Raw genomic sequence first — 56922 nt, forward strand, 5'->3', positions numbered from 1 at the left:
TGCGTTGGATTCGAACCAACGGCCCCCTCATTAAAAGTGAGATGCTCTACCGACTGAGCTAGCAAGACATATGCTTAAAAAAGAATTGAGATTATACAAAAAACATTATTACATGTCAAGAAAAGGATGTTTAAAATTTGTTTTTAGCTAACATGGTTACATGGTTAGGTTGGTTTGGCATCAATAAGTTTTCAAAATAAAATATATTATAAAGCCCACTTGCAAGATATGCAGACACCAAATGGATGAATATTGGATTTATTTAATAAAATTTATTTAAATTTAAGTATCTTGTCTTTTAGCCTCATGTGAGCAGCTATTGCTATACGATAGATGATGCGTGATTCGTGGTAAAAATTGTGAATAATATGGATCAACGATATTGATTGTATATATATGGCTAAATAAATTATTTTGAACTGATAAATTGATGCTATAGAGTTATTTAAAGACAGCATATATTTGAGATATCCACCTGAATAAATTCTAATTGTCTCGTGTAAGTTAAACCAAAATTATAGATAGTACTTGAAAAATATTTTAAACTACAGTCAATAAATAAAAATCTATAAGAACATGAATCTAAGATATTTAAGATTAGGATTAAACCCCGTTAATAGGGGCTTAATAGTTTAATAATTATAGTCCATCAAAAGGATTTGAAACTACATCTTTGCGATCTACTATGTAAGGTATAATAGCTGCATGACGAGCTCTTTTGATCGCTTTTTCTACCATCTCTTGGTGTCTTTTTGATGTGCCAGTTAAACGTCTTGGCATTATTTTAAATCTCTCTGATAAACAATACTTTAAAAGAGAAGTATCTTTATAATCTATAAAATCAATTTTTGCTTCTGTAAATTTGCAATATTTACGTGAATATTTTCTTTTTTCTGCCATTTTCTATCCTTTAAATTAAAACGGTATTTCGTTGTCGCCATCAAAATTATCGGCGTCAATGTTTATATCAGGGATTTTTTCCTCATAGTACTCTTCTTGTACTTTTTTATTTTGTGGTTGCATTTGCTGTCTTTGTGGTGCTGAATTTTGATATCCACCATTGCCATAGCTATTAGTTGAACCATTATTTCGTTGTTGCGAGTATGAACTATTTTGATTAAATCCACCTTGACTTTGTCCATTAGCTCCGCTATTTCCGCCAAGCATCTCCATATTTTCAACTACGATTGAATGCTTTGAACGGTTTTGTCCGTTATTGTCGGTCCATTGATCAAATTTTAATCTTCCTTCAACCAGAAGCTTGGAGCCTTTGCTTAAATATTGATTTGCTATCTCAGCTGATTTGCCAAAGAACGATATGTCAATAAAGCATGTCTCTTCACGTTTTTCGCCGTTAGTATTAAATTTTCTAGTAACAGCAATACCGGAATTTCCTATAGCAGATCCACTAGTAGTGTATCTTAGCTCGATATCTCTTGTTAAATTCCCAACCAGTACTACTTTATTGAACATTTTTTATCCTTGATTATTCTTCTGTAAAAGTTTGCTCGTCTACTTTTTCAACTCTTGGCTCACGCGGTGCTCTTGGCTCACGAGGCTCTTTTTTTATGGTTTGTTTGATACCTTTGCAAAGTCTTTCCCAGGCTGCGATTTCGCGTTTGTTTTCATATTTAACGCTTAAAAATCTTATGATATCTTCAGTGATCCTTACATTTCTCGTAAGCTCTGCAAGAAGTGCTGGTGGGGCTTTGTAATAGATAACAAAGTATGTTCCACGCTCGTATTTTTTGATGGTATAAGCTAGTTTTCTAGTACCCATCTCAACGACAGTAGCGATCTCGCCACCATTTTTTGTTATAACTTCTTTTACGAAGTCAACCTTAGCTTTAACTTCCTCTTCCGTTAATGTCGGCTTAAGAATAAATAAAAGCTCGTAATGTTTCATTTCTTCTCCTTATGGATATTTAGCTCACTTTGTGAGCAAGGATTTTGCTTTAAGCAAGGGTGGATTTTAGCTTAAAGTTACTTAATATTTGCTGTTGATATGAGATGTTGTAAATTTAAAATAGTTGATAATACAAAAATTTCTTTATCCATTTTTGTATTTGTTTTTAGCTCCAACTCGGCTAAATTTAGCGTTTTAAATATCTCTAAATAGGCGTTTAAATTTAGTTTTAAACTATTTGCTTTTAATAAATTTGCGACATTTACAGGCGGTTGATAACCAATTGCTTCATCTAAATTTAATCGGCCATTTATCTTTATATAAGAGTAAATTTTAAATAGTCTAAAAAATGCTTTGTAAAGCGAATTTAGAAGTAAAATTTCATTAAAATTTGGATCTTCTAGGTAGGTAAAAAAGTCGTTTTTTATATCTTTTAGAGCCATAAATTTGTTAAAAAAATCATCAAAATTTATCCCGCCAAGTCCAAAAACCAGCCTTTTTACATCATCTTGTTCGATGTGTGTGTTTAGGCTCTTTAGCTTTGTTAGCTCGCTTGCTGCAAGGTATAAATTTTCATTATGCGTAAAGTAAAGCTCATAAAGTGCGTTTTTGGTTATGTTTAGTCCTATTTTGGCTGAGTTTTTGGCTAGTAAATTTATCGCTTCATCTGGAGTTGATGGCTTAAAAAATCTCGCAAAATTTGTCCCAAAAGTCTTTTGTGTATCAAAAACTAGTTTCATATCGGATTCATAAAGTTCAAATAAAAAGTAATTATCTTGGCTTTTTGAGCAAAGTGAGATGAGCTCTTTTAGCTCTTTTGCTGGGATCTTTTTGTCGCTTTTTATATAAAGGATATTTTTGCCGCCAAAAAGCGACTGCTCGCTTAGGTGAGAGCTTGCTTGCGCGTAGTTGTACTCGTCAAAATAAAGGCTTAATAAATTTGCGTCTTCACTTGAATAAAAGCTTAAAATTTCCTTGCCAAAAAGCTCGATCTGAAACTCGTCCGCTCCAAAAAGCAAGAAGTAGTTGCTTAAATTTGCATTTGCTAAATTTAGCTCCAAATCTTTTCTATACATCGATCTTTCTTACCACTTTTGCAAAAATTTTAGCACTCGCGATGTCGGCCTCTGTGATCTTTACGACAAGCTTTTGAAGTAAATTTGCGCTGTATCCAGTTATAAAAATTCTAGCTCCAACAAAATGATCATCAAGCTTAGCGACCAAGACATTTTGGTTTTCGCTCACGTAGCAGCGCACCTCTTTGCCGATGTTTGCTGCTGCCCAGCGTGCAAATTTCCTATCCATAAAATCGTAGGCTACCTTGTCGGCTTCTCTTTCAAGTTCGCTTAAATTTGCGCAGGTACTTTGGATGTTTAAAAGCAAGAAGTTGTAAAGCTTTTCATCTTTTGAAATTTTAGCCTTTAAAAGCCTATGTAAAATAAGGTCAGAGTAGCGTCTAATAGGGCTTGTAAAGTGCGTGTATCTATCAAATCCAAGCCCAAAGTGGCCTAAATTTTCACTTGAGTACTCAGCTTTTTTTTGAGACTTGATGATGAGTTTATCTATTTCCTCGCGGTTGCCCAGTTCATCGGCTTTTATTTGGATCTTTCTTATCAAATTTGCAAGGTCACTCTCGTAGGTAAAGTCAAGCCCCAAAAGTTGCAAATCTTCAAGTAATGTATCTATCTTTTTAAAATCAGGCGAAGCGTGGTTTCTAAAAACGCCCTTTGAGATGAGCTTTGCGGCAGCTTTATTTGCTAAAAGCATGCAGTCCTCGACTAGTCTATGTGAGTCGGAGTCGCTTTCAAACCTAGTTTGTAAAATTTGACCCTCTTCATCAAGGCTCATTCTAAGCTCTTTTGTCCTAAAGTCAAATGCGTGCAAAAGCCTTTTTTTGCGAAGCTTTGTGGTGAGTTTAAAAAGTGGCTTGATCCATGAAATTTCACACTCTCTTTTGCCTTCTAAAATTTCATCGATCTCGTCGTAGTTAAAGCGCCTTTTTGAAAGGATGATCGCTTCAAAAAGCTCCTCTTTTTTTACCTCATTATTCGCATCAAGTGAAATTTTAAAACAAAATGCAAGGCGAGGCACGTTTGGTTTTAGCGAGCAGATATTTTCACTAAGCGCGCGTGGCAACATCGGTACTGAGATATGCGGAAAGTAGATAGAAAAGCCTCTTTTTTTGGCCTCGCTGTCAATAGCGCTATATGCGGTCACATACTCGCTTACATCAGCGATTGCAACGTAAATTTCGCGCTTTTTTTCATCAAAATATATGGCATCGTCAAAGTCTTTGGCGTCGACTGGATCGATCGTACAAAACTCTAAATTTCTTAGATCAACTCTGTTTGGATACATACTAGCATCGACTTCATCGCCAAAAGCCTTTGCCTCAAGCTCGCAAGCCTCGCTAAATTTATCGTTTTTATTATAAATAGCAAGCGAAATTTTCTCATCACTTAGCGGATCGTCTAAATTTCCTAAAACCTCAACTATCTCGTTGTTTAGGTTGTTTATCTTTAGTAGCGTCCCAAGAGGAAGCATCTTTAGGCTTTTTTGCGTCGCTTTTAAGGTAGTGCTTAGTCCAGTTTTTAAATTTACACCTAAAATAGCTGCCCCAAAGCGTTTTGTGTAGACCACGCTTGTCTCATTTGCAAGCTTTAGACTCATCACTATTTTAGCACTCTGGCGTTTTTTCTTAAGTGGCAAAAGCTTTGCTAACACGATGTCGCCAAGGTGTGAGTTGTTTAAATTTTTATTTTCAACGATGATGTCTTGCTTGAAGCGTTTATCAAATGGCATGATAAAGCCAGTTGCGTTTTGGCTGATGTCTAGCTTGCCGCAGACGTAGCCATTGTTTAGGTAAAATTTATCTTTATGGGAGCTTACGGCACCAAGATTTAAGAGATTTCGTAAAATCTCTTTATCTTCGTTTGAAACTTCTTTTTCCTTGATGCCAACTAGTAGTGATGTTAGAAATTCTTTCACAAATTATCTTTGACTTTAGCGACAGCCATTAAAAACGTATCATGTCCAAAGCCGTATTCGTCAAGAAGGGGTAGAGTATTTTGTATGCTTATATCATCAAGTTGATTAAAGATATTTACAGCCGTTTTTATCACTTTTAGGGCTTTTGCGTAATCTTTTATATGATCTGGTGCCTCTTCTGGATTATTTGAATAGAGTATTGAGCTACTAAGCTCTGTCTCAAGGTTCCATTGTTCAAAGATTTTAGCTGTAACTTCTTCATTTGACATATCTAAAATTTCTGTTTCAAATAGGGCAAGATCGATTGGACTAGATATATTTTTAAGTTTTTCTCTAAATTCGACGTCTTGCTTATTTTCGGCTAATTCGTGAGCAAGAACTATCTTGCCAATCTCAAGCATAAATGAAGCTGGAGATAGAATTTCTAGACTTTTAGGATTAACTTTAGAATGCCAATTGTACATCAGTGCATTTTGTATTATCGAGATATTTAAAAAATCTTGTGTAGTAATGCCATAAGGCTCTAAATTTATAGAAAAGCTCTTTTTAATCGTACTTGAAAGCGCAAAACCACGAATAGTAGCCATACCAAAAAGAGAAATAGCTCTTGCTATGGTTGTGATCTCTTGGGAAAACCCATAAAGTGGAGAGTTTGCTGAACGCAAGATATTTGCCGTTAGCATCGGATCCTTTTCGACCACTTTTGTAAGATCACTTATTGAGCTGTTTTCGTCCGCATGTAAGCGTTGAATTTGTATAACTGTGTCATCTAATGGTGGAAGTGCTTTGATTTTTTTAAAAACTGATTCATTCATTGAGTTATCTCTTTTTTTGAAATTTCAGCGTATTTTATCAAAATAAATTATCATAAAACTTAAAAAGAGTTTCTATATATTTCAGCCGAATTTTTGCTGGCTAAAGTTATAATTTTGCCAAATTTTAATAATAGGAGTAACAATGGCTATAAATGTTTATTATGATAAAGACTGCGATTTAAGCCTTATTCAAAGTAAAAAAGTAGCAATCATCGGCTTTGGCTCACAAGGTCATGCACATGCTGAAAATTTAAGAGATAACGGTGTAAGCGTTGTAATTGGCCTTTCAAAAGGTGGCAAAAGCTGGGCAAAAGCTGAAGCAAAAGGCTTTGAGGTAAAAACCGTAAGCGAAGCTACAAAGGGTGCTGATGTGATTATGATTTTAACTCCAGATGAGCTTCAAGCTGAAATTTATAAAAATGAGATCGAGCCAAATTTAAAAGATCACGCTGCTATCGCGTTTGGGCATGGATTTAATGTTCATTTTGGCCAGATAAAAGCTCCAGCAAATATAGATGTCATCATGATCGCTCCAAAAGCCCCAGGTCACACAGTTAGAAGCGAATTTTTAAGAGGTGGCGGCATACCTGATCTTATCGCTGTTGAGCAAAATGCAAGTGGAAAGGCTAAAGAGATCGCTCTAAGCTATGCTTGCGGTATAGGCGGCGGTAGAACTGGCATCATCGAGACAACATTTAAAGATGAAACTGAAACAGATTTATTTGGCGAGCAAGCTGTGCTTTGCGGTGGTCTTTGCGCACTTGTAAATGCTGGATTTGATACGCTTGTAGAGGCTGGATATGAGCCTGAGATGGCGTATTTTGAGTGCTTACACGAACTAAAACTAATCGTTGATCTAATGTATCAAGGCGGCATGGCTGATATGCGCTACTCTATCTCAAACACAGCTGAATATGGCGACTACGTAAGTGGGGTAAGAGTAGTTGGCGAAGAGAGCAGAAAAGCTATGAAAGAAGTTTTAAGAGAAATTCAAAATGGTAAATTTGCAAAAGACTTCATCCTAGAGAGAAAAGCAGGATATGTTAGAATGAACGCTGAGCGCGGTATAGCTGAGAGAAGCTTGCTAAATAAAACTGGCAAAAAACTTCGCGCAATGATGCCTTGGATAACTAACGGCAAACTTATAGATCAAAGCAAAAACTAAGCCTTGAGCGAAAAAAAGACCACAAAGAAGCGTCCTGCAAAAAAGAGTGCGGGTCGCTCTCATAATAAAATTTTCCTTGGTATCGGCATCATTGCTGCTATTTTGATAGTGGCACTTATCGCAGCTTTAAGTATCAAAAATAAAGACGTGGAGCAGATAAGCAAAGCAGATGAGACAAAAACCGAGAAGCAAATTTCAAAAAAGGCTGAGACAAAGGTCGCCAGCAAAGATAAAAAACAAGAGTATGAGAAGAGAAAATACCCTCTAAAATTTGATGAAGATGAAAATTTAAGTAAAATTTTTACCGATCCTAAACATAAAAGCGAGCTTGCTCTAAAGCCAAAAACTGAGCCAAAAGAGCAAAAAAAGATAGCTGAAGTAAAGAGTGAAGCCAAAAAAGAAGAGATAAAAAAAGAGCAAAACGATACTAAAAATTTACTCGCAAGTTATAAAAATACAGAACCTAGCGTAATAGAAAATGAACAAAAGATAGAGCCATTTTATAACTCAAAAATAGAACAAAAAACCGAGCTAAAATCTCAAAATTTTGAAGTAAAAGTCGATCAAAATAAAAGTACTGAAATAGAAAAAAAAGAGAAAATTAAAAGCGAGGATACAAAAGTCGAGCCAGCTAAAAAAGCTGAAAATTTAACTACCAAAAAGATAGAAAAAACAAAATACGAAGAAAAAAATATAAAAAAAGATAGCTTTGAAGCGGTACCTTTTACGCTAAACGCCAGTATAAAAGGGCGCGCAAAGCTCGTTATCATAATAGACGATGTGGCGACATTTGAACATGCAAGCATGATAAAATCGCTTGGCTTAAAAATTACGCCGTCTATTTTTCCAGCGACAAAGACTCATCCAGATACGCCAAATATCGCAAGAACATTTGAGTTTTATATGATACATCTTCCGATGCAAGCAAAACACTTTGATAGCCCAGAGATAGGAACTCTCACGATCAACGAGAGTTTTGAGAGCATGCATGAAAAGATAAAAAAGATACGCAAAGATTTCCCACGTGCAAAATACACAAACAACCACACAGGATCGCGCTTTACAAGCGATTTTAATGCTATGGATAAGGCTTATAGGGCGCTGATAGAGCAGGGCTTTGTCTTTGTTGATAGCAAAACTATCGCCCAAACCGCAGTAGCAAGAGCTGCAAAAAAACATAATCAGCCATACATTTCAAGAGATATATTTTTAGACGACGATCCATCGGCTAGTGCTGTTAGACGTGAGCTTGTGGCTGCTGTAAATTTGGCTAAAAAAAGAGGCTATGCGATCGCCATCGGGCATCCAAAGAAAAATACGATCACAGTGATAAAAGAGAGCAAAAATAATCTTTTAAAAGATGTTGATGTGGTTTATCTAAAAGATATTTTATGAGACTCGACTTTATCCCAGAGCCGTTAAAAAGACTAAAAAATCCACCAAAACAGCTAAATTTTATCGGAGATACTTCACTTTTATCCTTACCAAAGATCGCAGTTGTTGGCTCAAGAAAGGCAAGTGTTTATACAAAAGAGTGCGTCATAGCACTTTGCGCAGCGCTAAAAAGTGCAAACATATGCGTGGTAAGTGGTGGAGCTATCGGCGTTGATATCGCAGCTCATAAAGCTGCTATGCCACGAACGATTGGCATTTTTGCGAGCGGACTTGACACCATCTATCCAAGCCAAAATAAAGTGGCGATAAATGAAATTTACACCAAAGCCTTGGCACTTAGTGAGTATGATGAAGGTGAGCCGCCACTTGCTTATAGATTTTTGGAGCGAAACCGCATAGTTGTGGGGCTTTGTGAAGCTCTAGTCGTCGCGCAAGCTGATCTTAAAAGTGGCTCTATGCAAAGTGCGAGGCTTGCAAATGAGCTTAAAATTCCAGTTTATGTACTGCCACAGCGCATGGGTGAAAGCGATGGGACAAATTTTTTGCTTGCAAATAAAAAAGCCGAGCTTATCGATGACTATCATAAATTTGCTTCACTTTTTGGCAAGATTAAAGAGCAAGAAAAAACTAGTGATGAGATCTTAAAATTTTGTAAAAATGGCGTAAGTCTTGATGAAGTTTTAGTAAAATTTGGCGATATCATCTATGAGTACGAGCTTGAAGGGTTGGTTGAAATTTCAAATCTAAGAGTAAAGAGCTTGCTATGAGAGAGAAATTTATGGCTATTGATGTTGGGCTAAAGCGAATAGGGCTTGCCTTTGGTTTTGGCGAGATCGTGACTCCGCTTGAGCCAGTGCTTAGAAAAAATAGAAATCAAGCCGCAAGAGATGTGAGTCAAAAGGTAAATGAATATACCCCAGATACGCTAGTAGTGGGTGTGCCAATCGGTGGTAGTAGCGAAGATGAGATGAGAAGACGCATCGAGCATTTTGTCTCACTTCTTGATGTAAAGGCAAATATTGTCTATCAAGATGAAGCCTTTAGTAGCAGCGAAGCTAGTGAAATTTACACCAATACAAGACGAGATGGTAGGCTAGATAGCATTTCGGCCACTATTATTTTAAAAAGATATCTTGGGATAAATTAAAAAGTAAAAATCGGTCTATTTCTCAAGCGAATTTTTAAAAGCTAGTTGAAAACTATCCGTGCTAAAAGGTTGCTTTAATACTGTGACATGATTTGGCAGATCGTTAGCTGACTCATCACTTTTACAAATCGCTACAATACGAAAATTTTTAATATTTTTAAACTCAAGTATATCTTCTAGCATCGCTTCATTTTTTAAAATTTTACTATCGATAAAAATAACAAATGGGGTAAAAATAGAATCTTTTATATGTCTCATTAGATTGCTAAGGTCGTTTTTGCCGATAACCTTTAGACCTAAAAAATTTATCTGAGCACTAATGGTGTCAAATAAAGCATCGTCATCGCAAGCAACTAAGATATTTGTATTTGTTTGATTTTTGATATTTATTTGTCTTTGGATGGCTCTATCGCCTGTTAGTGCCGCACTAAAAGATATTAAAAATTCTCCATCATTATGAGAGATCATAGATTCATTTGCTTTTTTTAGATAGTCATTTATCTTGCTGAGATAGTAGTGGCTTGGCCTCATTACGCTATGGCTAGATTTTATCTTAATATCAAAATGTACAGATTTGGGACTATAATTTTTAAGTTGAAAGAGAATGTAAATGTCTGCATATTCGGTAGAATAAAGGAAAAATTTGCAAATATTTTCAAGTGTTTTTATGAGATTTGTGGCATCAAATTTTAAAAACCTTGGATAACTTGGATCGTAGCTAAAAATGATGGAATTTTTAGTGTCTTGCGCATCTTGGTATATGGCGCTAAGAAAAATTTCCATTCTGCTTATGATATCGATAGGTTTATCTTTCATATTATCAACATCCCGTCGCCGTATGAGTAAAATCTATACTTTTCATCAACTGCCGTTTTATAAATTCTCATCGTCTCTTCAAGCCCTATGAAGCTAGTAACTAGCATTATTAGAGTTGATTTTGGTAGATGAAAATTTGTAAGAAGGTAGTTTTGTCTAATTGGTTTATTATTTAGGTTTAAAAATAACTTACAAAAGCCATTTGCTTGCTTGCTTCTTGCAAATTCTTCAACACATCTAGTAACCGTCGTGCCAACGCCAAGGATTGGTTTATTAGAATTTATAATCTCTTGAGCTTGCTCGCTTAGCTCGTAAAATTCTGAGTGCATTTTATGGTCATTTATATTTTGGCACTCCACGCCTTTAAATGTCCCAGCGCCAACGTGGAGCGTAATGTAGGCTACTTCATGCTTTGCTTTTATCTGCTCTAACATTTGCTCACTTATGTGAAGGCTAGCTGTCGGAGCTGCCACTGCACCACTATTTTTAGCAAATATGCTTTGATACCAGCTCTCGTCATCCTTTGTATCGGCTCTTTTAATGTATGGCGGAAGCGGGACGTGACCAATCTTTTCAAGCTCACTAAAAAGGTGAACATTATCAAGCAAAACGCCATTTTGCGTAAAATTTACCACCCTTGTGCCATCGTCATTTAGCTCAAGCACATTTACTTTTAGGTTATCAGGAAAATTTAAAATGCTACCAGCGCTTACTTTACCTCTTATATAGACGCTAAATTTATTCTCGCCTATGGGCTGGTTTAGCATCACTTCGCAAGCCCCGCCGCTTTCTTTTTGTCCTAAAATGCGAGCTTTGATAACTTTTGTGTTATTAAAAATGACCGCTGCGTCCTCTGGGATAAGGCTGGAGAGATCTTTAAATTTGTAGTGTTTTATCTCTTTTGTATTTTTAAAATAGACAAGCAATCTTGCCTCTTCTTTTGGCAAAACTGGCTCTTTTGCGATGAGCTCTTCTGGCAAAAAATAATCATAACTTGAGACGTCGTTTATATTACTCATCGCTTGCTACGTCGCTGTCTTGTTCTTCTTTTTCGTCTTCATCGTCGCTCTTGTTAGCTCTTTTGGCGACGATTATTGAAATTCCATAAAGTCCGATTAGTGGCAGTGCCATTAAGACTTGACTTATCACATCAGGTGGTGTAACGATGGCTGCAAAGATAAAGATGATAACAACAGCGTATCTGAAGTAATCTTTTAGCATCTTGTCATCGACAAGCCCGATCTTTGCTAAGAAAAATGTAATGACTGGTAGCTCAAATGAAATTCCAAAGCCAATTAGTAGTTTTGCAAAAAAGCCAACATACTCGCCAATGCTTGGTAGTGCCGTAAAGAGCTGGCCACCAAAATTTACCAAAAATGCAAAGCCAAGTGGAATCACCACGTAGTAACAAAACGCCGCCCCGCACGCAAACATAAATGAAGCTGAGATGACAAATGGGATCACATATTTTTTTTCATTGTCATAAAGCCCAGGAGCGACAAATAGCCAAAACTGCCAAAAAATGATAGGTAGCGCGATCACGACACCAGCAAAAAATGCAACTTTCATCGCTGTAAAAAATGGCTCTTGAATTTGAGTAAATATGATATTTGAGCCAGCTGGCAAGACCTGTTTTAGTGGTTCGCTCATCCATGCAAGCAGTGGGTTCCAAAACGTAAAGCAGATGCCAAAGCAGACAAAAACGCTTACTATGCTTATAAAAAGTCTCTTTCTAAGTTCGATTAAATGGGGTCTTAGCTCTTCAAACATTACGCCTCTTTTTTATCGTTTAAGATCGCATCTTTAACTAAATTTGTTGGATTTTGTATATTTTCTACCGTTTTCTTCGTGTCGCTTACGACGTTTTGTATGCTTTCAGTGACGTCGCTTGCGCTTTTCTTGATCTCGTCAAGCTCTTCAAAAGTAAGCTTTTTGCGCACACTTTGCGTGCTTTTAGTTATGCTTTCTTTATATTTTTGAGCATCTTCTTTTAGCTCAGCTATCTTCATTTCTTGATCAAATGTTGATTTTGCGTCGTTTATGCCTTTTTTAAACATTTTTAGAAATTTTGCAATCTGAACCATCGCGCTTGGCAGCTTGTCAGGACCTAAAACTAACACTGCAATAATGGCGATAACTAAGATTTCAGAAAAACTCATTCCAAACATTTTTGCCTCTATTAAATTTTATTTAAGCTTTGTATTTTATCTTGACTTTGCTCAAAATTTTATAAATTTAGCCCTCGATAAAGAGTGCGATCTCGTCACTTAGTAAGAAATTTGGATTGTAAAATTTACCATTTTTAAAGAGCAGTTTTTCATTTTCTACAAGTATATTTGCTCTTTTTATCTGAGCCTCACTTAAGCGTCCAGCCTCCACGCCAACTATGCTTCTAAGCCCTAAAAATATATGCTCTCTTACTAGCTCACTCTCGTTTAAAATTTCTTTTTCTCTGTAAGTTGGCTGTGAAATGTAGGCATCTATGCTATTTTTGGCGTAGTATCTCGTGCCATCCACGAAGCCCACGCTATAAGCCCCTACACCAAGGTAGTTTTTGCCCTGCCAGTAGCCAAGATTATGTTTGCAAATTTGCCCGTAATTTGAAATTTCATACTGCCCAAAGCCAGCAAGCCCAATTTGCTCTATCATAAATTTAGCCAAAGTGTCACTATCCTTTTTATAGCTTTTTTTGCCAGCAAATGGGGTGTTTTCTTCAAGAGTGAGCGAGTAGGCGCTTAGATGCGTGATAGCAAGGCTTTTTAGATTTTCAGTTTCAGCCAAAAGGCGTTTTTTAGTATCAAATTTGGTGTCGTAGATGAGGTCTAAATTTATATTGCTAAAGCCAGCTGTCTGGGCATTTTCAACTGCTTTAAAAATTTGCTCCCTGCTGTGAATGCGCCCAAGAAATTTAAGCTTATCTTCAAAAAAGCTTTGCGCGCCAAAGCTTATGCGGTTTGCGCCTAAATTTTTAACATGCTTTAGCCAAGCAAGGCTTGCTGAGTTTGGATTTGCTTCAAGTGTAATCTCGGTTGTTGGTGTGCAAAGAGGCGCTAAAATGCTAAAAATTTCATCATAAAGCTTAGCATTTACCGCACTTGGTGTGCCACCACCAAAAAAGATAGTAGAAATTTCTTTTACATTTTGGTTTTTTAGCTGAAAATTTAGATCAAGAACTAGCGCTTGAAAATAAGTGCTAACCTTGTTAAATTCGTCATCGCTTGAGCCAAAAGCACAATAAGGACATTTGCTTTCGCAAAATGGCACGTGGATATAAACTTGCAAATTTCTCTCTTTAAAATTTTGGCGATTATAAGAAATTTGGCATTTATAGCAGTTTAAAAGTAGCTTTTTGTCTTTAAGAGTTTGCTTGGCAAAAAGCCAAAATTTATCTTAAAAATTTTTGCAAAATGTGCAGTATTTGCGTAGCCTACGATATTTGCGGCTTCTTTTATGCTAATATCGTTTTGCTCCAAAAGAGTAAAAGCTAGCTTTAGACGCTCTTTTGCTAAGAGTTGGTAGATCGTATCTTTGAAAAATAGCTTAAAATTTTTCTTTAGCCAAAAGTCATTTGTGCCACAAAGATGGGCTAGCTCCTTGATGCTTGGAGGATTTTGCATACGACTTAGCAAGATCATTTTAGCCTTTAAAAGAGTTTTTTCTTCATCGCTGCTAAGTGAAATTTCGCGCTCTTTTCGTATTTTACTTTTATAAATAAGCTCTAAAATTTTTGACTCGGTAAAGATTTCCCTCATCGCGCCTTCATATAAATTTGTCGTCTCAAGCTCATTTAAAACGCAAATTTGAGCTAAATCTTTTTTGTATTTTAATAGCTCAAATTTATCATCAAATCTAAGTCCAGCAAATATCTCAAGCTTATTTGCATAGCTTTCGTCAAAAAGTAGTGTTTTTGTCTTATAAAATTTATTTTGATACTCAAAGACACCTTTAAAATCATCATTAACAAGCCCAATGCAAAATTCATCTTTGTTTAAAATATACTCTTTTCTATCAAGCTTAAAGCAAAGATCGTTTTTATCCTCATTAAACATTAAAAATAGGTATTTTTTAGACTTGTGACGATCTCTTTTTATCTTGCCATTACATAAAATTTCACTTTTTAGATAGCTGATGCCACTGCTTTGCTTGAAAAACTCCACGCTTACTTGTTTTTCCTTTTGAGATATTTTGCTCGTTCCATATTTTTTGTCCAAATTTATCATTTTATCCCTCAAGCGTTAAATTTAATCCCTTTAGCGTTACGTGTGATATTGATAACGATTATTTAATTTTAGTAAAATGTGCATTAAATTTTTATAAGGAGTTTTTGTGAAAAGTGCATTAAAAATTTCTATTTGTGCGGCAATTTTTATAAATTTACCGCTTTTTGCAAATGAAGATAAGGTTCTACCAGAAGTTAAAGTGGTGAGTGCGACAGGATTTGAGCAAAATATCAAAGACGCACCAGCAACGCTTAGTGTTATAACTAAAGAGGCATTAGAAAAGAAAAATCACAAAGATATCGAGAGCATGACCAAAGATATCCCAAGTCTTTTTGGAGCAACTCTTGGGGCAGCAAATAGACGAGGAATTTCTATTCGAGGTCTTTCTCAAAGACATACAAAAATTTTAGTAAATGGCATGCCAGTACCCGGTGATAACGCCTATAAAGGGCTTAGAAGCGTTGGAGGCTCATATAGTTTCATTCCGCCAGCAAGTGCGATAAGCCGTATTGAAGTGATACGTGGACCTATGAGCTCGCTTTATGGAAGTGACGCACTAGGCGGAGTTATAAATATTATTATAGATGAGTTTAGTAATGAATTTGGTGCAAATCTTGGCTCAAGTTATAAATTTGCTAGAAATAAAAATATAAGTGGCGAGCTTTACAATAGCCTTTATTTGCACTCTGGACTAATTGACGATGTTTTAAGTGTTTCTGTTTATGGTAAAAATTTAAATAAATCAGAAGATAAAATTTCTTATGCAAATAGAGAGCAAAAGGATAGAAATTTTGGTGCAAAGCTATTTTTTAAGCCAAATGAAAATAATGATCTTACACTTGAGCTTGCAAGAAGCGATCTGAAATTTAAAAGAACTAAAGGCAAAACTTTAGCCTCTGGCACAAATAATAGCTCAGTAGATCTTGAGCGAATAAAGGGCGATGTGATAAATTTAAGCCATGAAGCAAGGCTTGATAATATCTTGCTTCAAAGCTATTTATCTTACGGCAAGATAAAAGAGATAGCACAACAAAATTTGACGTTAAAGACTCTAAATTTTGATACAAAAGGCTCATATTTTACCGATAATAATGCCTTTACATTAGGACTAAATGCTAAAAAAGAAAAACTTGACGAAAAGGCTACCACAGCAGATGCGGCAAATGTAAAAAGATATGATGTTTCACTTTACGGCGAGGATGACTATCACCTTACAAAAGATTTTATCTTAAGTACTGGTATTCGTTATAACTACGATGAGAACTATGGCTCGCACGTTTCACCAAGAATTTATGGTATCTATAACTTAAGCGACTTTTTTGCTCTAAAAGGCGGAGTTAGCACAGGTTATGCGACACCTGATATCAAGCAGCGAACACAAGATCTTGCGTTGCCATTTGCTGGGGGACTTGGAGCACAGCTTTGTAGAAGTAGCCTTAAGCCAGAGACAAGCGTAAGCTATGAATTTGGTGGCGTTTATAATAATAATGAAGGTTTTGAAACGTCTTTAACTGGCTTTTACACAAGCTTTAAGGACATGTTGGGTACACAGAGTATCTGCACTCCAAGACCTGGCAATCCTTGCAAGCACAAAGGTAAAATTTACCGCCGCGGAATTTGGGAAAGTGTAAATATCGGCAAAGCTGAAATTTACGGAGTTGAGTTAACAAATGAGTGGCAGGTGACAAATGCTCTTAGGCTAAATCAAAGCTACGTCTATACAAAATCAAAACAAAAAGATGGATCAGAAGTTGGCAAAAGCTTAAACAACTATCCGCTTCATACATTTAAATTTGGAGCGAACTACGAGCTAAATAGATGGCTAAATTTCTGGTCACAGATAAATTATTATGGTAGAACCAAAGAATCTCTTAGCTATGATGATGACATGAGAGCTTATGTGATCGCAGATCTTGGCATAAACTACAATGTAACCAAAAATTTCAGCCTAAACTTAAGCGTTTATAATCTCTTTAACGAGTTTTTTACGACAAGATCAGGCAGATACGATATTTTGATAGTCGATGGACAAAAGATCGAGCTTGGCTTTAATTTGAAGTTTTAAAATGTTTAAAATTTGGCGGAAATTTCATTTAATTTTAGCTCTTATCTTTGCTTTGCCACTTTTGATAATCTCAATTAGTGGAGCAATTATTTCGTATCATGATGAGATAATTGAGGCTTTTAGCAAAGATAAGATAGACATAGCAACTAATAAAAGTGCTTTAAAAATAGATGAAATTTTAAAGGTCTTTAATAAGATCAGGCCAAATTTTAACCTTAGTTATATAAAGATAAAAGGCGAGGCAAATAGGGCTTATGTGTTAAGCGGCACAAGCGAGAATGGCGAGTTTAAGTCATTCTTTGTAGATCCTTATACGGGCGAGATAGTCTCTGAAAATAGCGTGGAAAAATTTATAGGACTAGCTTTAAATTTACATAAAAATCTAGGACTAGCTCTATTTAAAAATGAAAATTTATCTAAATTTGCAAGTGAGCTAGTGGCGATTTCAACGCTTGCACTACTTGTGATTTTAATAACTGGAGCGTTTATACATTTTTGGAGATTTAGAAGCAAATTTATTAACGCCTTTAAGCTAAATCTAAAGGCAAAGAAGTTTGCATTTTTATATTCGTTGCACGGATTTTTAGGGCTTTATTTGGGGGCCATTTTGCTTATTATCTGTATTAGCGGTCTATACTTTTCTTATGAGAGCTTTGCTAAGGTTATAAATCAAATTTGTGGCGAAGAGAAGGTATTTAAAAAGCCAAATTTTACTAGCAAAAATGGTTTTAGCCTAAATGATGAGCAAAAGGTAGAAAATCTTCAAAAAGCTTATGAAATTTTTACTTTAAAATTTGGAAATGAGTTTGATGCTTTAAATTTTATTCTCAATAAAGATGGCGTAAAATTTATGATCTTTTACTTGCCAAAAGGCGCTAGTGAGAGTGATGGCGTTAGGTTTGTAGTCGATACGGCAAGTGGAGAAATTTTAAAAAACACCATGCCAAAATCTTTTGAAATTTATAAATTTATGCTTGATCTGCACGCTGGATATACATTTGGGGAGGCTGGAAAATTTATCTTTTTTATGGCTTCTTGTGGAGTTGGCGTGCTACTTTTTAGCGGCTGCGAGATTTACTACAAACGTCGTAAAAAGTAGTTTTATTTATCTATCTCTTAACTCTTTTTAGTTATTATCCCAAATAAAATTTTTGGAAAAATCATGCAAAAAAAATACAGACCAAATGTGGCAGCTGTTATTTTGTCTAGCTTGTATCCATTTAAATGTGAAATTTTAGTCGCAAAAAGGGTGGATATGGACGATATTTGGCAGTTTCCTCAAGGTGGAATAGATGAAGGTGAGAGTCCAAAGCAGGCCTTAAAAAGGGAGCTTAAAGAAGAGATCGGAACTGATAAAATCGATATCTTAGATGAGTATCCGCAGTGGCTAAGCTACGACTTTCCAGCAAACGCGGCAAAGAAATTTTATCCATTTGATGGACAGACGCAAAAATATTTTTTGGTTAGACTTAAAAATGGAGCCAGCATAAATTTAAAGACAGAGCATCCAGAGTTTAGCGAGTATAAATTTGTAGATTTTGGTAGAAGCTTAGAGGGAATAAATCACTTTAAAAAGCCTATTTATGAAAAGGTTTTGAGTTATTTTAAAGAGAAAGGATATTTTTGATGTTGATCGTTCAAAAATTTGGCGGAACTAGCGTAGGAACACTTGAACGCATCGAAGCTGTGGCAAATAGAGTCATTGAGACAAAAAATAGCGGTGCAGACGTAGTTGTGGTAGTTTCTGCGATGAGCGGAGTTACAAATCAATTGGTTGAATATAGTGAGTATTTTTCAAAACATCCAGATGGCGTCGCCACTGATATGCTTTTAAGCTCTGGAGAGCAAGTAACGACCGCACTTTTAACGATCGCACTTAATGCAAAAGGCTATGCGTGTGTGGGTATGACAGGTGCGATGGCAGGCATAATTACTGATGATATTCATACAAAAGCAAGGATCGAAAGGATAGAGACTGCTAGGCTAAAAGCCGAGCTAAAAGCTGGCAAAATCGTAGTTGTAGCTGGCTTTCAAGGTATAGATGAAAAAGGTAATATCACAACCCTTGGTAGAGGCGGTAGTGACCTTAGTGCAGTTGCATTAGCAGGTGCGCTTGATGCTGATCTATGCGAAATTTTTACCGATGTTGATGGCGTTTATACGACTGATCCAAGGATAGAAAAAAAGGCAAAAAAACTTGAGAAAATAAGCTATGATGAGATGCTTGAGCTCGCTTCTGCTGGCGCAAAGGTACTACAAAATCGCTCAGTCGAGCTAGCAAAAAAACTAAATGTAAAACTCATTACAAGAAGTAGTTTTAATCACAACGAAGGTACATTAATAGCAAAGGAAGATGACAATATGGAAGCAGTTTTAGTAAGCGGAATAGCACTAGATAAAAATCAAGCAAGAGTAACACTAAGGGGCGTAGTTGATAAGCCTGGCATTGCAGCAGAAATTTTTACAGCTTTAGCTCATGAAAATATAAACGTAGATATGATAATCCAAAACGTAGGACATGACGGAACTACAAATTTAGGCTTTACAGTGCCACAAAATGAGCTTGAGCTAGCAAAAGAGACTATGCAAAAGCTCTCAGCTGCAAAACATATAGAATTTGATGACGCTATCGTGAAAGTTTCAGTGATTGGAGTTGGCATGAAGAGCCATAGCGGTGTAGCATGTTTAGCATTTGAAACGCTTGCAAAAGAGGGTATAAATATCCAAATGATCTCAACAAGCGAGATAAAAATTTCAATGATTGTTGATCAAAAATATGGCGAGCTAGCGGTTCGCGTACTTCACGATGCTTATAAGCTAGATAAATAATGCAAGATTTTATTCAGTGGACGTTAAAGGCTATTAGGGACGAAGGCCCTTTGATGAGCTGGATGGAGGAAAGGCGTGTTGAATGGACGCCTTTGCTCGCATCTAGGCTTAAATTTTTACTTGAAGGAAGGGCTTTTATAACTATAAGTGATGAAGAGCGAAGATGGTTTGAAATTTATCTTTTAAAAAAGATGAACCATTCAAAAAGTATCAGACCGTTTTTGCCATTTTTTAGCCTAAGATCGCTTTATCCATCACTTGATGAGATAGAGACAAATGAGCAAAAGCAGCTTCTAAAAGATATGCTAAGTCTTGCTTTCCCAAACGGGTACTTGTTTTTTTATATCGGAAAGAGCCTTGATAGATATGCGAATTTAGCCAAAAGTGATGAGGATAGTTATATGTGGCTATTTGACGAGCAGGCGCAAAACAGCTTTACTCTTAGCTCGAGCGATGAAAATTTAGATATTAAACTAATAAGTCTTTGCAAAATTTTTGATAAAAGTATCGATGCGGCGCTCTTTGCAAAGGTGATACTCTAAATGCTTAATAAAATCGTCGTTACAAGCGATTTTGAAAATTTAAAAGCCAAACTTGAAGATGAGTTTGGTATAAATAATTTAAGATTTTATATAAGTGATGATTTTTTGCTAGAAAATGCAAAGGAGGTCATCGCAGAAGCATACATTGCTGAAAAAGATGAAAAAATTTTAGTAATATATGCTAATTCTTTTAGGACAGAGGCTCAAAATGCACTTTTAAAGATCATCGAAGAGCCTCCAAGAAATATCAAATTTATAATAGCAACGCAGAGTAAAAATTTACTTCTACCAACGATTAGATCAAGAATGCTCATAGAAAATAATCTCACCAAAAAGCCAAAAATAACTCTTGATCTAAACTTAAAATCGCTTAGCCTAAAAGAGCTAACAAGCTTTATCGATCAAAAGATCGCAGACGAGCAAGCTCAGAAATTTGGCAAAAACGAGCTAAAAGAGCTTGTTGGCGTTATCGTGACAAAGGCGGTCGACAGCGGGTATAAATTTAGCGGCGATGAGATGGATTATTTTTTCTCGCTTATTAGGCTTGCTGATCTAAATGCCAAGTCTCACGCCGTGCTAACGCCACTACTGCTTACTATATTTCAAAAAGGACGACGTTGAAATTTTATAAGATAAATAACAAAAGTGACTTTGATGAAATTTGCAAAGCCATTTCGCCAAGTCCTGCTGGTGCGAAGCTCATGCGTGAAAAGAGCGAGATAAATTTTATATTTATAGATGAGATAAAAACCCCAGCGGCAAATATCCTAAAGCAAGATGCACTTAGCGTTGGAGCCGAGCTTGTGACGCATAAAGATACGATTTTGGGCAAACAGAGCCTAAACAAAGCCTTACTAATGGCGACAAATGCACAGCTTAGACAGCTAGCTAAAAAAGAGAAGTTGCAAGACTTTGGACTTAAAAATTTAGCAGCCTTTTTAGAGACAAAATTTATAAAGCCCGTAAAGCCTCTTATAATGGGCGTTGCAAATATAAACACAGATAGCTTTAACGAACAAAGCCGCATAAATACGCAAAATGGCATCTCAAAAATAGAAGCCATGATCGAAGCAGGTGCAGACTATATCGACCTTGGCGGCGTTAGCTCAAGGCCAGGGAGCGAGTATTGCGGACGTGAGGAGGAGTTTAGGCGCATAAAAGATATCATTGAAGAAATTTATAGGCTAAATTTACACGAAAAGGCGAAATTTAGCCTTGATAGCTTTGATGAGTATTGTTTAGAATTTGCGCTAAATCACGGCTTTAAGATGATAAATGACATCACGGCAAACGCCTCACTTGCCACGCTTGCGGCGCGATATGACGCTGAGTTTTGCATGATGCATATGCAAGGCGATCCAGCCACCATGCAGGTTGCGCCAAAATATAATGACTTAATCGGCGAGATAGCAGACTTTTTTGAGCAAAAGATAGCCCTAGCAAAGGAGCTTGGCGCCAAAAAGCTAGTGCTTGATGTGGGTATTGGCTTTGGCAAGACGGCTGAACAAAATTTATTGCTTATTAAGCATTTGGAGCATTTTTTGAAATTTGATTGCCCACTACTGGTAGGTGCAAGCCGCAAATCAGTCATAAATCACTACCACCCAAGCGAGGTCAAAGACCGCTTACCAGGCTCGCTTTATCTGCATCTAAAGGCCTTCGAAAACGGCGCACAGATCATTAGAACACACGATGTGGCAGAGCACAAGCAGCTTTTTGATATGCATGAGGCGATGAAGCAAGCCACGCTTTGGTAGGGCGTTTGGCTAAAAAGGCTGAGTACTTTGGTGATAAAGAGGCTTTGGAGAAAATTTATCTGCCAAAGATCCAGCGCAGATGAAGGCGCTTGGCAGGCAGGTGCATGGCTTTGACGCTAAGGTCTGGGATGAGATCAAATTTGGCGTCGTGCTAAATGCTACCTACCTAAAATTTAGCCAAAATGCACCTTTTCGAGACTTTTTGCTCCAAACTGGGAGTAAAATTTTAGTCGAGGCAAGTCCTGTTGATAAAATTTGGGGCATAGGTTTGGCCACAAGCGATGAAAATGCGCAAAATCCTACGAAGTGGCGAGGGCAAAATTTACTTGGCTTTGCGCTGATGAGGGCTAGAGACGAGATAGTAAAGGTCTATAAAAATGTCCATTTACTTGACGCTAAAGAGCTAAATTTAGATCATTTATAAAGTATGTTTAAGATAAAATGCGGTGTAAATTTGGAGCAAAAATGACAAAACAAGAGTATGAAAAAGCGGTAGAGACGCTAAATGCGTGGGCAAAGGCCTACTACGACGAGGATGAGCCACTTGCAAGTGACGAGGAGTATGACGCGCTATATCACGCTGTGCTTGATTATGAGCAGACAAATCCAAGCGAAATTTCTATCTTTTCACCTACAAAACGCGTGGGCGGCACCGTAAAAGAGGGCTTTAGCAAGGCTAATCACATCAAACGCATGTGGAGTATGGAAGATATTTTTGATCTAGCCGAGCTTGATGCGTGGCTAAAGCGTGGTGATAAAGAGAACTTAACCTTTGTTGCTGAGCCAAAATTTGACGGAGCGAGCTTAAATTTGCTTTATGAAAACGGCGTTTTGGTTAGGGCGATTACTAGGGGTGATGGCATTACAGGCGAAGACGTGACGCAAAATGCAAAGACGATAAATTCTGTTTTAAAGAGCATTGATTACAAAGGGCTAATTGAAATCAGGGGCGAGGTCGTCATAAGAAAAGATGACTTTGAGCTACTAAACGCAGAGCGTGCAAAAGAGGGCGAGGCGCCACTTTCAAACCCTAGAAATGCAGCTGCTGGAAGCCTAAGACAGCTTGATAGTGCGGTGACTGCTAAAAGAAAGCTACTTTTTATACCTTGGGGCGTGGGCGAGCATACTCTTGGGCTAAAAGATCACAGCGAGGTGATGAAATTTGTGCGTGATCTTGGCTTTGAAAGAGATGATTTTTTTAAAATTTTAACAAAAGATGAGCTTGAGGCTGCATACAACGAGCTTTTAGCAAATCGTGACTCAAAAAGCGTAATGATGGATGGCATGGTGATACGCGTAAACGACCTTACACGCTGCGAAGAGCTGGGCTATACGGTCAAATTTCCAAAATTTATGGTGGCGTTTAAATTTCCAGCCATTGAAAAGGTGACTAGACTAAAAGATGTCGCACTTCAAGTTGGCAGAAGCGGTGTAGTAACGCCTGTTGGCGTACTTGATGAGGTAAACATAGACGGCGCCAACGTAAAATCAGCCACGCTTCATAACTTTGATGAAATAGAGCGCCTTGGCGTTATGAAAAACGACTATATCGGCATCATCCGCTCAGGAGACGTCATTCCAAAGATAACAAAAGTTTATAAAGATAGGCGAGATGGCAGCGAGCAGGCGATAGAGAGGCCTAAATTTTGCCCAGTTTGCGGCTCGCACTTGCTTGATGAGGGAGCGTTTTTGAAGTGCCAAAATTTAAGCTGTAGGGCAAGAGTGGTTGGCTCAATAATTCACTACGCATCGAAAAAATGCCTAAATATAGACGGCCTTGGTGATGCGATCGTAAATTTGCTATTTGACAAGGGGTTAATTGCCTGCATAAAAGACATTTACGGCCTTAAATTTGATGATCTCATGGTGCTTGAGGGCTTTAAAGAGAAAAAGGTAAATAACCTTTTAAATGCTATTGAAGCTAGCAAAGGTGCAGAGCTATCGCGCTTTATCACGGGGCTTGGCTGCGAGCACATCGGCGAAGTAGCGGCTAAAAAGCTAGCAAGTAGCTTTGGGCTGGGCTGGCTTGACGCTAGCTTTGAAGAGCTAACCTCGCTTGAGGGCTTTGGCGTGGAGATGGCAAATAGTCTAATTGATTTTGCCGAGGTAAATAGAGCAGAAATTTTAGCTCTTAGCCAGATCGTGCAGCCAAGCGTGGCGCAGGTGCAAAGCGTCTCAAACGCGCTAAGTGGCAAAACGGTCGTGATAACTGGCACGCTAAGTCGCCCAAGAGATGAGATAAAGGCCGAGCTTGAGAGTTTTGGCGCAAAGGTTTCAAACTCAGTTTCTAAAAAAACGGACTTTGTCTTAGCTGGCGAGGAGGCTGGCAGTAAGCTTGATAAAGCAAATGAGCTAGGCGTGCGAGTGATCGATGAGAGCGAATATGAGAGGCTAAAACTTGAGGTTTGATAACTACGTCGCAAGCGTTTTAAACATAAGCAGAAACAAGGCGAGTGAGCTCATTAAATCTGGCAAGGTGCTAACAAATGGCGAAATTTGCACTAAGGTTTCAAGCGAGGTTAGCGAAGCTAAAATTTCGCTGCTTGATGAAATTTATGTTGGGCGAGGGGCACTTAAGCTAAAGAGCTTTTTGGAATCGATGAAATTTGATCTAGCTGGCAAAAACGCGCTTGATATCGGCAGCTCGACTGGTGGCTTTATGCAAATTTTGCTTGAGCGTGGCGTAAAAAGCGTGACTGGTGTGGATGTGGGCAATGATCAGTTAGACGCTAGCTTAAGAAGCGATGAGCGAGTAAAAATTTATGAAAAGACCGATATAAGAGAGTTTGCCAAGCAAGGACAAGATAAATTTGATCTAATAACCTGCGATGTTAGCTTTATCTCTTTGGCTGAAATTTTGCCTGCCATTTGTGAGCTAGCAAGTGAAAATTCGCTCATTATCACGCTTTTTAAGCCACAATTTGAAGTGGGTGTTGGCGTAAAACGAAATAAAAAAGGCGTCGTCACTGATATGAAAGCTATAAATTTAGCGATGAAGAGATTTGAAGTGATGGCTAATGGCTTAGGATTTAAAATGATAGCTTGCAAAGAGTGCGAAGTAAAAGGGAAAGAGGGAAATGCCGAATTTTTCTACGCTTTTAACAAAAGATAACATCACTGCCGTTGCGATCGGGCACTTTGACGGCGTGCATAGAGGGCATAAACAGCTTTTAAAGCAGCTTGGCGAGTTTGGCGGACTTGTCGTGATCGATAAAAATAAAGCCAACATCACGCCAAAGCTAAAGCGAGCGGAGTACTCAAACTATCCTTGCTTTTTGTATGATTTTGACACTATTAAAGGGCTTAGCGGCGAGGAATTTATCGCACTTTTAAAACATGATTTTAAAAATTTAAAAAAGATTGTTGTTGGATTTGATTTTAGATTTGGTAGAAATAGAGCGTGGGACAAGCACGATCTGAAAAGAATTTTTGATGGCGAGGTAGTGGTCGTTGATGAGGTTTGTTATGACGGCATGGGCGTGCATAGCTCGGCCATTAGGGAGCTGATACGCCAAGGAAATATCCATGAGGCAAACAGGCTAATAGGCAGGGAGTACTCAATCGAGGGCAACGTGATAAAAGGGCAGGGCATCGGTGCAAAGGAGCTAGTTGCAACGCTAAATTTGGATGTAAAAAACTATCTGTTGCCTAAAGACGGCGTGTATGCCACAAGAACTAGGATAGGCTCATATACCTACGGCTCGGTCACATTTATAGGCAATAGGCTTAGTACAGATGGAAATTTTAGCGTCGAGACACACATATTAGACGAGGTCACGCCAAAAGTAGCGAAGCATGTCGCGGTTTGTTTTATAAAACGCTTGCGAGATAATAAAAAATTTAACACACTTGAAGAGCTAAAAGAACAGATTAAATGCGATATAAACGGAGCTAGAGCTTGTGTTGGAGTGTGCGATCTTTTTGGCAACGAGACAATGAGATATTTTGATGGATACGGAGCTGGCATATGAGAGATGAAATTTTTAAAGAGCCTATAAGCAAGCAGTTTGAGTTTGACGACTTTGTGGCGAGCGTTTTTGATGATATGATCTCACGCTCGGTGCCATTTTACGACGTGAGCTCAAATCTAAACGCAAAGCTGCTAGCTAAAATTTTGCCAAAAGATGCAAGTGTATGCGACCTTGGCTGCTCGACGGCAAATAGCTTGCTTTTACTAAATAACCTTAGAAACGACCTCGTGCTAAGTGGCGTGGATAACTCTGAGGCGATGCTAGCAAACGCTAAAAACAAGGCAAAGGCATATGGTGCTAGTATAAATTTCATCCTAGCTGACATCACAGAGTGTGAGCTAACAGGCTTTGATGCAGTATTGGCAAACTACACCTTGCAGTTTATCAGACCGCCAAAAAGGGCTGACCTAGTGCAAAAAATTTATAACGGACTAAATGAAAATGGAGTCTTTTTATTTAGTGAAAAGATCATCTTTGAAGATAAAAAACTTACTAAAAGTGTTATAGAAATTTACGAGGACTATAAGCAAGCGCAAGGCTACTCACGCTATGAGATCGCCCAAAAAAGAGAGGCGCTTGAAAATGTGCTGGTGCCATATACCGAAGAAGAAAATAGAAATTTAACCCTAAATGCTGGCTTTAAGCGAGTCGAGAGCACATTTAAATGGGGAAATTTTATGAGTTTTTTGGCGTTTAAATAAATTTAAAAATATCTGCTTTTGTATTTAAATATAAAATTTAACCACAAATAGTGAAGTTAAAATTTAGATTTTTTGGCTTCGCAATGTCAAAATTTTTGGATTATGAAATTTGGTAGTAAAGAAATTTAGCGGGAGTTACCCGCTAAATTTACTCATTTATCGCTGCGTTTCCGTGGTGGTGGAAGTCATCGTAGATGATTTTTGAAGTTTGGAATTTTATGCGTTTTAGCTCGCGAACTCGTAAAAATTCTTCTTCATCGATCTTTTTGATCTGAATAGCTGCTTTAAATGTCGGAGTCTTACTGATGTAGTCCCAGCCACTGCTTGTTAACTCATTGCAAGAGCTCTCCCAGTAGTGGAAAGTCATCTGAATGATGCCATCAGGCACGATGTCTGTTACTTCAGCTTTTACGACGATATAGCCGTATCTACTCCATGCTTTGATGAAGTCGCCTTGTTTTAAGCCATATCTTGCTGCAAGTGCTGGATTCATTTCGGCGATAGGTCCGATGCTATCTCCACCCTCTTCGATCGCTCGTGAGCGTCTTGTCATAGTGCCAACGGTGTATTGATAGACTTTTCTAGTGGTTAGAAGCTGTATCGGATACTCATCGTCAGTCTTTTCATCGACTGAGCCAGCCATGATAGGATACTCAGGCGACATGTTCATTTTCTTGGCAAACTCAAGTTTTGCGCTCTCGATCTTATCGGCCTTATCCACAAAGAGGCATGGCACAAAACGACCCTTGCCATCAGGTGTGAAAAATTTCTTATCAAGATACAAGCTCTGACCGCCCATATCATCTTCGTTTGGACATGGCCAGTGAAGTCCGTGATACTTTTTGATACGGTAATAACTCATGCCACCATATCGTCTTGGGTCGCATTTTCTAACTTCTTCCCAAATTTCTTCTGGTGAGTTGAAGTTAAAGCCCTCAGTTGCTCCTAAACGGCGTGCGATCTCGCAAACGATCCACCAGTCTTGTCTAGCATCTCCTGGAGGTGTGATGACTGCTTCGTTGTGCTGTACGCGGCGCTCTGCGTTTGTATAAAGTCCTTCTTTCTCGCTACTTGCAACACCTGGAAGTATGACGTCAGCTTTTAGTGAAGTCTCGGTTAAAAATAGATCTTGTACGACGTAGAAATCAACATTAGCGATACCTTTTAAAAAGTGGTTGGTATTTGGCTCAGAGATGACTGGATTTTCGCCGATAGTCCAAAAGAAATGAACTTTGCCATCAAGTATCGCATCAGGTACTTCGGTTTTGTGAACGCCTATTTTTGAGCTCAAAAATCCAGGTTCTAGGTGCCACATTTTTTCAAACCAAGCTCTTTGCTCTGGATCAGTGACTGAGCCAAGATTTGGGAAGATATTTGGCAAAACACCCATATCGCAGCAGCCTTGAACATTCTCTTGGCCTCTTAGTGGTAAGTCGCCTGTGCCAAGCTCGCAGATGTTGCCGGTGATCAAGAATAAATTTGATACATCGCAAACTCCGCCAACGCCGTGGTTAAAGTGAGTTACACCCATACCGTGAGTGATAACAGCTGGCTTTGTGGTAGCGTACATCCTAGCAGCTGCTCTGATATCCTCTGGATTTAGCCTTGTGTATTTAGCCACGACCTCTGGAGCATAGTCTTTTACAGCTTCTTTGACATACTCAATGCCTATTGTGTGATCTCTTACAAATTCTTCATTTACAAGGCCTTCTTCGATGATGGTGTAAAGAAGTGCGTTGATAACTGGGATATTGTGCTCTGGCTCTAGTTGTAAGTGAATGTCAGCCCTGCTTGCAAACTCAGTCTTAATAGGGTCGATGACGATCAGTTTCGCACCACGGTTTAGTGCTCTTTGGATGTGCATAGCTGCGATTGGGTGACCATTTTCTGGGTTTGAGCCTATCATTAATATACAATTACTATAAGTGCCAATCTCTGTAAAGCTATTTGTGGCAGCTCCGTTTCCGATTGTTTTAGCAAGTCCTGCTACTGTCGGAGCGTGTCAAATTCTAGCGCAGTGGTCAACGTTATTTGTACCAATTACTGCACGCATTAATTTTTGAGCAACGTAGTTGTCCTCAAGTGTACAACGTGCTGAGAAATTTCCAGCTAATGCGTCTGGGCCATATTTTGCTTTGGTTTCTTTCATTTTTTCTACGACAAGATCAAGTGCCTCGTCCCAGCTGGCTTCTTCAAAATCACCATCCTTTGAAAATACGCCATTTTTCTTTCTGATAAGTGGTTTTGTGAGTCTATCTGGACTTGCAACGTAATCCCAGCCATAAAAGCCTTTTAAACATAAATTCCCTTGATTGACTGGATTGTCTTCAACGCCAGTGGCGGCACGAACGACATTATTTTCCACATGCAAGGTTACTTGACAGCCTGTCCCGCAATAAGGACAGATGACTTTGCCTTCTTTCATCATTTTCTCCTTTACTATACAGTAATGCATATTTTTATATGGATAATATTACTAGCCGGATTCTTAATCTTTAATAAAAATTCTTTATCTATAAAAATAAATTTTTAATTTAAGTTAAAATTAATTTAATTCTACTAAAGCCAATTATTTAGGGATTTTAAAATTTATTTAAAATTAATAAATTTATTATAAAAGAAATAAAGATATAGAGATTTAGCTTTTTATATAAAATGAAGAAATTAATTCTAATTTTACTTTATTTAAAAAGGTTATTCATATTGTGAGTAGATAAATTAATACTAAAGATGGAAAATTTTAAAATAGACTGTAAATTTTTGAATAAAAATATGAATAAAGGAAATTTAATAAGGAGAGCAGATCGCTCTCCGATAGATTATTTATCTCTTAAGCCAAGCTCAGAGATTAGTTTTGAATATGTAGTGTAGTCTTTATTTTTAAGATACTTTAAAAGTCTTTTTCTTTGACCAACTAGTTTTAAAAGACCTAAACGTGATGAAAAGTCTTTTTTGAAAATTTTAAGGTGTTCTGTAAGTTCAGTTATTCTAGCTGTTAAAAGAGCTATTTGAACTTCTGGAGAGCCTGTATCTCCCTCTTTTCTAGCGAATTTCGCAACTATTTGAGCTTTTTTAGCCGAATCCAAAGCCATAATGACCTCCTGATTGGTGAATTTTGGAAGAGCGATTATAGCATTTAAAACATAAAGTTAGATAAAACTACGCTTTTTAAAAATTAATGAAAAATGCAGTAAAAATTTAATAAAATTAGGGCTATTTAAAGACTTAAGGAAGATAAATGCTTTTTACAAAGGCAAGCGAATACGCTCTACTTTCACTTATTTTAATATCTCAAAAATCATCTCCAGTTGATGTTGATACGATCTCAAATGAACTTAAAATTTCAAAAAGCTTTTTAGCCAAAATTTTACAAAATCTTGCAAAAGATGGAATTTTAAAGTCGTTTAAAGGGGCAAATGGCGGTTTCGCGCTAAATAACAAACCTGAAAATTTAAGCATAAAAAAGATAATAGAGTGCGCTGAAAAACGTGAACTTAACGTCTTTGAGTGCTCATCTTCTGCGGATGGCTGCCCGTCAAATAAAGCCTCAAGCTGTCAAATTTGGTCGATGTTTAGCGGCCTTCAAAGCAAGATCGACGAGATGCTTGATGCGATCAAGCTAAGTGACATCGTTAAGAAGTAGACTTGGCAAAGCAAAAAAATAATATCTTAACTCTTGTTGCGCCGTTTCTTGCGCCAATTGTTAAGTTTAAAAGTCTTAGCATCGTTGGTATCATTGTTGCCATCCTTGCTATCATCATCGTACCGCTTCCAAGCGCGGTGCTTGACTTTTTCCTAGCACTTTCTATTTCGATTTCTGTGCTTATAATCTTAATTTCGATTTATGTGCCAAAACCAACCGATCTTAGTACGTTTCCGACACTGATCCTTATCGTTACGCTTTTTCGCCTCTCGCTAAATATCGCAACCACGCGTATGATCTTAAGCGAAGGTCACAACGGCCCAGAAGCGGTCAGCGAGATCATATCAAGCTTTGGAAATTTCGTAGTTGGCGGCAACTTCGTTATCGGCACCATCGTCTTTTGTATCTTGGTTCTCATAAATTTCATGGTCGTAACAAAGGGCTCAACACGTGTGAGCGAGGTGCAAGCACGTTTTACACTTGATGCGATGCCAGGTAAGCAAATGGCGATAGATGCGGACTTAAACGCAGGTTTGATTGATGAAAAAACAGCGCGCGAAAGACGCCAAGCCATCATCGGTGAGGCAAATTTCTATGGCGCGATGGATGGTTCGTCTAAATTTATAAAAGGTGATGCCGTCGCTGGCATCATCATCACTATCATTAATATCATCGGTGGCTTTGCTATCGGCTCGTTTCAGCACGGCCTTGATATGGCGACATCGGCTCAGTATTATACGATTCTAACCATCGGCGATGGACTTGTGAGCCAGATCCCAGGGCTTATCACATCAACAGCGACTGCTATCATCATCACAAGGGCTAGCAAGGACGATGAGGACTTTGCAGAAGGCACGTTAAATCAGCTATTAGGGGATTATAAAACCTTACTGATAGTGGGCTTCATACTATTTATGTTTGCCCTTGTTCCAGGGCTTCCGACTCTTTCTCTTGGCTTTATAGCAGTGCTATTTTTGGGACTTGGCTACATCATCAAGCAGACAAAAGATGGCGGGCTAAATTTAAGCCTTGCATCAAAAGACAAAACAGCTTCTAAAAAAGCTGGAGCCGCTACGCAAGGTGGAGCAGGGGCAGCTGTTAGTGGTGCCACTACTAAGGTGCCAAAGAAGAGCGACGAAGAGATCGCAAGAGAAGAAGAGACAAAGATAAACGATATCTTAAAGCTTGAAATTTTAGAACTCGACCTAGGATATGGTCTGCTAAAGCTAGCTGATGTGGATCTCATTGAGAGGATTCGTGCTATGAGGCGAAATATCGCTTCAAGTCTTGGCTTTTTGATGCCAAAGATAAGGATCCGCGACAACCTTCAACTACCGCCAAACGAGTACCGCTTTAAGCTAAAAGGTATCGTGATCGGTCAGGGTGAAATTTATGCTGATAAATTTCTAGCGATGGATAGTGGACTAGTTAGCGAAGATATCGAGGGGATTCCGACAAAAGAGCCAGCTTTTGGACTAGATGCGCTCTGGATCGATGCTAGCGTCAAAGAGGATGCCATACTTAGTGGCTACACGATAGTTGATCCTGCAAGCGTCATCTCAACGCATATGAGTGAGCTTATCAAGCAAAACGCAGCCGAGCTTCTAACTCGCCAAGAGACGCAAAATTTATTAGACAAGCTAAAGATCGACTACCCAGTTGTAGTCGAGGATACGCTAAGGATCGCACCTATAAATTTGATCCAAAAGGTTTTAAAAGCGCTGCTTAAAGACAATATCCCGATCAAAGATTTGCTTAGCATACTTGAATCAATTAGCGACATCGCCGAGGTTAGCAAAAACCTAGACATGATCATCGAGCACGTACGTGCAGCACTCTCACGTGTCATCACTTCGCTTTATGTCGATGAGAAAGGTCAGCTAAATTTTTACATTTTAGATAGTGCCGCACAGCAAAAGCTTATGGACGCGGTGCAGTATAAAGACGGTGCGTATCATCTTATGATAAATGTGGCTCAAACTTCATCGATCGTTCAGGCTCTAAGGCATGAAAAAGAGAAACGTCCGATGAGTCAGCATGGCGAAATGGTGCTTTGTGTGGAGCCAAGTCTAAGAAAATTTATAGCAAATATCTGCGCAAATTTTGCCATCGACATCGTGGTGCTAAGCTTTGCTGAGATCTCGGCAAATACGCCATTTGAAACGGTTGGCGTCATAGAAATAGAAAATTTATAAAGGAAAACGATGAAAATTTATCACCTCTCACACACCGATCTTGACGGATACGGCGCACAATACATAACAAATTTTTACTTCAAAGATGTGAAATTTTTAAACTCAAACTACGGCAGAGAGATAGATGATAAATTTGCTCAAATTTTAACTGAGATAGATGCCTCAAATGACGATAAAAACATCATTTTGATCACTGATCTAAATTTAACTCTAGCTCAGTGTGAGAGCTTTGAGGAGATGATAGAGGGTAAAAATATAAAGCTATTTTTACTAGATCATCACCAAAGCGGTGCCGAGTGCGCGAGTAGCTACCCTTGGTATTTTTTGGATAGTTCAAGGTGCGCTACAAAGATCACTTACGACTTTTTTGCGGGCATTTTTGGTCAAAACAAAGAGCTTGAAATTTTTAGTGACGTCGTAAATGCCGTGGATATCTGGCTAAAAGATGATAAAAATTTCGAAATGGGCAAAGTTTGCTTGGGACTTGTTGCAAATGCTAAAGAGATAAATAAAGTGATGTTTGAAGCTGAAAATAACCTCTATATGGATCATCTCTTAAAAGAAGCAAGCAAATTTTTTAACGAGAAAAACGACTATATCGGCCTTGATATGCAGGTGCATGCTATTAAGAAGTCATTTTTCAAAGAGGATAAAGACGATACGCTAAGTAATCTAATCTCAAACTACGTCGTAAAAAAACTTAGTGAAAATAAAGAGAAATTTAGCATCACTTATAAAGATCATAAAGGAATTTTAACCTACAATATCGGCAATGTTTCGGTCATCGGCAACGACTTTTTAGTGGCAAATCCTGAATTTGACTTCTTTATCGACGTGACAAATAAAAAAACGCTAAGCTTTCGCGCAAATGGCAAGCTAGACGTTAGCGCCATGGCAAAGCATCTAGTTGGTGGCGGCGGACACGTGAACGCAAGTGGCGGATTATTTGCAAATTTTAAAGATGGCTTTAGCTACGAGCCGATCAAGGCACAGATAGTTGATCTAATAACTAAAAAAACACAGGAGGAAATATGAAAGAAGAAGAGGTAAGCGTAGAAGAACTTAGCTATGAGCTTAGTATGGTGCTTGAGGCGATGTTCTACTATGCTGGAGTAAAAAAAGATAAACTTGAAGAGGCGGCAAATCTTTATGTTGAGTGCATCGATGATGCGTTAGAAAATTCTGACGCTAGCGGTAGCGACGAGGTCATAGAGATAGTTGAATATATGAAAAAACATCATTCAAAATTATTTAAATAAGGAAAGAAAATGAAGAAAATTTTAGTTTTAGTGGCAGCGGTTTTTGCGTTAAATACTATGGCAAATGAAAATTTAGACAAAGCAAACGAGCTTTATGCAAAGAAAAATTTTAATGAAGCTTATCTTTATTTTAATAAGGCTTGTGGAGAGGGCGAGAAAAAAGCTTGCACGATGAATGCGATCATGCTATTTAACGGCGACGGCGTAGCAAAAGATAGAGTTCAGGCTGAGAAAATTTTTACAAAAATGTGCGACGAAAATGAGGGCATGGCTTGCGAAAAACTAGGTGAAATGATCGCTTATGGCCTTGTAAAAGATAAAGATGCAAACGAAGCAAAGAACGAAGAAAAAGCAAAGGCTTTATTTAAAAAAGCTTGTGATAACGGCTACCAACCAGCTTGCGACTTTGTGACAAAATAAATTTAAGAGGCTTAAAATGGGCTACAAGCATAAAGATTTGATAGGAACTAGAGAGCTTAGCAAAGAAGAAATTTTATATTTTTTAGAGGCGGCGAAAGAGTTTAAGGAGCTAAATTTAAGCCAAGTGAAAAAAAATGACTATCTTCGCGGAAAGACCACGATCAACGCATTTTATGAAAACTCGACAAGAACTAGAACATCCTTTGAGATCGCAGCAAAGAGACTTGGGGCTGATACGATAAATTTCAGCTCGTCAAGCTCTAGTGTGACAAAGGGCGAGAGCCTAAATGACACGATGAATAACATGGCTGCTATGAGAACTGATATCATCGTGCTTCGTCACCCAAGCTCTGGAGCGGCGAAATTTGCAGCTGATAGGACAGAGGCTAGCGTCGTAAATGCAGGGGACGGCACAAATGAGCACCCAAGCCAAGCTCTGCTTGATCTTTTCACACTAAGAGAGCATGGCAAAATTTTAGATAAAAATTTAAACGTGGCGATCATTGGCGACATCGCTAGAAGCCGCGTGGCAAGGTCAGACATCTGGGCAATGAAGAAATTTGGCATAAATTTAAAGCTCTTTGCACCAAGGATGATGATGCCAAAAGATGCTGAGGTCTTTGAGTCTAAAATTTGCAAAAATATGGAAGAAGCCTGCGAGGGCAGTGATGTCATCATTATGCTTCGCATCCAGCTAGAGCGTGGCGGTGCGGACGTGGCATTTCCAAGCTCGAGAGAGTACTCAAAATTCTTTGGACTAAATAAAAATAGGATAAAGCTAGCCAAACCTGATGCGATCGTACTGCATCCAGGACCAATAAATAGGGGCGTGGAGTTAAATTCAGACGTGGCTGATGGCACGCACTCAGTCATACTAAATCAAGTTGAAAACGGCGTTGCGATAAGAATGGCGATACTAAATACGCTTGCAAAAAATAGGGGCTAACGATGAAAATAGCAATAATTAACGGCACTATCGTAAATAGCGACGAGAAATTTAAGGCAAATATCCTAATAGAAAACGGCAAAATAGCCAAAATCGGAAGTGAGAAATTTGAGGCAGAGAAGGTTATCGATGCCACAGATAAGCTAGTCATGCCAGGACTTATCGACATGCATGTGCATTTTCGCGATCCTGGTCAAGAGTATAAAGATGACATCATCTCAGGCTCGCAGGCAGCGGTGGCTGGAGGAGTGACAACCTGCCTTTGCATGGCTAACACAAACCCAGTAAATGACAATGCCTCGATCACAAGAGCGATGATAGAAAAAGCTAAAAACTGCGGGCTAATCGATCTTTTGCCAATAGCAGCCATCAGCAAAGGGCTTGGTGGCAACGAGATCGTCGAAATGGGCGATCTTATAGAGGCTGGAGCAGTTGCATTTAGCGATGATGGCCTACCAGTGACTAGCTCAAGCGTAATGAGAGCAGCACTTGAGTATTCAAGTATGTTTGGTAGCTTTTGTATAAGCCACTCAGAGGATTGCTCGCTTTGCAGACAGGGCGTCATGCACGAGGGCAAGGTCTCAGCCATACTTGGACTTCGCGGAATGGCAAGAGAGAAAGAGGAGATCGCAGTGAGTCGTGATATGCTACTTGCAAAGCTTACTAAAGCACACATCCATATCGCTCACGTAAGCTCGGAGTACTCGCTAAAGATCATCGAAATGGGCAAAAAAGAGGGCATAAACATCACGTGTGAGGCTACACCACACCACTTTAGCTTTAGCGACGATGAAATTTTGAAAAATGCTTACGATACAAATTTCAAAATGTCACCGCCACTTCGCGAGATAAGCGACGTAAAAGCGGTAAGAGAGGCGCTAAAAAGCGGTCTTATAGACGTTATCGCCACCGATCACGCCCCGCACCACACAGACGAAAAGATAGTAGAATTTGATAAGGCGCCATTTGGCATCATCGGACTTCAAACCCTTGTGCCACTCACTCTTAAACTCGTAAATGAGGGCGTTATAAGCTTAGAGCGCATGGTGGAGCTAACATCTACAAATGCAGCTAAGATGCTAAATTTAAAAGATAAAGGCAGGCTTGCTGAGGGCATGCTAGCTGACATCGCGGTGATAGATCCTGAGATCGAGTATGTTTATGATGAGAAGATAAACCGCTCAAAATCTATAAATTCTCCACTCTTTGGTAAAAAACTAAAAGGCGCAGCGACTACCACGATAAAAAGTGGCAAGATCGTTTATGAGTTTGGGAAATAGTCTAAAGTTGCTCGCACTTGCGGGCAAATTTGCTTTAGATGCTTTGAGATATAAAATTTGCTAGAAATTTCTAGCAAATTTTACTTTTTATGAGTTATATTTTTTAACGATACCGCGAACTACTTTTTCTATAAAAAGCGCAGATTCAACTTCGCAGCATTCTCTTGTTGAGTGAGGTGAGTGGATGTTTGGTCCTATTGAGCAAGCACTAAGACCCGCTTTTTTCTCTAAAAGTACGCCACACTCTAAACCAGCGTGAACGGCTGTTATCCTTGCATTTGGCTTATAAATTTTTAGCTCTTCTAGGATGTCGTTTGCAAATTTATCATTTATAGGCTTCCAAGCCGGGTTTCTATCTTTTGTAATGACGCTAAAGCCAAGTGCTTTTGCAAGCTCAGAAATTTCAAATTCCATTCTATTTAGTCCGTCTTTACTCATTGATCTAGCAAAAAACTCCACTTCAAGTATGCCATCATCTTTGATCTTTACAAGCGAGAGATTGACGCTATCTTGTGGTATGCCCAGCTCGCAGTTATAGGCTCTTACGCCTTGTGAAAATGAGTTAATAAGAGCTAAAATTTTCTCGCCATTTTCTAAAATTTCATCTCCAGTGCCAAGCTTTTTCACGCTTAAATTCTCACACTCGCTCTTTAGCTCTTTATCGCTTAGAACCAGTGCGGTTGCGCCACTTGGGATAGAGTTGCTTCGCTCGCCACCTTCAAATTTGACAAGCTTACAGCCATTTTTAGTCACAAACGCCGCTAAAATCTTGATCGCATTTGGGATATTTTTATGTATCTCATTACCAGAGTGTCCGCCAGGAAGCCCACTTACTTTTACTTCATAAAGCGTGCTCTCTTTTGTTTTTTTGCTATTAAGCGAGATAGTGGCAAATAAATTTACACCGCCAGCGCAGCCGATAGTGACGCGGTCGTCCTCTTCGCTATCTAAATTTAAAAGCTTATCGGCTTTTAGATCGCCACTAAAGCCAGTAGCTCCGATCATGCCAACTTCTTCGTTGTTTGTAAAGAGGCACTCAATGTCGTCAAATTCGCTTATCATCTGCATCATGATAGCCACGCCGATGCCGTTATCGGCACCTAAAGATGATTTTTTAGCCCTCATGTAGCCATCATCACCGTAAACTATTTCGATCTTTGGAGCATCGCCCATGCAGACCATATCATAGTGGCTTTGCAAGCAAATTTTTGGCTTGCCTTTAAACGCATGAATGTTGCCAAAGCTATCGACCGCGACCTCACAGCCCTTATCTTTTGCATAGCTAGCTAGAAAATCACGCATCTTATCAGTCTCATAACTGCAGTGTGGTATCGCAGCAAGTGTCTCAAATTTCTTTAAAATTTCACTCTTTGACATATCTGCCTCCGTAAATTTATTTTATCTCGCCCTTATAGCCAGTCGCATCGACCGCCTTTAAAAGCTCCTTTTCATCGACTTTGTCATCTGCTATAACGACGGCTTTTCGCTCTTTTAGCGATACATCTGCCTTTTTTACGCCCTCAACGCTAAGTGCAGCCTTTCGCACTATCGCTGTGCAAAGCGGACAGTGCATGCTAGGCACTGAAATTTCTATCTTTTTATCAGCGTAGCAACTAAGTGTAAGAAGGGCTAAAACTAAAATTTTACGCATAAATTTCTCCTAAAAGCTCCGGATATGTAAGGAGTAAAAGTAGTATCACTCCAAAAAGTATATATATAAGTATCCATTTTTTCTTTTTATAGCTTAGGTTGCAACTTTTTGGCTTGTAAAATAAAGCCACACCTGAGATCACAAAGCAAATGACCGCCACGACGCTTAAAGGGACGCGGTACTCGTATAAATTTTGTGTCCAAGATAGAAAAGAAAAAGATGTGCCAAAAAGCAAGAAAAGAAGTGCCGGTAAGCAGCACAAGGTAGCGCCTATAGCACTACCTATGGATGTTAGTATCAGCCAAAAGGCTCTCATTTTAGCTCTGTTGAGACGTAGTCGTAGCTAAATTCTTTTGGCGAATAGTAGTTTTGTGTGTTGCCATCAACCTCAGCGTATGGATAGCCAAAGTTGTTTAGCGGAGTTTGCTCTGGAGTTGGCTTTAAGATAAAGTCGCGTCCGTAGTTAAAGCCTATCCAGCACATCTCCCAGTTGCCAAAGCAATAATCCCTAACAGCTACGATCTTAGCGTCGTCGTTTGTTAATTTCTCGCCTAGTCTTACCTTTGTGACATCCGCTGGATCAACCGGTATCCAACCATAGCCTTTTAGGTAAAACTCAGCCCTGCAGTGCTGTCCGCCTGAAATTTTAGCCACGCCGTCTTTTGCGCTACCCATCTGATCTGAAAATCTAGACTGGCCAACCCTGATACCAAAAATTTCTCTTGCTGGGATGCCAACCGATCTGCAAAGTCCCACGAAAACTGAGTTTATGTCGGTGCATTTGCCAACTAGTTTGCCACTTTCAAGTATGGCTTTAACGTCGCCTGTGCCACATCCTAGGATGCTATTGTCACGCTGCATAGTGTTTGCAACCCATGTATAAATGGCCTTTGCACGCTCCAAATCGCCCTTTAAATTTCCAACGATCTCTAGCGCTTTTGCTCTTACGACGCCATCGGTTGGAATGTGTGAGGTTGGCTTTAGATACTCTAAAATCGCAGGATCTACCTTCTCGTTTGGATCGAAATTCACTTTGCTAAAGTTAGTATTTCGCTCTGTTGTTTGGATTTTAAACTGCACATTTAAAACAGGTCTTGGCTCATTTTCTTCAAAATCAGCATACATCGTTGGTATAAGCGTATCTGAGATATAAACATTTTTAGCAGTTGTGTTTATGACATAGTCTTGTGTTAGGTGTTGGTAGGTTGTGTTTATCGGAAGCGGTAACCAAATTTTTGAGTTTTTGCCCTTCTCAAGTAGCTGGTGTTTAAAATTTACATCAAAATTTCTAACTACTGGGCTTGCTGGCTCATCGCTAGCTAAACTAACATTTGGAAGCAGACTAGCTGCACCTAAAAGACCGCCAAATTTAAAAAAATCTCTTCTTTGCATGAGATGCCTTTTGTTTAATATTAGCCAAACTTGGCTCTAAAACTGCCTGCTATTCTAGCATAAAAATTTTATTTATGATAAAATCCGCCACATGAAAAAGATTATATTTTTAGGCTTTATAGCGTTATTTTGCAACGGTTGTCTTTACATGAATGAGCGCGGAGTTTCGACTCAATATTATAATGACTGTAAAGAGTATTATGACGCGACTGGCACCTACCAAAAAGAGTGTCCGCACAACATCGTCGACTGGAAATAGCGTGAATCTTAGTAAATTTAATGAGCAGCAAAAGCAAATTTTTAATAGGATAGAAAATTTATCAAATTTTGATTGCGAGCTCGAGTTAAAAGATAGTGTAAATGTGAAATTTAAGAATTTACATCAAGCTAGAAAAGATGAAATTTATGATCTTGCTCTTAGCCTAAAGCCTTGGCGAAAAGGACCATTTGAAATTGATGATATATATATAGATAGCGAGTGGCAAAGTTTTATCAAATTTAATATCTTAGCCCCTCATCTAAATTTAGCTGGTAAAAGCGTGGCTGATGTTGGTTGCAACAATGGATATTATATGTTTAAAATGCTTGAATACGGTCCAAAAAGCATAACCGGCTTTGATCCTAGCGTGCATACATTTTTGCAGTTTAAATTTTTAAACAAATTTATCCGCTCAAATATCGCTTATGAGCTTCTTGGTGTTGAGAGCTTGCCTGAGTATGGAGCTAAATTTGATACGATTTTTTGTCTTGGAGTGATATATCACAGAAGTGATCCTATTAAAATGCTAAAAGAGCTAAAAATGGCTTTGAATCCTGGCGGTGAGCTATTTTTGGATACTATGTATATTGACATGGAGGGTGATTTTGTGCTGAGCCCAAAAGATAGGTATTCAAAAATTCCAAATATCTACTTTGTACCGACTCTCTCAGCCTTACAAAACTGGTGCGAGAGGGCTAAATTTAGGGATTTTACCTTGCTTGATACGAAGGCTACTGATCTAAATGAGCAGCGAAAAACGCAGTGGATAGATGGTGAGAGTCTTGGAAATTTCTTAGACCCAGATGACAGTACAAAGACCATCGAGGGCTATCCAGCTCCAAAAAGAGCCTACGTGAGAGTTAAAATTTAAGGATAAATATGGCAGAAGAAAATATCTATGATATAAAAGATGAGTCGCAAATAATCTTACCAGAAGATGAAAACCCATTAAGAAATGAGATAAAAACTGCTCCACTTGCAAAGCTAAATTTTAGCGGAACCGCATTTTTGCTTGAGAAAAACCATGCAAAGACTAGATTTTTTACTACAGCTGATATGGTGTGCGATGCCGAGGGGCTTATTCATAGTGGGTTTGTTTTTATGGGGGCAAATCACGCTGCACTTTTAGCCATAAATGAAGAATTTTGCGTTAGTATCGGGGCTAGGATAAATTTCTTTGGACCGCTAAAGCTTGGTGACGTAGTGGAATTTGACGCTCAAGCAAGATTTGAAGAGAGCAGAAAAAGAGAAGTAAAAGTGCTTGGATACGTTAAAGATATAAAAATTTTTGAAGGAGTATTTCAACTTGTCACACTTGAAGAGCATATCTTCTTGGCTCAACAAAAAAATATCCAAAAAGAAGCTGCTATAAGGCAGAAAAAAGAACGAGAAGAAGCTAAGGCTAATAGCTAAAAGTAAGTAAAAATTTTTGATTTTTAATCCCAAATAAAACGAAATTTTAAAAAGACAATCTTTATCTCATTATCCTATTTTGGTAAATAATTGGTAACATTTTTTAAATTTTTAAGAAAAATTAAGCAATAAAATTAATTTTCTATGATAATATCCTTTCAAAACTTTTTATCAAAAGGAGATTTAGATGAAAATTACAAAAGTTAGCTTAGCTGCTTTGGTTGCTTTAGGTGCATTTTCAAGCGTTGCAAGTGCAACTCCACTTGAAGAAGCTATAAAAAATGTAGATCTTTCAGGATTTGCAAGATATCGTTATACAAATGATAACCGTGATAGAAAAGCTGATACAAAAGCTGGCACAAATGATACTGCTGGGCATGCGTTTAGAATGCAAACATCATTTAAAGCTGCAATTGATGATAACTTCTTTGGCGTTTTAACACTAAGATATGCTGCTACAGATGGTTCTGGTGACAACAATGAAAAAAGAGACGCCAATGGAGAAATAATTGATGGTACAGATAAAACAAATACAACAAATTCTTTTGGTGTATATGAGATGTATCTAGGATACAAAGTATCTAACACTACTATTACAGCTGGTAAACAACTTATCAAAACTTTCTATGATGATGGTGATATAGCTGGCACTGGTCTAAAAGCGGTAAGTACAGATGTGTCTGGCCTTACTTTAACAGCTGCTGCTTATGATGCATTAGAAGATAGCACTAATGAAATTGATGGACCTTTCTTAACTACTGTAACTAATAGCGCAACTTTCCATGATGCTCCTGCTAACCTCTATTATTTAGGTGCAGTTGGTAGCTATGATCCAGTATCATTTAAGGTAGCTATTGCAAATCTACAAGAAATTGCTACACTTTATGGTGCTGAAGCAGCATTTAGCTTTAATGTAACCGACGATATAAACCTAAACCTAAAAGGTCAATATGTTTATAGCGATTCAGATCACAAAAAAGTAGCTGATGCTGACTTTTGGGCTGTTCAAGCTGGAACAAAACTATTTGGTGCTAAATTTAATGCTGGCTACTTAGAATTTGACGCTAAAAATAAAGATAATGATGCTAGAAATAGTGGTAAAATCGCATTTACATCAATTGATGCAAATGGTCAGCTAATCAACCCAGCTAAAATATTAAATGGTGCAATGAGTGGTAGCAAACAGTTCTATAATAACATTAAAGGTGACAACGATTACTGGTTTGTTAATACTGGATATGACATAGATAAATTTGGTCTTGGTGCTGGTTATACTCAAGGTAAAGGTACAAGCTATGCTCTTAATAAAGAGAGAGCAAAAAGAAATGAGTGGTATGCACAAGCTAGCTACAAATATAGCAAAAAACTTAATTTCCTAACTTGGTATGCAGCTGCTAAAGACAAAAAAGATGGTGAAAGCTTTAAACAAAATCGTATAAGATTTGAAGCAAAATATAGCTTCTAAAAACATTTATCCGAGCGAGTTTTCGCTCGGACCTTTTCAAAATTTAAAATAGACTACATACAAAATTTCTCTATCTTTTTTGATTGACTCTTAGTTTTATAAAAAATATAAATTTTTAAATAGTGATTAAGTGTATTCTAGAAGCTTGAAATTTGAAATTAATACCACCTAAATTTTTAACTAATTTTTACTATATCTATCCAATAATCAATATTGTTTTGCTCGGCCTTTAGTGTACTACCTTCTCCGTGTCCTGGATAAAGCGTGAAGTTGCCTTTTAAATTTTTACACTTTCCTAGACTTTTTAACATTTCATTTTTATCTGAAAAAGGAAAATCCCAGCGTCCTATGCTCCCTCTAAATAAAAAATCCCCACTAAACATCATGTCATCTATCTCTATCATCGAGCAGCCTGGTGTATGTCCTGGAAAATGATGAAATTTAATACAAAAATCATCAACGTTAAAATTTTCATCATTATCAACCAAAACATCTGGAGTAAAAGTATTTTTCATATAACCAAAAATATCACTCTCGCACATGAAAGCATCAAATTTATTAATATAAACTGGAATTTCTAGCTCATCTTTTAATTCACCAGCATCAAAAATATGATCAAAATGCCCATGAGTACAAAGGATGGCTTTTAAATTTTTGGCATTTTGTAAAACCCATTCTTTTGCCCCATCTCCTGGATCTATCACTAAAGATGAATCATTTTTTGTAACGATGTAACAATTAGTGCCAAAATCTCCAAAACTTTTGTGTATTACTCTCATTTTTTACCTTAAATTTATTATTTCTTAAAATTTTGCATCTTTTTACCTAAACTTAAAGAAAAATTTTAAATTTAATGAGTATAATTTTTGCAAAAGGAAGCAAATCTAGGCAAAGGAAGAATGAAGGAGTATCAAAAGATCGAAGAAACTTTAGTTTTAAGCTTAAAAGATAAAACTAAAGATAAAAATTTGTTGTTGGGTGTTAGTGGAGGTATTGATTCTGCTGTAGTAGCGACTTTGTGTGCAAGAGCAAAACCAAATGAAACTCATGCGCTCATCATGCCAACAGCATCATCAAACAGACAAAATATGGACGATGCCTTAAATTTATGTGAAAAACTAAACATAAAATATAAGGTTTTATCCATAGAGGGTATTTTAAATGCCTTTTACGAAACGATAGATGTAAATTTAAGCAATTTAAGAAAAGGGAATTTAGCAGCTAGAGTTAGAATGAGCTTGCTTTATGATTATTCATCTAGTATAAACGCTCTAGTTATCGGAACAAGCAACAAAAGTGAGCTTATGCTTGGATACGGTACGATATTTGGGGATTTAGCATGTGCGATAAATCCTATCGGAGAGCTTTACAAAAGTGAAATTTTTGAATTTGCAAAACATCTTGGGGTTGATAAAAATTTTATTGACAAAGCACCTTCGGCTGATTTGTGGGATGGACAAAATGACGAAGGCGATATAGGTTACAGTTATGCTGTTATCGATGAGATTTTAGAAAATTTAGAAAATAACAAGGAGCAAATCATCAAAAAGTTTGGATTAAAAGCAGTATCGGATATAGAAAATAGAGTTGTTTCAAACAGGTTTAAACGACAAATGCCGTTGATAGTGAAAATTTAAAGGATTAAAGATGAGAGAGATTCCGTTTTATAGACCAACTATCACTGAGCGTGAAAGTGAGCTTATTGAGGAGGCTTTGCACTCTGAAAATACTACTAATATCGTTGCTAGATTTGAAGAGAAGTTAAAAGAGTATTTTGGTGCAAAATTTGTAGTTACCACAAATAATATCGCAGCCGCACATCACTTGGCACTAAGCGCGCTTGACACTAAACGCGGAGATAAGGTCATTTGCTCCATAAATGCTTTTCCTAGCATTGCACAAGCTGTTAGACATTTTGATGCTGAACCTATTTTTGTGGATGTTGATGAAGAAGATTTTAATATCTGCCCAGACGCCCTTGAGAAAGTGCTAAAAGAGCAAAATCACAAAAAATTAAAATGTGCTTTTATATCTCATATCGCAGGTCAAAGTGCCAGGATGGATGAGATAACGGCTATTTGTGAGAAATACGGCGTAAAAATTTTAGATGATGCAAACCGCGGTATGGGCTTAACATACAATGGCAAAAAAGTTGGCTCAGACTCTTTTTTGTCATGCTTTCAGACACATTCGCGTGTACAAAATCCTATATCAACGGTTGGATTTTTTACGACAAATGATGAGGAAATTTATAAAAGAGCAAAACTACTTCGCAACTATGCTCTTGTAAATGGCATTGATAAATTTGGTAGCTTGAGTTATATTTATGATGTCGTTGATATTGGCTTAAAGTATGATATAAACTCGATAAATGCAGCATTTTCTATTGCACAGCTAGAAAGAACAGATAAGCTCATACAAAGAAGACAAGAGATCGCAAAAATTTATGATAAAGAGCTTGGCGAGTGCCACAATATAACAATCCCTGTCAAAAAACGCGAGCACATTTATACTCAGTATATTATTAAGATAAATAAAAATCGTGACGGCTTTGCTAGAGAGCTTTTGGAACACGGCATTCACACATCATTGCACTACATACCGATACATTTACTAAGCTATTACAAAAACAAATACTCACTTAAAGTAAATGATTTTCCAAATGCTTTAAAAAATTATCAGCAAGTGTTGTCACTGCCTATTTATCATAGTTTGAGTGACGAAGAGGTGCAATACATCTGCAGCAAAGTAAAAGAAATTTCTAAAACTCGTGTTTAAGAAATTAAATATTTTTTTGCATTCTTGGGCGAATGACTACTTCTTTCGCCCAAATTTCTTTCAAATTTTACTAGCATTTTTACTTTTGCCATTAAGTTTTATCTATTTTCTTATTGTTGTTCTTAAGAAATTTACTGCTAGAAAAATAGACTTTGGCATAAAGATAATAAGCGTGGGAAATTTGACACTTGGAGGAAGTGGTAAGACCCCGCTTTGCGTGGCAATTGCTAAAAATTTCGAAGGTGCTTTTATCATTCTTAGAGGCTATAAAAGAAAAAGCAAAGGCATGCAAGTTGTCGCTCGAAATGGCGAAATTTTACTTGACGTAGCAGCAAGTGGCGATGAGGCGATGATATATGCCACAAGTCTTAAAAACGCAAATGTTATCGTGAGCGAAGATAGAAAAGTAGCCATAAAGTACGCCAAAACGCATGGTGCGAAGTATATTTTGCTTGATGATGGTTTTTCTAAATTTGACATAGCCAAATTTGACATTCTAGTACGCCCAAACCCAGAGCCAAGACTAAAATTTTGCTTACCAAGCGGGGCTTATAGATATCCATTTAGCTTTTATAAATTTGCTGATTTTATCGCTAGTGAAGGACAAACTCATTTTAGAAAGAGTGAAATTTTAAATAAAAGCGAAAAAATGGTTCTAGTAACGGCCATAGCAAACCCAGAGCGCCTCAAGCCATTTTTTGATGAGTGCATAGCTCGCGTCTTTTTTCCTGACCATTATGATTTTTCAAAAGATGAACTAAGTGAAATTTTGCAAAGTTACGGTGCGACCTCGCTTTTGATGACGCAAAAGGACTATGTAAAGGCAAAGGACTTTGGGCTGAGAGTATCGCTTGTAACGCTTGAAGTTACGCTAAGTGAAGAGTTTAAAAAGGTTTTAGAGCGACAAATTAAGCCCAGTTTGTTATAATGAGCCACTTTTTAAAAGGAAAATTTAGATCAAAATGAGAATTTTAATCACCTCAGTCGCAAAGAAAAAAGAGGCGAAAAAACTAAGCAAAAAGCTCGTGAAAAAGGGCTTTGCAGCTTGCGTGAGTAGCTTTAGCGCAAAGAGCATTTATCTTTGGCAAGAGAAGCTTTGTGATGAAAAAGAGCAAATTTTACTCATAAAAACGGACGTGAAATTTAAAAAAGTAGCTAAATTTATAAAAAAGCACCACAGCTACGAAACCCCAGAAATTTTGGCACTTAAGCCAAAAGAGATATTTAAAAAATATGAAATTTGGATAAAAAAATCAACTAAAAAAGGCAAAAAATGAGACTAACACCAACTAGAAGCGTGAAAGATGAAAAGGTAAAAAATGTAAATTTAAGCACAGCCATGCTTAGCCCAAGCTCCGCTCATGGCGGACTTTACGCGCCAAAAAAGCTTCCAAAAATAACAAAACCAAAGTGGCAAGAGCTCTCACAATTAAGCTACGAGAAACTCGCACTTCATATCATCTCTCTATTTAAATTTGATGTATCTGAGGCTTTTTTCAAAAAGGCGGTCAAAAGATATGCAAGCTTTGATGATCCAAAGCACCCAGTCATTTTTAAAAAAATAGATAAAAATTTATACGTAAATGAGCTCTATCACGGCCCAACAAGGGCGTTTAAGGATATGGCGCTTCAGCCTTTTGGCTCGCTGCTTAGCCAGCTAGCCAAAGAGAGGGGTGAAAGATACCTTATCATGTGCGCAACTAGCGGCGACACTGGACCTGCGACACTTCAAACCTTTGCAAATGATGAAAATATAAAGGTCGTCTGCCTCTATCCAGATGGCGGCACGAGCGAGGTACAAAAACTACAAATGCAGACCATGCAGGGTGAAAATTTAAAGGTTTTTGGCATAAAAGGCGACTTTGACGACGCTCAAAGAGCACTAAAAACGCTGCTCGCAAATGATAAATTTAAGGCCGAGCTTAAGAAAAAGCGCCTTAAGCTAAGCGCGGCAAACTCGGTAAATTTTGGCAGAATTCTCTTTCAGATCATCTATCACGCCTACGCCTACGCAAATTTGCTAAAACAAAAGGCGCTTAAGGCAAACGAGAGCTTTGACATCATCGTGCCAAGTGGAAATTTTGGCAACGCTCTTGGGGCGTATTACGCTAAAAAAATGGGCGCAAAGATCGGCAAGATCAAGATCGCCTCAAACGCAAACAACATCTTGACACAGTTTTTCACCACTGGCGTTTACGACCTAAGAGACAAAAAGCTGGTTAAGACGATAAGCCCAGCCATGGACATTTTAATAAGCTCAAACGTCGAGCGCTTGCTATTTGATAAATTTGGCAGTGTTAGAGCTAATGAGCTTATGCAAAGCCTAGCTAAAAATAAATTTTATAAGCTTAGCAAGCAAGAGCTTGAAGCGCTACAAGAGGACTTTGAGGCTAGCTGGTGCGACGATAAAGAGTGCGAGGCATACATCGCAAAGCTCGCAAAGGACGGCTACGCGATCGATCCGCATACGGCTACTTGCTTTAAGATGGTGGATGCTGGCCGCATAAACGTCATCACATCGACCGCGCACTGGGTGAAATTTACGCCAAGCATGATCAAAGCATGCCAGATCAAAGATACAAAAGATGAAAAAGATGCGCTCGCAAAGACCGCTAAAATTTTAAATGACATCGTGCCAAGCTCGATAAACTCGCTATTTAGCGCGAAAATTTTACATAAAAACATCATAAAAGAAGACGAGATTGAAAAGTGCGTCCTAGAATGGATCGAGCGATGATAATCATCCCAGCTCGCCTTGCCTCAACAAGGTTTAGTAATAAAATTTTAAAAGAGATAAACGGCGTGCCGATGTTTGTGGCGACGGCTCTTAGAGTAAGCGGCGTGGACGATGTGGCGGTTGCGGTGGATGAGCCAAGCGTGCTTGATATCGCCAAGGCTCACGGCATAAAAGCGGTGCTAACTAGCAAAGATCATCAAAGTGGCACTGATAGGATAAACGAAGCGGCGCAAATTTTGGGACTAAGTGAGAGCGAGATCATCATAAATGTTCAGGCTGATGAGCCATTTATCGAGCCTGAAAATATCGCTAAATTTAGGGCATTTTGCGAGCAAAATAAAGAGAAAGCCTTTATGTTTTCTTGTTATAAAAAGATGGACGATGAGTTTGCGGATGATAAAAATTTGGTCAAAGTGGTGACTGATTTTGAGGGCTATGCGCTTTATTTTTCAAGATCAAGGATACCATTTAACAGAAGCGAGTGCAAAAGCTACAAGGCGCACCTTGGCATCTACGGATACAGCGTAAAGAGCCTAAATGAGTTTTGTGGCCTCTTGCCTTCAAGCCTTGAAAACACCGAGAAGCTCGAGCAGTTGCGTGCCCTAGAAAATGGCAAAAAGATAGCGATGCTAGAGGTTGAAAGTCAAAGTATCGGCATCGATAGCGAAGAGGACTACCAAAGAGCGCTTGCTAAATTTGGTAAGAAATAAGTCGGCAAATTCTCCTTAAATAAAGTCAATATTTAAGGAGAATTTATCTAAATTATTAATCTTTAAATGCAGTAGAAAATATTTTTCTACTCAAATAATATAAAACTAATTTTTCTTGATTTTTATTTTTTTAATTCTGTCTTTAACTACGTAAAATTTCAAAATCGCACTCGAGTAAAAGTCTTTATAGAAACCTAAAAATTTAGGCTCTTTCTTAGTGCAGATAGCTGCAAATACGCTCTCAAGGTCTATTCTCTCTTTTTGTGTCAAATTTTCCATCTATTTTCCTAACAACTTTCTCATCTTATTGATAACAAATAATATTTCATCATCGTCAAGCTCACATAGTAGCTTACAAACTGCAGTAGCAGCTTGTGGCTTTGAGTTGCCAAGCCTCCAATCTTGATATGTTCTCATTGGTACACCAAGCTCTTTTGCCATTTTTGCTTGTGAAATTTTCTTACCGATATTTTTTGCCTCAACTGCATTATGAAGTAAATTAAATATATCACTTGTTTCAATCATTAAAGTATTATACGGATTATTTTATTAAATATACATAAAATAATATATAAATAATAGTAATACGTATAAATAAATTAAAATATATTATATATTATACTATAAAACATTATATTAATACGTAAAAACGTATAAAAATATTAGAACATAGAGGTAATATAAAAGACTTTTAAGTTTGTTTAATTGTTTTTTTTGTAATTTTATTTTCGGAAAGGCTTATGCAATTAATATTAAAAAAGCTTAGTTATATAGACTAAATATATATAAATAAATTATTTTAACTTAAATACTTGACATTGATAAACTAAAGTTGTATAATCCGCTTAGCAATTAAAAAGAAAGAGTGCTAAAAGTGAGTAAAACAAATAAACGTGATTTGATACTAAATTCTATCATCAAGGCTTATTTACAAGATAATATGCCTATTGGTTCAAACGAGCTTGGCTCTCGTATGAGCGCGGCTATTCCGGCTTCTACGATACGCGTTTATTTCAAAAAGCTTTCAGACGAAGGCGAGATCACCAAGCTTCATATAAGTGGCGGTCGGATACCGACAATTGCTGCGATGAGAAGATATTGGAGTGAAATTTTTGCTATAAGTGATATAAACTTAGAGATAAATGATGCCGAAATACTGAAGAAGCTATGCGATGAATTTGAGCTTTACTGCATGATTTTTGGCACAATCGATAATGAATTGCTAGAAATTTTAAATTTAAATGATAGATATATGATCTTAAATTTTGGTGAAGATGAGATCGTTATTAAATTTGATGCTAGGATGTATAAATTTTTAAGTAATCTTGCTGGAGTTAGTTTAAACAAGCTTGAGCTTATCTGCTCTCAAGTTGGTTTAAGCGAACTAAAAAGCAAAATAAGAGAGCTTAAAAGGACTAAAATTTACTTCCAAGAAAATGAAATTTTAGCCTTTGATATGTTTAAGGATAGACGTTTTAAGATGGTTTTTGACCCAAGTTTTAGTCTGCAAATGGATGAAAAACTTACATTTTCTCCTATGTTTGATGAAAATTTTATGGGACTTAAATTTAGTGCGAACTATCTTGGTAACGAAGCACAGATGGTCTGTGCTGGCAGTATTTATACTGACTATGTGAAATTTATAAATCTAATAAAGGAGGCTGCGTGAGCGAAGAGGTAAAAGAGCAAAACCTACCTGAGGTTGAGCCTGTGCAAGAACTAGCTAATGATAGTGTAAATTTGGACGCGCTTGGCGATATTTCAAAGATTGAAAAACTTGAAAAAGAGCTTGGGGAGATAACTGATAAATATTATAGAGCAAATGCTGAGTTTGAAAATATCAAAAAGCGTTATGAAAAAGAGAAAACGGACGTTGCAAACTATGCAAATGAGAAATTTGCTAGGGATTTGCTACCGGTCATCGATGCTCTTGAGATCGCTGCAAATTTTGATCCAGAGGATGATGAATTTGCCAAAAAGATCAAAGAGGGCATTTTGATAACTATAAATCAGTTTAAAAAGTGCTTTGAAAAGCATGGCGTAAGCGAGATACCAACTGATACCGAGTTTGATCCAAGCGTGCATAATGCTGTTTTAAGGGTCGATAGCGAGGAGAAGCAGAGTGGTCAAATCGTGCAAGCTTTGCAAAAAGGCTATATGATAAATGGTAGGGTCTTGCGCCCAGCTATGGTCAGTGTGGCAAACTAAATTTATAAAAATAAAATCTAATAAAAAGGAAAAATATGTCAAAAGTTATAGGTATAGACTTAGGTACAACAAACTCTTGTGTGAGCGTTTTTGAGCGCGGCGAGAGCAAGGTTATCCCAAACAAAGAGGGCAAAAACACAACTCCATCAGTTGTTGCTTTCACAGACAAGGGTGAAATTCTAGTAGGTGACGTTGCAAAACGTCAAGCAGTTACAAACCCTGAAAAAACGATATATTCTATCAAACGTATCATGGGTTTGATGAGTAATGAAAAAAATGCTGAAGAGGCAAAGGCTCGCTTGCCATATCATGTCGTAGATAGAAACGGTGCTTGCGCGGTTGAGATCGCTGGTAAGGTCTATACTCCGCAAGAAATTTCAGCAAAAATTCTTATCAAACTAAAAGAAGATGCTGAAGCATATCTTGGCGAGAAGGTAACAGATGCGGTTATCACAGTGCCAGCTTACTTTAACGATAGCCAAAGAAAAGCTACAAAAGAGGCTGGAACGATCGCAGGACTAAACGTACTTCGCATCATCAATGAGCCAACAGCTGCAGCACTTGCTTATGGTCTTGATAAAAAAGAGGCTGAGAAAATTTTAGTTTACGACCTAGGTGGTGGTACGTTTGACGTTACAGTGCTAGAAACTGGTGATAATATCGTTGAAGTTTTGGCAACTGGCGGTAACGCATTCTTGGGCGGCGATGACTTTGATAACAAGATAATTGACTGGCTAGTAAGCGAGTTTAAAAATGAAAATGGCATCGATCTAAAAGGCGATATCATGGCACTTCAACGCTTAAAAGAAGCTGCTGAAAATGCTAAAAAAGAGCTAAGCTCAGCTCAAGAGACTGAGATAAATTTACCATTTATCACAGCTGATGCAACTGGTCCAAAACACCTTGTTAAAAAGCTAACTCGTGCTAAATTTGAGGGCATGATCGACTCACTTGTGGGCGAGACTATCACTAAGATAAACGAGGTAACAAAAGACGCTGGTTTAAATAAAAGTGACATCAAAGAGGTCGTAATGGTCGGTGGTTCAACTCGTGTGCCACTAGTTCAAGAAGAGGTTAAAAAGGCATTTGGTAAAGAGCTAAATAAGAGTGTAAACCCTGACGAAGTCGTGGCTATCGGTGCTGCTATCCAAGGCGCTGTTATAAAAGGCGACGTTAAAGATGTGCTACTTCTTGACGTAACTCCACTTAGCCTTGGTATCGAGACACTTGGTGGCGTAATGACTAAGATCATCGAAAAAGGTACAACCATACCAACTAAAAAAAGCCAAGTTTTCTCAACTGCTGAAGATAACCAAAGTGCCGTTACTATCATGGTTTTACAAGGCGAGCGTGAGTTTGCAAGGGATAATAAATCACTTGGTAACTTCAACTTAGAGGGCATCCCAGCAGCTCCAAGAGGTGTTCCTCAAATCGAAGTTGAGTTTGACATTGACGCAAACGGAATTTTAACTGTTTCAGCAAAAGATAAAGCAACTGGCAAAGCCCAAAACATCACCATCTCTGGATCAAGTGGCTTAAGCGAAGAAGAGATAAACAATATGGTAAAAGATGCTGAGCTTCATAAAGAAGAGGACAAAAAACGTAAAGACGCAGTCGAAGCTAGAAACCAGGCTGACGCACTAGTTCATCAAACTGAAAAGAGCATGAGCGAGCTTGGCGAGAAAGTCCCAGCTGAAGATAGAAGTAACATCGAAGCTGCACTAAACGACCTAAAAGAGGTCTTAAAAGATGAAAATTCTTCAAAAGAGCAAATCGATGCAAAAGTAGAAGCTCTAAGCAAGGCCAGCCACAAACTAGCAGAAGCTATGTATAAAAAAGATGAAAACGCTGGTGCAAACGGCGGAAATAACAAAAAAGACGACGACGTCATAGACGCTGAAGTCGAGTAAAACTCCTAGAGCAGGGCGCTTGCCTTGCTCTTTTATAAATTTATCTTCATAAATTCTTAAAATTGATTCAAAATAAGCAGTTTAAATAGTTAAAATTTATATAATGCCAAGCAAAAAGGTGAAAAATGTATTTATTTTTTTTGATTACTCATTTAATTTGTGCCATTGTATTTATAGGATATGTATTTTTCGATGTTTGCATATATCCGTTTGCTAAAAAAACGGTTGATGCTAAAACCCTTGAAATAGTTAAAAAAGCCTATACAAAAGGCAGCGCAAAGGTATTTGGCACAGTATTTTTATTGCTTTTAATAAGTGGCGCTTATATGGCAAAAGACTATTTTGGAGGCGAGCTTGGCTGGTGGCAAAGCAACTTTCAAAAGCTACTACTTGTAAAAATTTTTGTTTTACTCATAATGTGCCTTGTAACTTTTATCTCTGTTTTTAATGTAGTTATTTTAAAAAAGCCTGATCCATTTGGTAAATTTTCACATTTAATAGCTCTAGTGCTTTGCCTGATAATGGTCGTTTTAGCAAAAGTAATGTGGTGGGCTTAAAGTTTAGCTAGCAAATCTAAGCAAATCGCTAGCTAGAAGTTAAAAATTCTTTAATCGATACTCTTTAACTTATCTTTATTTAGCCCTTCTTCTATGCGTTTTATCTCTTCACTTCCGTCTCTTACGACGTTTTTGTCAAATTCCAAGTAGTCATTTATCTTTTTTGGATATTCAACGTGACTTAGGATAAATTTAAAGACATTTAGCCTAGCTTCTTTTTTGTTATCGCTTGAGACGATGACCCATGGTGAAATGCTATTGTGAGAGGCAAGAAGCATAGAATATTTAGCGATAGAGTATTGATCCCAAAGTTCTTGTGCTTTTTGATCAACGGGTGAAATTTTAAACTGCTTTAACGGATCATTTTGTCTCTCTTTGAAGCGTTTTTTCTGCTCATCTTTTGTGATTGATAGATAAATTTTAAAGAAAATTATGCCAGAGTTTATGATCATCTCTTCAAATTTTGGCACTTCACGTAAAAATTCCTTATGCTCTTCTTGCGTGCAAAAGCCCATCACTGGCTCAACACCAGCTCTATTGTACCAGCTTCTATCAAAGATCACGATCTCTCCGGCACTTGGCAGATGAGTCACATATCTTTGAAAATACCACTGCGTTTTTTCGACATCACTTGGCTTAGCAAGCGCTACTATACGGCAACCTCTTGGATTTAGATGCTCAGTTAGGCGTTTTATCGTTCCTCCTTTACCGGCTGCGTCGCGCCCTTCCATTAACATAAGTACTCTAAGGCCTTTTTCTTTTACGTAATTTTGAAATTTTAAAAGTTCAATTTGAAGCAGTCTAAGCTCTTCCTCGTAGCCAAGTTTCTCACTTTTTTGGTGTTTTTTGTCTTTTGACATCTTTGCTCCTTTAAAATTTCACATATTTTCACGATTTTACAATAAAATAGAATAAATTTAGGAATTTAGACTAAAATCATCTTTTTTAATTTAGCAAGGATTAGTATGTTTTTAAAATTTCTTTTTTCGATTATTTTATTTGTAGGCTCGCTTTTTGCCGAGGTTTTAGATGTTAGCAAAGCCTTTGTTTTAACCCCAAGCGTTGATAGTCAAAATGTTGAAGTGAAGTTTAACTTTGGTGAAAATATCTATCTTTATAAAGAGAGTTTTGAGATTAAGCTAGCTGGCAAAAAGATAAATGAGCTATTAAATTTGCCAAGTAGTGAAAATACGGGAGAATATGAAATTTATCCAAAAGATTTTTCGATTTTTATCCCATTAAATTTAGTAAAAGAAAATCTTTCAAATGGCAAAGCAATACTTGACATTAACTATCAAGGCTGTGCTAAAAACGGCATTTGCTACCGTCCACAAAGCAGAATTTATGAGATAACTGACCAAGCTGGAAAATTTAGCATCGCTACTTTTAAAAAAGAGCAAAAAAACGATACCGATAGCTTTGCTGAAGAATTTTCTAGCGAGCAAGATATTGCAAATGGGCTTGGAGATAAAAATTTCTTTATCTCGCTTCTTACTTTTTTTGGTTATGGTCTCTTGCTTTCACTAACACCTTGCGTCTTTCCGATGATACCGATACTTTCAAGCATAATCGTCTCAAAGGGTGCTAATTTAAATGCAAAAAAAGGCTTTTTACTATCATTTATCTATGTTGTCGCGATGAGCCTAGCTTATGCACTAGCTGGAGTGGCAGCTAGCCTACTTGGCTTTGGCATCGCAGGAGCTTTGCAAAATATCTATGTACTTGGCACTTTTGCGGCCATTTTTGTCATTTTAAGCTTTAGCATGTTTGGATTTTATGATATAAAATTGCCAGCAAAATTTGAAAATTTGATAAGTAAAAAATCGCAAAATAGTTCAGGCTATGTTGGAATTTTTATTATGGGTTTTGCCTCAGCTCTCATCGTATCACCTTGCGTAGCAGCACCATTAGCTGGCGCACTTCTTTATATCGCTCAAAGCGGAAATATCTTTTATGGTGGCATTATGCTTTTTGTCATGGGGCTTGGCATGGGCGTGCCACTACTTATTATCGGGCTAAGCTCTGGAAAGTTCTTGCCAAAACCTGGTAGTTGGATGGATGAAGTGAAAAAATTCTTTGGTTTTTTGATGCTCATCATGGCGGTTTGGATCCTTGCACGTGTACTTGGAGAATTTTTTGAGCTATTAGGATATGGCATTATAGGCGTTTTTATGGCAGTTTATTTTGGGGCATTTGAAGTAGCAGAGCAAAGCTGGGCTAAGTTTAAAAAAGCGTTTTTTATCCTAGTTTTTATATATTCGGTTATGCTAATAGTTGGTTCATTTTTGGGCTCAAAGGAGGCTTTCTCTCCACTTTCTGGACTAAAATTGGCAAAAAGTGATAGTGCATTAAAATTTAATTCCGTTAAAAATTTAGATGAACTAAATGAGATAATAAAAAACTCAAACAAGCCCGTTTTAGTAGATTTTTATGCTGATTGGTGTGTAAGCTGCAAAGAGATAGAAAAGATCACTTTTAAAGATATTGACGTTATGAATGCTTTGGCAAATTTTGCACTTATTCGTATCGATGTAACAAATGGTGGATCACAAAATGATGAGATGCTAAGAAATTTTGGGCTTATTGATCCGCCTGCACTCTTGTTATTTAGTGGCGGAGATGAGCTAAAATTTCTTAGAACTATCGGTTTCATAGATGCTAAAAATTTTCTAGCAAAGCTTGAGAAAATTAAATAATCTTGTCCTTGCTGTTGCAAAGATCATTTAATATACACTCATGGCAAAGCGGCTTTTTGGCTTTACAGGTGTAACGTCCAAAGAGCACCATGGCTTGATGAAGCTTACCAAGATCTGTTTTAAAGGCGTGGCTAAGATCAGCTTCAGTAGCTTCTGGTGTTTTTGCATGACTAAGATCAAGTCTGTGTGCCACTCTAAAAACGTGTGTATCAACAGCCATAACATTTGCATTTGTAGCTTCTAAAAGCACGACATGAGCGGTCTTTTGTCCAACTCCAGCAAGCGCTTTTAGCTTCTCTTCATCAAGCGGAATTTCTCCATTATAAAGCTCAACCACGCTGTTTGCCATTTTGATTAAATTTACCGCTTTGTTATTAAAAAAGCTGCACGAATTTATCATTAGTTTTAGGCTTGCTAAATTTGCGCTAGCTAGCTCATAGACATCTTTATATGCTTCAAATAAAGCTGGAGTTATTAAATTTACTCTTTTGTCGGTGCACTGGGCTGAGAGCATGACGCAGACAAGAAGTTCATATAAATTTCTAAATTTAAGCTCGCTTTTGGCGTCTTTAAACTCTTCTAAAAGTCTTCTTTTTATCTCTAAAATATCTTTTTTTGTTCTCATTTTCGTATTTTATCTTATTTTCTTAAGTTAAATGAAAAGTTATCGCTTTATTTGATATAATCTTGCCCATAAAATCAATTTTTTAAAGGATTTATATGAAAAAATTTTTGTTTCCAGCAGTTTTAAGTTTAGCGGCAGCTGTTACTCTAAATGCAGCAGTAGTTGCAACAGTTGATGGTGATGCTATAAGCGATAGCGATATTTCAAGCCTTTTATCAGCAGCCATGCCAGGATTTGATGCTAGCAAGCTTCAACCAAATGAGAAAAAACGTATTATCGACGATCTAATAAATAGAAAACTTCTTTTAAAAGATGCTAAGTCAAGCGGTATCGAAAAAGATGTAGAGTACATCAAAGCTGTAAAAGCAGCGCAAGAAGGTATCGCGGTTGAGCTTTATATGAGAAAGCTTTTTGATGGCATAAAAGTAAGTGATAACGAACTAAAAGATTTTTACAATAAA

The 56922-nt window shown here is 37.6% G+C and carries 62 protein-coding genes (1 of these 62 only partly in view); 39 read left to right on the forward strand and 23 right to left on the reverse strand.

The genetic code is table 11. The annotated features are described in order from the left end of the window. Window positions 1-639: 639 nt before the first annotated feature. The 6 genes from rpsR to ATCC51562_RS06505 form a co-directional block, all read right to left on the reverse strand. Window positions 640-900, reverse strand: a complete 261-nt coding sequence (gene rpsR / locus ATCC51562_RS06480) for a 30S ribosomal protein S18 (RefSeq protein ID WP_021091467.1) — start codon at window positions 898-900, stop codon at window positions 640-642. 15 nt (window positions 901-915) lie between these two features. Then, window positions 916-1473 carry a single-stranded DNA-binding protein gene (locus tag ATCC51562_RS06485; protein ID WP_021091531.1) on the reverse strand — a complete coding sequence of 186 codons (558 nt, stop codon included), beginning with the start codon at window positions 1471-1473 and terminating at the stop codon, window positions 916-918. Between the two features lie 13 nt (window positions 1474-1486). Then, window positions 1487-1906 (reverse strand): 30S ribosomal protein S6, encoded by a 420-nt coding sequence (gene rpsF / locus ATCC51562_RS06490; RefSeq protein WP_021091458.1) that lies wholly within the window; start codon window positions 1904-1906, stop codon window positions 1487-1489. Window positions 1907-1983: 77 nt separating this feature from the next. Continuing rightward, window positions 1984-2982, reverse strand: coding sequence for a DNA polymerase III subunit delta (gene holA, locus ATCC51562_RS06495; protein WP_021091439.1), 999 nt, complete (start codon window positions 2980-2982; stop codon window positions 1984-1986). After that, entirely contained in the window at window positions 2975-4894 is a 1920-nt protein-coding gene (locus tag ATCC51562_RS06500; protein WP_021091539.1) for an RNB domain-containing ribonuclease, read from the reverse strand. The genes holA and ATCC51562_RS06500 overlap by 8 nt, the downstream gene beginning before the upstream one ends. Continuing rightward, the gene (locus ATCC51562_RS06505) at window positions 4891-5709 is read right to left on the reverse strand and encodes an HDOD domain-containing protein (RefSeq protein ID WP_021091523.1); all 819 of its coding nucleotides are present in this window, start codon (window positions 5707-5709) and stop codon (window positions 4891-4893) included. Before ATCC51562_RS06505 ends, ATCC51562_RS06500 begins: the two co-directional genes overlap by 4 nt. Window positions 5710-5851: 142 nt before the next feature. Between ATCC51562_RS06505 and ilvC the strand changes: the two genes are divergently transcribed. From ilvC to ruvX, 4 genes are read left to right on the forward strand one after another with little or no spacing between them, the layout of a single operon-like run. Further along, window positions 5852-6874, forward strand: coding sequence for a ketol-acid reductoisomerase (gene ilvC, locus ATCC51562_RS06510; RefSeq protein ID WP_021091465.1), 1023 nt, complete (start codon window positions 5852-5854; stop codon window positions 6872-6874). A 3-nt stretch (window positions 6875-6877) separates the two neighbouring features. Then, window positions 6878-8269, forward strand: a complete 1392-nt coding sequence (locus ATCC51562_RS06515; protein WP_021091518.1) for a divergent polysaccharide deacetylase family protein — start codon at window positions 6878-6880, stop codon at window positions 8267-8269. Then, entirely contained in the window at window positions 8266-9036 is a 771-nt protein-coding gene (locus tag ATCC51562_RS06520) for a DNA-processing protein DprA (RefSeq protein WP_021091501.1), read from the forward strand. Before ATCC51562_RS06515 ends, ATCC51562_RS06520 begins: the two co-directional genes overlap by 4 nt. Continuing rightward, a complete protein-coding gene (ruvX, locus tag ATCC51562_RS06525; protein ID WP_021091500.1) occupies window positions 9033-9416 on the forward strand; it encodes a Holliday junction resolvase RuvX in 384 nt (127 codons plus the stop codon). The genes ATCC51562_RS06520 and ruvX overlap by 4 nt, the downstream gene beginning before the upstream one ends. Before the next feature lie 15 nt (window positions 9417-9431). On the opposite strand, the gene ATCC51562_RS06530 is transcribed toward ruvX, so the two are convergent. From ATCC51562_RS06530 to ATCC51562_RS06555, 6 genes are all read right to left on the reverse strand, one after another. Continuing rightward, window positions 9432-10232: a hypothetical protein gene (locus tag ATCC51562_RS06530; protein ID WP_021091504.1), complete on the reverse strand. Its 801-nt coding sequence runs from the start codon at window positions 10230-10232 to the stop codon at window positions 9432-9434. Beyond that, entirely contained in the window at window positions 10229-11251 is a 1023-nt protein-coding gene (queA, locus tag ATCC51562_RS06535) for a tRNA preQ1(34) S-adenosylmethionine ribosyltransferase-isomerase QueA (protein WP_021091537.1), read from the reverse strand. Before queA ends, ATCC51562_RS06530 begins: the two co-directional genes overlap by 4 nt. After that, window positions 11244-12002: a twin-arginine translocase subunit TatC gene (gene tatC / locus ATCC51562_RS06540; RefSeq protein ID WP_021091515.1), complete on the reverse strand. Its 759-nt coding sequence runs from the start codon at window positions 12000-12002 to the stop codon at window positions 11244-11246. The genes queA and tatC overlap by 8 nt, the downstream gene beginning before the upstream one ends. Then, a complete protein-coding gene (gene tatB, locus ATCC51562_RS06545) occupies window positions 12002-12400 on the reverse strand; it encodes a Sec-independent protein translocase protein TatB (protein ID WP_021091442.1) in 399 nt (132 codons plus the stop codon). The genes tatC and tatB overlap by 1 nt, the downstream gene beginning before the upstream one ends. A gap of 67 nt (window positions 12401-12467) precedes the next feature. Then, entirely contained in the window at window positions 12468-13514 is a 1047-nt protein-coding gene (gene hemW, locus ATCC51562_RS06550) for a radical SAM family heme chaperone HemW (protein WP_021091443.1), read from the reverse strand. Between the two features lie 53 nt (window positions 13515-13567). After that, window positions 13568-14452 (reverse strand): helix-turn-helix domain-containing protein, encoded by an 885-nt coding sequence (locus tag ATCC51562_RS06555; protein WP_021091441.1) that lies wholly within the window; start codon window positions 14450-14452, stop codon window positions 13568-13570. 106 nt (window positions 14453-14558) lie between these two features. On the opposite strand from ATCC51562_RS06555, the gene ATCC51562_RS06560 reads away from it, so the two are divergent. From ATCC51562_RS06560 to cmoA, 12 genes are all read left to right on the forward strand, one after another. Then, window positions 14559-16517, forward strand: coding sequence for a TonB-dependent receptor domain-containing protein (locus tag ATCC51562_RS06560; protein ID WP_021091455.1), 1959 nt, complete (start codon window positions 14559-14561; stop codon window positions 16515-16517). Between the two features lies 1 nt (window position 16518). Beyond that, on the forward strand, window positions 16519-17616 hold the full coding sequence (locus tag ATCC51562_RS06565) for a PepSY-associated TM helix domain-containing protein (protein WP_021091425.1): 1098 nt from the start codon (window positions 16519-16521) through the stop codon (window positions 17614-17616). A 63-nt stretch (window positions 17617-17679) separates the two neighbouring features. Then, window positions 17680-18144 (forward strand): RNA pyrophosphohydrolase, encoded by a 465-nt coding sequence (locus ATCC51562_RS06570; protein WP_021091471.1) that lies wholly within the window; start codon window positions 17680-17682, stop codon window positions 18142-18144. After that, window positions 18144-19346 (forward strand): aspartate kinase, encoded by a 1203-nt coding sequence (locus ATCC51562_RS06575; protein ID WP_021091541.1) that lies wholly within the window; start codon window positions 18144-18146, stop codon window positions 19344-19346. The genes ATCC51562_RS06570 and ATCC51562_RS06575 overlap by 1 nt, the downstream gene beginning before the upstream one ends. Beyond that, on the forward strand, window positions 19346-19888 hold the full coding sequence (locus ATCC51562_RS06580) for a HobA family DNA replication regulator (protein WP_021091525.1): 543 nt from the start codon (window positions 19346-19348) through the stop codon (window positions 19886-19888). Before ATCC51562_RS06575 ends, ATCC51562_RS06580 begins: the two co-directional genes overlap by 1 nt. After that, window positions 19889-20509 (forward strand): DNA polymerase III subunit delta', encoded by a 621-nt coding sequence (locus ATCC51562_RS06585; RefSeq protein ID WP_021091499.1) that lies wholly within the window; start codon window positions 19889-19891, stop codon window positions 20507-20509. Continuing rightward, window positions 20506-21645 carry a dihydropteroate synthase gene (folP, locus tag ATCC51562_RS06590; RefSeq protein WP_021091489.1) on the forward strand — a complete coding sequence of 380 codons (1140 nt, stop codon included), beginning with the start codon at window positions 20506-20508 and terminating at the stop codon, window positions 21643-21645. Before ATCC51562_RS06585 ends, folP begins: the two co-directional genes overlap by 4 nt. 79 nt (window positions 21646-21724) lie before the next feature. Continuing rightward, entirely contained in the window at window positions 21725-22069 is a 345-nt protein-coding gene (locus ATCC51562_RS06595) for an NADAR family protein (RefSeq protein ID WP_021091469.1), read from the forward strand. Between the two features lie 41 nt (window positions 22070-22110). Next, entirely contained in the window at window positions 22111-24054 is a 1944-nt protein-coding gene (gene ligA, locus ATCC51562_RS06600; RefSeq protein ID WP_021091431.1) for an NAD-dependent DNA ligase LigA, read from the forward strand. Beyond that, window positions 24044-24757 (forward strand): TlyA family RNA methyltransferase, encoded by a 714-nt coding sequence (locus tag ATCC51562_RS06605; protein ID WP_021091474.1) that lies wholly within the window; start codon window positions 24044-24046, stop codon window positions 24755-24757. Before ligA ends, ATCC51562_RS06605 begins: the two co-directional genes overlap by 11 nt. Beyond that, on the forward strand, window positions 24723-25616 hold the full coding sequence (locus tag ATCC51562_RS06610) for a bifunctional riboflavin kinase/FAD synthetase (RefSeq protein ID WP_021091507.1): 894 nt from the start codon (window positions 24723-24725) through the stop codon (window positions 25614-25616). Before ATCC51562_RS06605 ends, ATCC51562_RS06610 begins: the two co-directional genes overlap by 35 nt. Then, entirely contained in the window at window positions 25613-26317 is a 705-nt protein-coding gene (cmoA, locus tag ATCC51562_RS06615) for a carboxy-S-adenosyl-L-methionine synthase CmoA (RefSeq protein ID WP_021091423.1), read from the forward strand. Before ATCC51562_RS06610 ends, cmoA begins: the two co-directional genes overlap by 4 nt. Window positions 26318-26465: 148 nt before the next feature. Here cmoA and ATCC51562_RS06620 read toward each other — a convergent pair whose 3' ends face one another. Continuing rightward, complete coding sequence (locus ATCC51562_RS06620) at window positions 26466-28745, reverse strand: molybdopterin oxidoreductase family protein (RefSeq protein WP_307781428.1); 2280 nt, start codon at window positions 28743-28745, stop codon at window positions 26466-26468. Between the two features lie 391 nt (window positions 28746-29136). Then, on the reverse strand, window positions 29137-29409 hold the full coding sequence (rpsO, locus tag ATCC51562_RS06630; protein ID WP_004317763.1) for a 30S ribosomal protein S15: 273 nt from the start codon (window positions 29407-29409) through the stop codon (window positions 29137-29139). Window positions 29410-29555: 146 nt separating this feature from the next. On the opposite strand from rpsO, the gene ATCC51562_RS06635 reads away from it, so the two are divergent. From ATCC51562_RS06635 to ATCC51562_RS06665, 7 genes are read left to right on the forward strand one after another with little or no spacing between them, the layout of a single operon-like run. Beyond that, window positions 29556-29960 (forward strand): RrF2 family transcriptional regulator, encoded by a 405-nt coding sequence (locus ATCC51562_RS06635; RefSeq protein WP_021091430.1) that lies wholly within the window; start codon window positions 29556-29558, stop codon window positions 29958-29960. A 2-nt stretch (window positions 29961-29962) separates the two neighbouring features. Then, window positions 29963-32155, forward strand: a complete 2193-nt coding sequence (gene flhA / locus ATCC51562_RS06640) for a flagellar biosynthesis protein FlhA (RefSeq protein WP_021091485.1) — start codon at window positions 29963-29965, stop codon at window positions 32153-32155. Window positions 32156-32164: 9 nt separating this feature from the next. Further along, complete coding sequence (locus ATCC51562_RS06645) at window positions 32165-33190, forward strand: DHH family phosphoesterase (RefSeq protein WP_021091508.1); 1026 nt, start codon at window positions 32165-32167, stop codon at window positions 33188-33190. Then, entirely contained in the window at window positions 33187-33414 is a 228-nt protein-coding gene (locus ATCC51562_RS06650; protein ID WP_021089755.1) for a hypothetical protein, read from the forward strand. Before ATCC51562_RS06645 ends, ATCC51562_RS06650 begins: the two co-directional genes overlap by 4 nt. 9 nt (window positions 33415-33423) lie before the next feature. Further along, window positions 33424-33834, forward strand: a complete 411-nt coding sequence (locus ATCC51562_RS06655; RefSeq protein ID WP_021091535.1) for a tetratricopeptide repeat protein — start codon at window positions 33424-33426, stop codon at window positions 33832-33834. A gap of 16 nt (window positions 33835-33850) precedes the next feature. Continuing rightward, window positions 33851-34780 (forward strand): aspartate carbamoyltransferase catalytic subunit, encoded by a 930-nt coding sequence (locus ATCC51562_RS06660; protein WP_021091436.1) that lies wholly within the window; start codon window positions 33851-33853, stop codon window positions 34778-34780. A gap of 2 nt (window positions 34781-34782) precedes the next feature. Further along, window positions 34783-36060, forward strand: coding sequence for a dihydroorotase (locus ATCC51562_RS06665; RefSeq protein ID WP_021091488.1), 1278 nt, complete (start codon window positions 34783-34785; stop codon window positions 36058-36060). Between the two features lie 87 nt (window positions 36061-36147). Here ATCC51562_RS06665 and ATCC51562_RS06670 read toward each other — a convergent pair whose 3' ends face one another. Genes ATCC51562_RS06670 through ATCC51562_RS06685 form a run of 4 tightly spaced genes read right to left on the reverse strand, consistent with a single transcriptional unit; the run spans window position 36148 to window position 39103 of the window. Continuing rightward, window positions 36148-37437, reverse strand: coding sequence for a M28 family peptidase (locus ATCC51562_RS06670; RefSeq protein ID WP_021091527.1), 1290 nt, complete (start codon window positions 37435-37437; stop codon window positions 36148-36150). 16 nt (window positions 37438-37453) lie between these two features. Further along, on the reverse strand, window positions 37454-37711 hold the full coding sequence (locus ATCC51562_RS06675; protein WP_021091426.1) for a heavy-metal-associated domain-containing protein: 258 nt from the start codon (window positions 37709-37711) through the stop codon (window positions 37454-37456). Beyond that, window positions 37704-38027 (reverse strand): hypothetical protein, encoded by a 324-nt coding sequence (locus tag ATCC51562_RS06680; RefSeq protein ID WP_009294140.1) that lies wholly within the window; start codon window positions 38025-38027, stop codon window positions 37704-37706. The genes ATCC51562_RS06675 and ATCC51562_RS06680 overlap by 8 nt, the downstream gene beginning before the upstream one ends. Further along, complete coding sequence (locus tag ATCC51562_RS06685) at window positions 38024-39103, reverse strand: transglutaminase-like domain-containing protein (RefSeq protein WP_021091506.1); 1080 nt, start codon at window positions 39101-39103, stop codon at window positions 38024-38026. Before ATCC51562_RS06685 ends, ATCC51562_RS06680 begins: the two co-directional genes overlap by 4 nt. 91 nt (window positions 39104-39194) lie before the next feature. Here ATCC51562_RS06685 and ATCC51562_RS09740 point away from each other — a divergent pair, with 91 nt between their 5' ends. The 4 genes from ATCC51562_RS09740 (at window position 39195) to ATCC51562_RS06700 (ending at window position 42240) form a co-directional block, all read left to right on the forward strand. Further along, window positions 39195-39362 carry a hypothetical protein gene (locus ATCC51562_RS09740; protein WP_002942642.1) on the forward strand — a complete coding sequence of 56 codons (168 nt, stop codon included), beginning with the start codon at window positions 39195-39197 and terminating at the stop codon, window positions 39360-39362. Window position 39363: 1 nt separating this feature from the next. Beyond that, window positions 39364-40233 (forward strand): tRNA 5-methoxyuridine(34)/uridine 5-oxyacetic acid(34) synthase CmoB, encoded by an 870-nt coding sequence (cmoB, locus tag ATCC51562_RS06690; protein ID WP_021091429.1) that lies wholly within the window; start codon window positions 39364-39366, stop codon window positions 40231-40233. An 8-nt stretch (window positions 40234-40241) separates the two neighbouring features. Continuing rightward, complete coding sequence (locus ATCC51562_RS06695; protein WP_021091468.1) at window positions 40242-40775, forward strand: Hot dog fold protein; 534 nt, start codon at window positions 40242-40244, stop codon at window positions 40773-40775. 187 nt (window positions 40776-40962) lie between these two features. Next, on the forward strand, window positions 40963-42240 hold the full coding sequence (locus ATCC51562_RS06700) for a major outer membrane protein (protein ID WP_021091496.1): 1278 nt from the start codon (window positions 40963-40965) through the stop codon (window positions 42238-42240). 176 nt (window positions 42241-42416) lie between these two features. Here the strand turns inward: ATCC51562_RS06700 and ATCC51562_RS06705 are convergent, their stop codons facing one another. Next, window positions 42417-43019: an MBL fold metallo-hydrolase gene (locus ATCC51562_RS06705; RefSeq protein WP_021091486.1), complete on the reverse strand. Its 603-nt coding sequence runs from the start codon at window positions 43017-43019 to the stop codon at window positions 42417-42419. Window positions 43020-43139: 120 nt separating this feature from the next. On the opposite strand from ATCC51562_RS06705, the gene ATCC51562_RS06710 reads away from it, so the two are divergent. The 6 genes from ATCC51562_RS06710 to kdsB are packed head-to-tail and all read left to right on the forward strand — an operon-like array spanning window position 43140 to window position 48465. Next, the gene (locus tag ATCC51562_RS06710; RefSeq protein ID WP_021091516.1) at window positions 43140-43877 is read left to right on the forward strand and encodes an NAD+ synthase; all 738 of its coding nucleotides are present in this window, start codon (window positions 43140-43142) and stop codon (window positions 43875-43877) included. A 10-nt stretch (window positions 43878-43887) separates the two neighbouring features. Further along, a complete protein-coding gene (locus ATCC51562_RS06715) occupies window positions 43888-45018 on the forward strand; it encodes a DegT/DnrJ/EryC1/StrS family aminotransferase (protein WP_021091466.1) in 1131 nt (376 codons plus the stop codon). Continuing rightward, a complete protein-coding gene (locus ATCC51562_RS06720; RefSeq protein WP_021091510.1) occupies window positions 45011-45946 on the forward strand; it encodes a tetraacyldisaccharide 4'-kinase in 936 nt (311 codons plus the stop codon). The genes ATCC51562_RS06715 and ATCC51562_RS06720 overlap by 8 nt, the downstream gene beginning before the upstream one ends. Before the next feature lie 34 nt (window positions 45947-45980). Further along, a complete protein-coding gene (cutA, locus tag ATCC51562_RS10000) occupies window positions 45981-46295 on the forward strand; it encodes a divalent cation tolerance protein CutA (RefSeq protein WP_035167521.1) in 315 nt (104 codons plus the stop codon). Beyond that, complete coding sequence (thrC, locus tag ATCC51562_RS06730) at window positions 46292-47755, forward strand: threonine synthase (protein ID WP_035167523.1); 1464 nt, start codon at window positions 46292-46294, stop codon at window positions 47753-47755. Before cutA ends, thrC begins: the two co-directional genes overlap by 4 nt. Then, a complete protein-coding gene (kdsB, locus tag ATCC51562_RS06735; protein WP_021091451.1) occupies window positions 47752-48465 on the forward strand; it encodes a 3-deoxy-manno-octulosonate cytidylyltransferase in 714 nt (237 codons plus the stop codon). The genes thrC and kdsB overlap by 4 nt, the downstream gene beginning before the upstream one ends. A gap of 105 nt (window positions 48466-48570) precedes the next feature. On the opposite strand, the gene ATCC51562_RS09745 is transcribed toward kdsB, so the two are convergent. Together ATCC51562_RS09745 and ATCC51562_RS06740 are read right to left on the reverse strand one after the other, a co-directional pair. Further along, window positions 48571-48744, reverse strand: coding sequence for a hypothetical protein (locus ATCC51562_RS09745; protein WP_021091517.1), 174 nt, complete (start codon window positions 48742-48744; stop codon window positions 48571-48573). Next, window positions 48745-48990, reverse strand: coding sequence for a hypothetical protein (locus ATCC51562_RS06740; protein ID WP_021091530.1), 246 nt, complete (start codon window positions 48988-48990; stop codon window positions 48745-48747). 349 nt (window positions 48991-49339) lie between these two features. Between ATCC51562_RS06740 and ATCC51562_RS06745 the strand changes: the two genes are divergently transcribed. From ATCC51562_RS06745 to ATCC51562_RS06760, 4 genes are all read left to right on the forward strand, one after another. Further along, complete coding sequence (locus ATCC51562_RS06745; RefSeq protein ID WP_035167535.1) at window positions 49340-50134, forward strand: HrcA family transcriptional regulator; 795 nt, start codon at window positions 49340-49342, stop codon at window positions 50132-50134. Next, window positions 50131-50673: a nucleotide exchange factor GrpE gene (gene grpE / locus ATCC51562_RS06750; RefSeq protein ID WP_021091438.1), complete on the forward strand. Its 543-nt coding sequence runs from the start codon at window positions 50131-50133 to the stop codon at window positions 50671-50673. The genes ATCC51562_RS06745 and grpE overlap by 4 nt, the downstream gene beginning before the upstream one ends. Before the next feature lie 35 nt (window positions 50674-50708). Next, window positions 50709-52583: a molecular chaperone DnaK gene (gene dnaK / locus ATCC51562_RS06755; RefSeq protein ID WP_021091424.1), complete on the forward strand. Its 1875-nt coding sequence runs from the start codon at window positions 50709-50711 to the stop codon at window positions 52581-52583. 125 nt (window positions 52584-52708) lie between these two features. Further along, on the forward strand, window positions 52709-53140 hold the full coding sequence (locus tag ATCC51562_RS06760) for a hypothetical protein (RefSeq protein ID WP_021091448.1): 432 nt from the start codon (window positions 52709-52711) through the stop codon (window positions 53138-53140). Between the two features lie 50 nt (window positions 53141-53190). Here ATCC51562_RS06760 and ppk2 read toward each other — a convergent pair whose 3' ends face one another. Next, complete coding sequence (gene ppk2 / locus ATCC51562_RS06765) at window positions 53191-54000, reverse strand: polyphosphate kinase 2 (protein ID WP_021091543.1); 810 nt, start codon at window positions 53998-54000, stop codon at window positions 53191-53193. A 105-nt stretch (window positions 54001-54105) separates the two neighbouring features. Between ppk2 and dsbD the strand changes: the two genes are divergently transcribed. Then, window positions 54106-55836, forward strand: a complete 1731-nt coding sequence (dsbD, locus tag ATCC51562_RS06770; RefSeq protein WP_021091433.1) for a protein-disulfide reductase DsbD — start codon at window positions 54106-54108, stop codon at window positions 55834-55836. On the opposite strand, the gene nth is transcribed toward dsbD, so the two are convergent. Continuing rightward, window positions 55829-56461: an endonuclease III gene (gene nth, locus ATCC51562_RS06775; protein WP_021091542.1), complete on the reverse strand. Its 633-nt coding sequence runs from the start codon at window positions 56459-56461 to the stop codon at window positions 55829-55831. The two genes, dsbD and nth, sit on opposite strands and share 8 nt — an antisense overlap. 95 nt (window positions 56462-56556) lie before the next feature. Here nth and ATCC51562_RS06780 point away from each other — a divergent pair, with 95 nt between their 5' ends. Then, on the forward strand, window positions 56557-56922 hold the start of the coding sequence (locus ATCC51562_RS06780; protein ID WP_021091475.1) for a peptidylprolyl isomerase. 453 nt of this gene lie beyond the right edge of the window; only the first 366 of its 819 coding nucleotides appear in the window; its start codon is at window positions 56557-56559; the stop codon falls past the right edge of the window.

It is taken from the genome of Campylobacter concisus ATCC 51562 (genome assembly GCF_000466745.1).
Taxonomy (GTDB): Bacteria; Campylobacterota; Campylobacteria; order Campylobacterales; family Campylobacteraceae; genus Campylobacter_A; species Campylobacter_A concisus_B.

Coding starts and splice junctions, on each gene's coding strand:
- ATCC51562_RS06655 (WP_021091535.1), top strand. CDS start 33,424: ATGAAGAAAATTTTAGTTTTAGTGGCAGCGGTTTTTGCGTTAAATACT.
- ATCC51562_RS06485 (WP_021091531.1), bottom strand. CDS start 1,473: ATGTTCAATAAAGTAGTACTGGTTGGGAATTTAACAAGAGATATCGAG.
- tatB (WP_021091442.1), bottom strand. CDS start 12,400: ATGTTTGGAATGAGTTTTTCTGAAATCTTAGTTATCGCCATTATTGCA.
- ATCC51562_RS06555 (WP_021091441.1), bottom strand. CDS start 14,452: ATGATAAATTTGGACAAAAAATATGGAACGAGCAAAATATCTCAAAAG.
- ppk2 (WP_021091543.1), bottom strand. CDS start 54,000: ATGTCAAAAGACAAAAAACACCAAAAAAGTGAGAAACTTGGCTACGAG.
- ATCC51562_RS06715 (WP_021091466.1), top strand. CDS start 43,888: ATGAGAGAGATTCCGTTTTATAGACCAACTATCACTGAGCGTGAAAGT.
- queA (WP_021091537.1), bottom strand. CDS start 11,251: ATGAGTAATATAAACGACGTCTCAAGTTATGATTATTTTTTGCCAGAA.
- ATCC51562_RS06565 (WP_021091425.1), top strand. CDS start 16,519: ATGTTTAAAATTTGGCGGAAATTTCATTTAATTTTAGCTCTTATCTTT.
- ATCC51562_RS06760 (WP_021091448.1), top strand. CDS start 52,709: ATGTATTTATTTTTTTTGATTACTCATTTAATTTGTGCCATTGTATTT.
- ATCC51562_RS06685 (WP_021091506.1), bottom strand. CDS start 39,103: ATGCAAAGAAGAGATTTTTTTAAATTTGGCGGTCTTTTAGGTGCAGCT.
- ATCC51562_RS06660 (WP_021091436.1), top strand. CDS start 33,851: ATGGGCTACAAGCATAAAGATTTGATAGGAACTAGAGAGCTTAGCAAA.
- ATCC51562_RS09740 (WP_002942642.1), top strand. CDS start 39,195: ATGAAAAAGATTATATTTTTAGGCTTTATAGCGTTATTTTGCAACGGT.
- ATCC51562_RS06740 (WP_021091530.1), bottom strand. CDS start 48,990: ATGATTGAAACAAGTGATATATTTAATTTACTTCATAATGCAGTTGAG.
- dsbD (WP_021091433.1), top strand. CDS start 54,106: ATGTTTTTAAAATTTCTTTTTTCGATTATTTTATTTGTAGGCTCGCTT.
- rpsO (WP_004317763.1), bottom strand. CDS start 29,409: ATGGCTTTGGATTCGGCTAAAAAAGCTCAAATAGTTGCGAAATTCGCT.
- ATCC51562_RS06505 (WP_021091523.1), bottom strand. CDS start 5,709: ATGAATGAATCAGTTTTTAAAAAAATCAAAGCACTTCCACCATTAGAT.
- ATCC51562_RS06695 (WP_021091468.1), top strand. CDS start 40,242: ATGGCAGAAGAAAATATCTATGATATAAAAGATGAGTCGCAAATAATC.
- ATCC51562_RS06700 (WP_021091496.1), top strand. CDS start 40,963: ATGAAAATTACAAAAGTTAGCTTAGCTGCTTTGGTTGCTTTAGGTGCA.
- ATCC51562_RS06675 (WP_021091426.1), bottom strand. CDS start 37,711: ATGCGTAAAATTTTAGTTTTAGCCCTTCTTACACTTAGTTGCTACGCT.
- ATCC51562_RS06650 (WP_021089755.1), top strand. CDS start 33,187: ATGAAAGAAGAAGAGGTAAGCGTAGAAGAACTTAGCTATGAGCTTAGT.
- cmoA (WP_021091423.1), top strand. CDS start 25,613: ATGAGAGATGAAATTTTTAAAGAGCCTATAAGCAAGCAGTTTGAGTTT.
- rpsR (WP_021091467.1), bottom strand. CDS start 900: ATGGCAGAAAAAAGAAAATATTCACGTAAATATTGCAAATTTACAGAA.
- ATCC51562_RS06710 (WP_021091516.1), top strand. CDS start 43,140: ATGAAGGAGTATCAAAAGATCGAAGAAACTTTAGTTTTAAGCTTAAAA.
- ligA (WP_021091431.1), top strand. CDS start 22,111: ATGACAAAACAAGAGTATGAAAAAGCGGTAGAGACGCTAAATGCGTGG.
- ATCC51562_RS06645 (WP_021091508.1), top strand. CDS start 32,165: ATGAAAATTTATCACCTCTCACACACCGATCTTGACGGATACGGCGCA.
- ATCC51562_RS06670 (WP_021091527.1), bottom strand. CDS start 37,437: ATGTCAAAGAGTGAAATTTTAAAGAAATTTGAGACACTTGCTGCGATA.
- tatC (WP_021091515.1), bottom strand. CDS start 12,002: ATGTTTGAAGAGCTAAGACCCCATTTAATCGAACTTAGAAAGAGACTT.
- ruvX (WP_021091500.1), top strand. CDS start 9,033: ATGAGAGAGAAATTTATGGCTATTGATGTTGGGCTAAAGCGAATAGGG.
- holA (WP_021091439.1), bottom strand. CDS start 2,982: ATGTATAGAAAAGATTTGGAGCTAAATTTAGCAAATGCAAATTTAAGC.
- ilvC (WP_021091465.1), top strand. CDS start 5,852: ATGGCTATAAATGTTTATTATGATAAAGACTGCGATTTAAGCCTTATT.
- ATCC51562_RS06705 (WP_021091486.1), bottom strand. CDS start 43,019: ATGAGAGTAATACACAAAAGTTTTGGAGATTTTGGCACTAATTGTTAC.
- nth (WP_021091542.1), bottom strand. CDS start 56,461: ATGAGAACAAAAAAAGATATTTTAGAGATAAAAAGAAGACTTTTAGAA.
- thrC (WP_035167523.1), top strand. CDS start 46,292: ATGAGACTAACACCAACTAGAAGCGTGAAAGATGAAAAGGTAAAAAAT.
- ATCC51562_RS09745 (WP_021091517.1), bottom strand. CDS start 48,744: ATGGAAAATTTGACACAAAAAGAGAGAATAGACCTTGAGAGCGTATTT.
- cutA (WP_035167521.1), top strand. CDS start 45,981: ATGAGAATTTTAATCACCTCAGTCGCAAAGAAAAAAGAGGCGAAAAAA.
- ATCC51562_RS06580 (WP_021091525.1), top strand. CDS start 19,346: ATGCAAGATTTTATTCAGTGGACGTTAAAGGCTATTAGGGACGAAGGC.
- kdsB (WP_021091451.1), top strand. CDS start 47,752: ATGATAATCATCCCAGCTCGCCTTGCCTCAACAAGGTTTAGTAATAAA.
- ATCC51562_RS06575 (WP_021091541.1), top strand. CDS start 18,144: ATGTTGATCGTTCAAAAATTTGGCGGAACTAGCGTAGGAACACTTGAA.
- ATCC51562_RS06665 (WP_021091488.1), top strand. CDS start 34,783: ATGAAAATAGCAATAATTAACGGCACTATCGTAAATAGCGACGAGAAA.
- ATCC51562_RS06520 (WP_021091501.1), top strand. CDS start 8,266: ATGAGACTCGACTTTATCCCAGAGCCGTTAAAAAGACTAAAAAATCCA.
- ATCC51562_RS06680 (WP_009294140.1), bottom strand. CDS start 38,027: ATGAGAGCCTTTTGGCTGATACTAACATCCATAGGTAGTGCTATAGGC.
- dnaK (WP_021091424.1), top strand. CDS start 50,709: ATGTCAAAAGTTATAGGTATAGACTTAGGTACAACAAACTCTTGTGTG.
- ATCC51562_RS06635 (WP_021091430.1), top strand. CDS start 29,556: ATGCTTTTTACAAAGGCAAGCGAATACGCTCTACTTTCACTTATTTTA.
- ATCC51562_RS06585 (WP_021091499.1), top strand. CDS start 19,889: ATGCTTAATAAAATCGTCGTTACAAGCGATTTTGAAAATTTAAAAGCC.
- rpsF (WP_021091458.1), bottom strand. CDS start 1,906: ATGAAACATTACGAGCTTTTATTTATTCTTAAGCCGACATTAACGGAA.
- ATCC51562_RS06570 (WP_021091471.1), top strand. CDS start 17,680: ATGCAAAAAAAATACAGACCAAATGTGGCAGCTGTTATTTTGTCTAGC.
- ATCC51562_RS06530 (WP_021091504.1), bottom strand. CDS start 10,232: ATGAAAGATAAACCTATCGATATCATAAGCAGAATGGAAATTTTTCTT.
- ATCC51562_RS06610 (WP_021091507.1), top strand. CDS start 24,723: ATGCCGAATTTTTCTACGCTTTTAACAAAAGATAACATCACTGCCGTT.
- ATCC51562_RS06595 (WP_021091469.1), top strand. CDS start 21,725: ATGAAGGCGCTTGGCAGGCAGGTGCATGGCTTTGACGCTAAGGTCTGG.